The organism is Rhodococcus quanlei (assembly GCF_055231015.1).
The window spans coordinates 114,069-171,099 of the sequence record NZ_JBUYWD010000012.1; the positions used below are offsets into that span (position 1 = coordinate 114,069).

Genomic DNA, 57,031 nt, shown 5'->3' on the forward strand with positions numbered 1-57,031 from the left:
CGACGCCGGCTGCCAGTGCGTATACGTCGTGGACTCTGCGGGTGCGCTCGTGCTCGAGGGCGTCACGGAGCGGGTCGAAGCGTTGGTGCAGGAACTCGGCAATGACGCCCAGGTCGGCTTCCACGGACACGAGAATCTCGGACTCGGTGTCGCCAACTCCGTTGCGGCAGTTCGAGCAGGTGCTCGACAGATCGATGGCAGCACCAGGCGGTTCGGTGCCGGCGCTGGTAACGCGCCCGTCGAGGCATTCGTCGGGGTGTGCGACAAGATCGGCGTGAAGACGGGAATCGACTTCTTCGCCATCGCCGACGCGGCAGAGGACGTCGTACGTCCGGCAATGCCGCAGGAGTGCCTGCTCGACCGTCAAGCTTTGATGATGGGGTACGCCGGGGTGTACTCGAGCTTCCTCAAGCATGCCGAACGGCAGGCGGAGCGGTACGGCGTCTCGTCGGCCGAACTGCTGGTGCGGGCCGGTAAGCGCAAGCTCGTGGGTGGCCAGGAAGATCAGCTCATCGATATCGCCCTCGAGCTCCAGAAGGAAGCCGCCGCTTCCTGATCCCACCCCCTTTCCCGACCAATGTCACACCGGTTCAGCTCACGTGAACCGGTGTGACATTCGTTGGGGGCAAGGGTATCTCACCCCGAAACGACGAATGTCACACCCGTTCGATCGAACTGAACGTGTGTGACATTCGTCGGGAAAGAGGGAGGGGTCAGTCGCGGTCGGCCTCGCGGTCACGGACCTCGATGAAGCCCTCCATCACTGCGTGATTGATGCTGTCCTGTAGACGCGGGCAGCCATCCTGCTGGGACGTCGACCGACCTTCGGAAACGCCCTGCTGAAACGTTGGGCAGGACTTGGCCGGATCGGACATCCACTGCACGCTCGTGTGTTTCATGCTGTTCTTGCGGACCAGGACACAAGTCCCGCAGGTCCGGCACTCTACTTCGTGCAGGCCCGAATCGAGGTAGTTCTCCTTGTCCGCGACGGTCTGCGCGGTGATCGCCTCGACACGAGCCGGCTGACTCGCGAAATCGGGCGCTTTGGCCCACTTCGAGCTGCGTGACTCGGTCGAGGCGCTCATGGCTATACCTGCGCTTCCGTGTTCTTCTCGGCGGCTTCGGCTTCTTTCTCGGACTTCTGACGTGCGAGGTTCTCGTCGACCTCCACCTGCCAGGCCTCGTTGGCCTTGGTGGTGTCCACCTCGAACTCGAACCGCTGCGTCATCTTGTCGGTGACGTCCGCGGCGTCGACATAGAACTGGTCGTACCAGCGGCGCAGCTGGTAAACCGGTCCGTCCTCCTCGCAGAGGAGCGGATTGTCGATCTTCGTCTTGTTCTTCCAGATTTCGACGTCCTGCAGGAAGCCCTCGGCGATGCCTTCGGTGAACTTCGCGGCCAGGTTGTCCGACATCTCGTCCGAGACGCCCTTCGGCTTCTTGACGATGACGCCGTACTGGAGCACGAACGAGTTCTGGTCGATCGGGTAGTGGCAGTTGATCAGGACGCTTTCGACCTCGTAGCCGCTGTAGCTGTTCCAGAGCGGGTTGATCATGTAGGACGGCCCGTAGTAGGCGGCCTCCGACTTGAGAAGGGTGTCGCCGCCGTACTGGGAGGCCATGCCGATGTCCGGGCGGCCCTTGGTGTTGAGGTACTGAGCCGCTACCTGGCCTTCGAAAACGTTCTTGAAGTACGTCGGGAAGGCGTAGTGGATGTAGAAGAAGTGTGCCATGTCCACGACGTTGTCGATGATCTCGCGGCAGTTGGCGCCCTCGATGATCATCGAGTTCCAGGTCCAGTCGGTCCACTCGTCGCTGTAGGCGCCGTCGATCTTGGGAATCGTGACGTCCTCCGGTGGCGGGTTGCCCTCGGGGTCGTTCCAGATGAACAGTTGCCCGTTCTGCTCGAGAGTGGTCCACGTACGGGTTCGTGCCAATGGCGGCACTCGGCGCGCATACGGGATGCCCGTGCACTTGCCGGTCTTGCCCCACCGCCAGTCGTGGAACGGGCACGCGATCGAATCGCCCTTGACTGTTCCCTGGGTGAGGTCGCCGCCCATGTGGCGGCAGTAGCCGTCGAGAACTACAAGTTTGCCCTCGCTGTCCGAGAACACGACCAACTTGGTGCCGAACGCCTCGATGGCGTGCGGTTTTCCGTCCCGGAAGTCCCGCAGCAAGCCCAGGCAGTGCCAACCACGCGCATAGCGGGTCTGGGTCGTGCCCACATCGATCTCGCGAATCTGCGCCATTGCGCCCTCACATCCCTTCATGCTGTTACTAGAACACGTTATAGAATCTCGTCGAGATTTTCCATATTTCAGCGAGATTTGAACCGTTCATGCAGGGATTACCTGCTATTTCGCGTCGGTCTCGACAGAAATGGGAACGTGTTCTAGTCTCAGATGTAAGTGAACCATTCGATCAGACGGGAGCATCCTGTGGGTGACCACGACAGCCACGAGGTGATGCAGCGGCTCGACGCACTGCTGCCGACGCTGCGGGAGCGTGCACAAGAAACCGAGGATTTGCGCCGCATCCCGGACGAGTCCATCAAGGCGCTGCAGGAGACCGGCTTCTTCCGGTTGCTGCAACCGGAGCAGTGGGGCGGATACCAAGCTGACCCCGTGCTCTTCTACTCCGCGGTCAAGAAGATCGCGAGCGCATGCGGGTCGACCGGCTGGGTCGCCGGCATCGTCGGCGTGCACAACTGGCACCTCGCCCTTTTCGATCAGCAGGCGCAGGAAGACGTGTGGGGATCGGACACCGATGTGCGCATCTCCTCGTCCTACGCGCCGATGGGTGCCGGTGAGGTCGTCGACGGCGGCTACAAGGTCAACGGATCGTGGGCATGGTCCTCGGGCTGCGACCACGGCGACTGGGTGGTCGTCGGTGGGCCCGTCATCAAGGACGGCCGCCCTGTCGACTTCGGTAGCTACCTCATTCCGCGGTCCGACTACCAGATCGACGACGTATGGAACGTCGTCGGCCTGCGCGGAACCGGCAGCAACACGATCGTCGTCAAGGACGCGTTCGTTCCGACGCACCGCTTCCTGAGCTTCAAGAAGATGAACGACCTCACCGCGCCCGGCCTCGAGCGCAACACGGCGCCGGTCTACAAGATGCCGTGGGGCACCATTCACCCCACCACCATCTCGACGCCGATCGTCGGCATGGCCTACGGGGCGTACGACGCCCACGTCGAGCATCAGGGCAAGCGTGTCCGCGCCGCCTATGCAGGCGAGAAGGCGAAGGACGACCCGTTCTCGAAGGTGCGTATCGCCGAGGCCTCGAGTGACATCGACGCGGCCTGGCGTCAGCTGTCCGGCAATGTGGCGGACGAGTACGCGTACCTGCTTGCCGGCGAGGAAGTTCCATTCGAGGCCCGCTTGCGCGCCCGCCGCGACCAGGTGCGTGCCACCGGCCGCGCCATCGCCTCGATCGACAAACTGTTCGAGAGCTCCGGTGCCACGGCACTCACCAACGGCACACCGCTGCAGCGCTTCTGGCGCGACGCTCACGCCGGGCGCGTGCACGCCGCCAACGATCCGGAGCGCGCCTACGTCATGTACGGCACAGGGGAGTTCGGACTCCCGATCACGGACACGATGGTCTAGGAGAACAGGTGACGACGACCGAAGAAGCGCTCACGTTCGAGTCCACCTCGAGGTTCGCCCAGGTGCGTCCCGACCTGAAACTGCACTATCACGAGGCAGGAGTCGGGAACGACACCACTATCGTGCTGCTGCACGGCGGTGGGCCCGGCGCCTCGTCGTGGTCGAACTTCGCCAAGAACATTCCCGTTCTGGCGGAGAAGTTCCACGTCATCGCAGTCGATCAGCCCGGCTACGGCCTGTCGGACAAGCCGACCGAGCACCCGCAGTACTTCGTGCACAGTGCGTCGGCCCTGAACGATCTGCTCGACACACTGGACGTCTCCGGTCGTGTGCACCTGCTGGGCAACTCGCTCGGCGGCGGTGCGGCGGTGCGATTCGCGCTCGACTACCCGGATCGCGCGGGCCGACTGGTGCTCATGGGGCCCGGTGGCCTGAGTATCAACCTGTTCGCGCCCGACCCCACCGAAGGCGTCAAGAACCTCGGCAAGTTCAGCGCACCGCCGGAGGGCCCCACGAAGGAGAAGCTCGAGGCGTTCCTGAGGGTGATGGTGTACGACCAGTCGCTCATCACCCCGGAACTGGTCGAGGAGCGTTTCGCGGCGGCTAGCACCCCGGAGTCCTTGGCTGCAGCCAAGTCGATGGGTAAGTCGTTCTCCAGCGCAGACTTCGAACTCGGCATGCTGTGGCGTGACGCGTACAAGCTGCGTCAGCGGGTGCTGCTGATCTGGGGCCGCGAGGACCGGGTCAATCCGCTCGACGGTGCTCTCGTCGCACTGAAGCTGATTCCGCGGGCGCAACTGCACGTCTTCGGTGGTTGCGGACACTGGGCTCAGCTCGAGAAGTTCGACGAGTTCAACCGGATTGCTGCCGACTTCCTACTGGATGGAGGTAAGTAATGGGTATTCGTTCGCTGGCCTACATGCGTATCGAGGCCACCGACATGGCTGCGTGGCGTGAGTACGGCCTGAAGGTGCTCGGGATGATCGAGGGCAAGGGTTCCGATCCGGAGTCTTTGTACTTGCGGATGGACGAGTTCCCGGCTCGTCTCGTCATTTTTCCCGGGGAGAAGGACCGTTTGTCCGTGTCCGGTTGGGAGACCGCGAACGCAGAAGAGCTCCAAGAGGTTCGAGATCGGCTGTCGGCGGCGGGTGTTCCGTTCAAGGAGGGCACCGCAGAGCAGCTGCAGGACCGATCCGTGGTGGAGATGATCATCTTCGAGGACACCTCCGGTAACACACTCGAGGTGTTCCACGGGGCGGCTCTTCAGCATCGCCGCGTGGTCAGTCCGTACGGCCATCGGTTCGTCACGGGCGAGCAGGGACTCGGTCACGTCGTTCTCACCACGGACGACGACGAGGCCTCGCTGCGGTTCTACCGCGACGTGCTCGGCTTCAAGTTGCGCGACTCCATGCGTCTGCCACCGCAGATGGTGGGTAGGCCCGCGGACGGTGAGCCGGCGTGGTTGCGCTTCCTCGGCTGCAATCCGCGTCACCACAGCCTGGCGTTCCTGCCGTTGCCCAATCCCACCGGCATCGTCCACCTCATGGTCGAGGTGGAGGAATCGGACGACGTCGGCCTCGCTCTCGACCGTGCGCTGCGCAAGAAGGTCAAGATGTCCGCGACGCTCGGTCGCCACGTCAACGACAAGATGCTGTCCTTCTACATGAAGACACCAGGCGGATTCGATATCGAATTCGGCTGTGAGGGACTGCAGGTCGAGGACGACGACTGGATTGCACGCGAAAGTACGGCGGTCAGCTTGTGGGGCCACGACTTCACGGTTGGAATGAAGTAATGGCCGAGGAAACAGCCACCGCGGCGGCGATCGACGCCAAGCAGTTCCGCACTGTACTGGGGCAGTTCTGCACCGGGGTCACCATCATCACCACGGTCGACGACGGTGAGCCGGTGGGCTTCGCGTGCCAGTCGTTCGCGGCGCTGTCGCTGGATCCGCCGTTGGTGTTGTTCTGCCCCACCAAGCAGTCGCGTTCGTGGGCAGCGATCGAGCGTTCCGGCAAGTTCTGCGTGAACATGCTTGCCGAGGAACAACAATCGACGTGTGCCCGCTTCGGTTCGCGGGAGCCGGACAAGTTCGCCGGGATCGACTGGACACCGTCGCCGCTCGGCTCGCCGATCCTCGACGGTTCTCTCGCGCACGTCGATTGCACCGTCGAGTCGGTACACGACGGTGGCGATCACTGGGTGGTGTTCGGCCGTGTCGCGTCACTGGGAGAGGTCAAGGCAGAGCGACCGCTGCTGTTCTACCGGGGTCAGTACACCGGCATCGAGCCGGACAAGACGGTGCCCGCGCAATGGCGCGACGACCTCGAGGCTTTCCTGACCACCACCACGGAAGACACCTGGTTGTAGTCGGTTCTACTGGGCGGCGGCGCGCTCGGCGATTGCGTTTCCGAGTTCGGTCGTGGTCGCGCTGCCACCCAGGTCCGGGGTGAGTGTTTCGCCCTTCTCCAACACATCGCATACCGCACGGTCGATTGCGGCAGCGGTGTCGTGTTCTCCGAGGTGCTCGAGCATCATCGCGCCGGCCAGGATCTGAGCAACGGGATCGGCGATGCCTTTCCCCGCGATATCCGGCGCGCTTCCGTGCACTGCTTCGAACATCGACGGGCCGGTCTTGTCCGGGTTGATGTTGCCGGACGGTGCCAGTCCGAGTCCGCCCGTGACGGCGGCGGCCAGATCGGACAAGATGTCACCGAAAAGGTTGGACCCCACGATCACGTCCAGCCTGTCGGGGTGCAGCACGATCTCTGCAGCCAGCGCATCCACGTGCATCTGCCGTGTCTCGATATCGGGGTACTCGGTGGCGATCTCGTCGAAGACTCTGTCCCAGTAGGGCATCGAATGGATCAGTCCGTTCGATTTCGTGGCCGAGCACACCTTTTTCTGCCTTTGGCCTGCCCGTTCGAAGGCGTGTCGAATGATCCGTTCACAGCCGACTCGGGTGAACACCGATTCCTGCAGAACGAATTCGTCTGCTCGGCCGGGGTTGTGAGTGCCACCGATCTCGGAGTATTCGCCTTCCGAATTCTCCCGGACGATCAGCATGTCGAGTTCTTCGGCAGTCCGGTCGGACAGCGCGGAATCGGTGCCGGGCAGCAGACGCACGGGACGCAGGTTGACGTACAGACCGAATGCGCGTCGCAGCGGAATCAGCAGACCCCACAACGACACATGGTCCGGGACGCCGGGGAATCCGACGGCGCCGAGGAAGATGGCATCGAACTCGGCGAGCTGGGTGGCGCCGTCTGCCGGCATCATGGCACCGGTGCGCAGGTACTGCTCGCAGGACCAGTCGAATTCGGTCCATTCGATGGTGAATCCGCGGGCCGCTGCGTCGAGGACACGGACCGCTTCCTCGGTGACGTCCTTCCCGATGCCGTCACCGGGGATCGTGGCGATTCGGTACGTGTTCACAGGGCTGACCGGATTCACAGGGCAACACCCACGTACTTGATTTCCAGGAACTCGTCGATTCCGGTGGCCCCACCTTCGCGTCCGAGCCCTGATTCCTTGACCCCACCGAACGGGGCGGCCGGATTGGAGACGACGCCCTGATTCAGTCCCACCATGCCCGATTCGAGGGCCTCGCACACTCGTAGCCCGCGACGCAGGTTCTCCGTGTACACGTAGGCGACGAGGCCGAACGGGGTGTTGTTGGCGCGTTCGATCGCTTCGGCCTCGGTCTCGAATGTGCTGATCGCGGCGACCGGGCCGAAGATCTCGGTGTCACACATGTTCGCATCGTCGGGAACACCGGTCAGCACGGTAGCCGGATAGAAGTTGCCGGGCCCGTCGACGGTGCTGCCGCCGGTCACGACCGTCGCGCCGCGTTCGACGGCGTCGGCTACGAGTTCTTCCACCTTCGTCACGGCCGACTCGTTGACCAGTGGTCCCACTACGACTCCGTCCTCGGTGCCGCGGCCGAGTGGCAGCGCCTTCATACGGTCGGTGAGTTTGCGGGTGAACTCCTCGGCCACCGAGGAGTGCACGAGGATGCGGTTGGCGGCGGTACAGGCTTGGCCGATGTTGCGCATCTTCGCGAGCATCGCGCCGTCCACGGCGTCGTCCAGATTCGCGTCGTCGAACACCACGAATGGGGCATTGCCACCCAGTTCCATCGACGTGCGCATCACCGTCTCGGAGCACAGGGCGAGCAGATGCTTGCCGACTCCGGTGGATCCGGTGAACGAGAGCTTCCGTGACCGCGGGTCGCGGATCATCGGGGCCATGACGTCGTCCGAACGGGAGGTGGTGACGACGTTGACGACGCCGTCGGGCAGCCCGGCCTCGACGAGTATGTCCGCGAGGGCGAGTGTCGACAGCGGGGTCTGCGAGGCCGGCTTGATCACGCAGGTGCAACCGGCTGCGAGGGCGGGCCCGATCTTGCGGGTGCCCATGGCCATCGGGAAGTTCCAGGGCGTGATGAGCAGGCACGGTCCGACGGGTTGCCGGGTGACCAGAAATCGCGAGCCTCCGGCCGGTGCTGTGGTGTAGCCGCCGTCGATGCGGACGGCCTCTTCGGCGAACCAGCGGAAGAACTCGGCAGCGTAGGCGATCTCGCCTCGGGATTCTTTCAGCGGTTTTCCCATTTCCAGGGTCATGACGAGGGCTAGTCGTTCGGTGTGCTCGAGGAGCAGGCGGTGCGCGTTGGACAGCACGTTCGCTCGCTCGCGGGGAGTGGTCGCAGCCCAATCCGCCTGCGCTGCTGCCGCCGCATCGAGGGCTTCCGCAGCTTCGTCGGGGGAGGCGTCGGCGATCGTGCACAGCGTCTTGCCCGTCGAGGGATCGACGACCGGCATGGTTTCCGCGGTGTCGCGCCATTTGCCGCCGATGAACAGACCGGTGCGGACGGACTGGATTGCCTGGTCTTCGGTGATCGCTGCGCTCATACCTGCTCCCGTTCCATTGCCAATGGGCCGGGTCCATGTTATGCATATTGTTGACAATCTGACAATGCGTTCGGAGGTCCTATCGTGACTCGGCTGTCTCCACTTCTCGCGCAAGCAACACCCGTGACCGTCGACCACGGCGAAGGTTGCTACCTCCACGGCACGGACGGCCGCAGATACCTCGATTTCACCGCAGGCATCGGCGTCACGAGCACCGGGCACTGTCACCCGCACGTCGTCGAAGCGGCGCAGAAACAGGTCGGGTCTCTCATTCACGGCCAATACACAACGGTGATGCACAAGCCGCTGCTCGCGCTCGTCGAGAAGCTGGGGGAGGTGCTGCCGGAAGGCCTCGATTCGGTGTTTCTCGCGAACTCCGGAAGTGAGGCCGTCGAGGCGTCTTTGCGGTTGTCACGGCAGGCGACCGGGCGGCCCAACATCATCGTCTTTCATGGCGGATTCCACGGCCGTACCGTCGCCACCGCGACGATGACCACCTCCGGCACCCGGTTCTCGGCGGGGTTCAGCCCGCTGATGGGTGGGGTGCACGTCGCGCCCTTCCCCAACGCCTACCGGTACGGCTGGACCGAGGATCAGGCCACCGACTTCGCACTCCAAGAGCTCGACTACATGTTCGCCACCATCACCGCGCCGAACGAGACGGCGGCATTCGTCGTCGAACCCGTGCTCGGTGAGGGTGGTTACGTACCCGGCAACACAAGGTTCTTCCAAGGGCTCCGGGAGCGGGCGGACCGCCACGGCATCCTGCTCGTGATGGACGAGATCCAGACCGGCTTCGGACGCACCGGAAAGTACTTCGGACACCAGCACTTCGACGTCCGTCCCGACATCATGACCATCGCGAAAGGTATCGCCAGTGGGTTTCCGCTATCGGGAATGGTGGCCTCGCGAGAACTGATGTCGAAGGCATGGCCGGGATCGCAGGGCGGAACCTACGGCGGTAACGCTGTCTCCTGTGCCGCAGCCGTCGCCACCCTCGAAGTGATCGAAAGCGAAGGGTTGGTCGCCAACGCGGCCGCACGTGGGTCGCAGCTGCTCGAAGGCGCGCGCAAGCTTGCGGACGACGGGATCGGGGACGTTCGCGGGCTGGGTCTGCTCGTCGGCAGCGAGTTCACCGCCTCCGACGGAGCTGCCGACCGTCCGAGGGCCGTTGCGGCGCAGCAACTCGCGGCGAAGAAGGGCTTGCTCATGCTCACCTGCGGCGCCCACACGAACGTGGTACGAATGGTTCCGCCGCTCATCGTCACCGAGCAACAGATCGACGATGCGCTCGGTATCTGGGGAGAGGTTCTCAAAGAGGTGTGAGTGGGGTTCTCCGTCCGGGATGGCGTGAGGGGATTCGAGATCAACTGCTCCCGTATGCTTCCCGGCCGTGACTGAATATATTCTTGCAGCGGGGGACAGTCCTGCAAGGTCCATCGGTGCTCTCGTCGGAATGCTCATCGTTCCGCTTGCCGGTGTGGTCCTGCTGATCGTCGGCTTGTCGAATCGGGCCAAATCGAAGCGGCAAGCCGCACAGCCTGTATTTCCCCAGAACCCACAACCGTATGCCGGCATGCCGCCGCAGTACATGCAACAACCCGCTGCAGGTGCGCCGCCCCAATACGGATACAACATGCCCGCGTACGGCCAGCAACCGCCGTCACCGGTACAACCGGCGCCGAAGAAGCGCGGAACCGGGCTGATCGTCGTCGGTTCGCTGATGCTCGTCGTCGGCCTGTTGGCGGCAGTCGCGCAGGTTGCCACCTCCTCCACGGGCAGTTCTGTAGGGCTCGATATCGGAGACTGCCTCGATGGCTCGTCGGTCGCCTCGGCTGCCATCGTCGATGCCGATCCCATTGCGTGTGATTCGGCGGAGGCAGTGTTCGTGTTCGCCGCCATGGTCGACGCAGCCGACAAGTGCCCGGACGGAAAAACGGCAGCAACCACCGACTATGCGATAGTCAAGAACGCGACGGCCGGGTGGTGCTTTGCGCTGAACCTGCTCGAAGGGCAGTGTTACAGCGTCGCCATGGAGGGCAAGTCGGTAGATCCGAGCGTGTGCTCGAGGGGGTCGGACAACCTCATACGGGTCGACAAACGGGTTGACGGCGCCACAGATGTGCAAGCAGCGTGTGGCGGGCCGAACGGCGTCACGTTCCCTGTCCCCGCCCGCGTCTACTGTGTATCGGCACCGTAATCGGATCGGGTGACATCATGCCAGCGCGGATTCCGCGAACCTGGCCACCGCGAGGACCAGGTCGTCGGCGTAGCGCGGGCCGATGATCTGCAGTCCCACCGGCAGTCCAGCCTCAGTCGTTCCCACCGGAATGCTGATGGCGGGCTGCTGGGTCATGTTGAACGGGTAGGTGAACGGGGTCCACTGCGGCCAACTGGTGAAGTCGCTGCCCGGCGGCAGGTCGTACCCGGCGTCGAAGGCAGGTATCGGCATCGTCGGGGTGATCAGCACCTTGTGCTCGAGATGGAACGTGCCCATCTCGATGCCGACGTGGGCGGCCACCGCGCGGGCGTCGAGGAACTCGACCGCAGAGTAGGTCTCACCCCGGTCCCACACCTTGCCGAGTTCGGGATCGACCTCGTTGCGGGTGCCCTCCGGGTAGTGGTCCAGCATCGTTGCCGCGCCTGCCGCCCACAGCAGCTCGAAGGCGTCCAACGGGTCCGAGAATCCGGGATCGGTCTCGGTGACGTGCAAACCACCGGATTCCAACGTCCGCACGGCGCCGTCCACTATCCGGCGCATCTCCGGGTCCACGTCTACATAGCCGAGCGTGGGGGAGTAGGCAACGTTCAACCCCGCCACCTCTGTCCTGACCTCGCCACGAAATGTGTTGTGACGTGCTGCAAGCGCGGTCGGATCGCGGGGGTCGGGCACCGCGAGAACATCCATCAGCAACGCGGCATCCTCGACCGTTCTGGTGAGTGGTCCGGCATGAGCCATCGGGCCGAACGGGCTCGCCGGATACATCGGGATCCGTCCATGCGTCGGCTTGAAGCCCACGATCCCGCAGAACGACGCCGGGATACGCACGCTGCCACCGCCGTCGGTGCCAACCGATAACGGACCGAATCCGGCGGCCACCGCCGCAGCACTACCGCCGGACGAGCCGCCCGGTGTCTTCGTCGTGTCCACTGGATTGCGGGTGATCCCGCACAGCGGGCTGTCCGTCACTGCCTTCCATGCGATTTCCGGTGTGGTGGTCTTGCCGACGAACACCATGCCGTCCGCGCGCAACAGTGCGGCAACGGGGCTGTCGACCTCCCACGGCTGGTTCGGATCGACGGCCGCAGATCCACGAAGGGTGGGCCATCCTTGGGTCAGGAAGATGTCTTTGATCGAGATGGGGACGCCGTCGAGAAGGCCCTGCGCGGAACCGGTTCGCCACCGCTCCTCCGATGTGCGGGCCTGCTCGAGTGCCCGCTTCTCGTCCACAAGACAGAAGGCATTGATGCCCTTGTCTCCGCTATCGATTGCGTCGAGCACCGCCTGCGTGGCATCGACCGGTGACAGTTCGCCCGACGAGTACGCGGCCACCAGTTCGGCAGCGGTCATATCGGTGGGATTCACAGCCGCACTCCTCACTCAACTGGGTACGTATCCGAGTCTTTTGTCGACGACGTTCTCGAGTGGCCTACCGTCGATCCACCGCGTGAAATTGTCGGTGAACACCGTGACGAGGGCGTCCCGCCAGCCGACGAAATCCCCCGAATTATGTGGCGTAACGGAAACATTGGGCATCGCCCACAAGGGATGTCCTGGCGGGAGTGGTTCGGTCTCGAGCACGTCCAGTGCTGCGCCGGCGATAACGCCATCTGTCAGGGCTTCGACAAGGTCGTCGGTGTCCACGAGTTCCCCCCTGCCCACGTTGATGAAACGTGCCGTCGGCTTCATGGCGGCGAATGTGTCGCAGCGGAACAGGTGACGGGTCTGCCCCGTGAGCGGCGCGACGGCGATCACGTAATCGGCTTCGGCCAGCTGGACAGGAAGCTCCTCGGTGGCGGTGACGGTTCCGAAGTCGGGGTCGCCCGAACGTGCTCGCCGTCCTGATCCACGCACCTCCATGCCTACCGCCCGAAGGAGCCGTGCAATCGCACGTCCGATGGGGCCGGTACCCACGATCAAGGCCACCCGACCGGAGATGCGCTCGGACTCGCGGTGCTTCCACGTCTCGGCTTGCTGGAGTCGCAGCGAACCAGCGAAGTTTTTAGCGAACGAGAGGATCTGCCCCAGTACGTACTCGGCGATCGCCCCGTCGAAGACCCCACGGGAATTGGTGACGGTGACCTCGCTCGCGCGCAGTTCGGGAAACATGACCGGGTCGACGCCTGCGGCGGCGACGTGCAGCCATTCGAGTGAACCCGCAGCATGCCAGGCCTCGGGTACGGCGTCACTGAGGAAGTCGTACAGAAAAAGAGCGTCTGCACCATCCAAAGCCGCAGCCAAACCGTCGCGGGTGGTGTAGCGAATGTCCGCGCGCTCGGCGACCGGTGCCATCAGTTCCTGGTTCGGCCGGGTGTCGGCGCCGGTGGAACTGTCGGCATGCAGCACTGCGAGGATCGGTTTCCGCGTCACGTTGACACCGTAAGAGCGGGTCGTATGATTGTCAACAATCTACACGTTTAAGGAAGGTACGAATATGGCACTGACCGATCTGGAGCCGGTCAGTCGGCAGTCGACCGCCGAACTCATCGCCGATCGACTACGCGACGCCATCATGCGGGGATCACTCGAGCCGGGCGAGCAGCTGGGTGAAGCCGACCTCGCGGCGCACTTCCAGGTCTCGCGCGGTCCACTGCGGGAGGCCATGCAACGGCTGGTGTCCGAAGGCCTGCTGCACAGCATTCGCAACCGCGGCATCTTCGTCACCGAGCTGACCCTGGACGATGTGGTGGATGTGTACCGCAGCAGGCGAGTGATCGAGGGTGGAGCGCTTGCGATGATCCTCGACGGCCGAAGGGAAGAGGCCTACGAGGCACTCGGACCCGCCGTCGACGCAATGTGCACCGCCGCCGAGCGTGGAGATTCCGCAGCCGTGTCCGATGCCGACCAGCTGTTCCACCAGATTCTGGTGGAAAGCTCCACCAGCCCGCGCCTCGTGCGAGCCGCCCGCACCCTGCTGATCGAGACGCGCATGTGCATGGGCGCCCTGCAGACCACCTACGACGACATTTGTGACCAGGCCGCCGAGCACGTCGTGCTGCGTGACGCCATCAAGGACGGCGACGCGGCAGAGGTCGGAGCTCTGCTGGCAGAGCATCTGGACGATGCGGTGGCGCGGTTGCGCGGGAAGCAGTCAATGCGGGACTGAGTGCACACAAATCGCTTCGAGCAACGGGATTCCGTCCGCCACGTCGACTTGTGTGCAGTTGGTCCCGCTCGTCAGGCAGGAGTCAGGTCGACGCCCGCAGGGGGAGTGAGTTTGCGGAGGGTGCCGTCGAAACCGGTGACGTACAAGGCCCAACCGTCTCCATCAGGTGCGACGCGCACCGACGTGGGGCCGTCCGGCGGCATCCGAATCGGCGCGGGAGGTTTGATCATTCCGGTGAGGACCGTGCAGGCCTCGCGGGTTTCGGGGTCGATTCGGTAGACAGCACCGGCGAGATGATCGGCGACGTACAGCGTGCCGTCGGCGACGGCTTCCATGTCGTCGGGCAGGGCGATCAGATCCGGGAACCCCATCACCGTGCTCGGCGTGCTGGGTGAATCGAGGGGCACCCGCAGGATCTGGGACGTGACGTCTCCTGTGTAGAAGGCAGTCCCATCGGGAGTGAGTGCCATGCCATTGGACCTACGAATCGTCGACCAGGACGAGGTGACGGTGTCGGTATCGGGGCTGTAGCGCGTGATTCCGGTGGGCGGACCGAGAATGTCGATTCGGGAGATGAGCAGGTCGCCGTCGGGCAACAACAGCAATCCGTTCGGACCGTACAGCCCGGTGACAAGGGTTGTCACCGCGCCGGTTTCGACGTCGAGACGTTGGAGGGTCCCGTCGGCGACAGTGCGAAACGGATCGTCGCCCGTTACGAAGTAGAGGTAGTTCCCCGAAAGTCGCAGCCCCGCCGGCTTGTCCAACCCGGACAACACCGTCGAGGTGTTGTGCGCTGCGTCGACGTGGTACAGCTTCCCGTTGTCGGCACCGCTGACGTAGAAGCCACCGTTTCCGTCCGGTTCCAGGTTCTCCAGCCACCCCAGACCCGACGCCAATGTCTCCTGCTGCCAGCCCTCCGCACACGAGCGCGTGACGGCATCAGCGTCGGCAGGGGTGTTGACGGTCAGTCCGGCGGTTGCGGCCGCGACGAGTAGAGCAGTCGTGAGCTTGGAACGTAAGGGCATGGTCCTACCTTTGTGAAGGAGTACAGAGGTAGGAAGCTACACGACGAAGATCCTCGGTCCGCCAGCTGAATCAACCGACGGTGATGTCGGCGGAAGTCCCGGTGAACGGTGAGATCTCCCCGAATGGACTCTTGCTGTCCCCGAAATGCTGGATGCGGTACGTGCCTGCCGGGGTTCCTTCCGGAACATCCCAGGTGATGCGTGCGACCGACTGGTTGGGATCGGTTCGCTGCCAATGGAATTTGGTGGACCAGTCACCGTCGTCGGCGTGCCGTACCCACTCTCTGCCCTGGCGTCTTTGCACCTCGAGGTAGGTGCCGCGGCGGTGCAGGTTGTTCTTGGGGTACCCGGTGACGAACTCGACGGCGACCTGCGTACCGATCGCGGCGGTGGCGGCAGGCTGAACGACAACGTCACCGAAACTTCGTTCCGCACCTGGAACATCTTGGTCGACACCGGGGTTGAACGACGGCTGGAAACCGGAGTTGTCGACGGGAGCCGGCCCGCGGTCGGCAGCGGCTCCCGATTTCAACGCTGCCGCCAGCTGTGCGAAACCCTGCTGGTAGGCGGGCAGTGTGTAGCGACCGAACATCGTCGAGCCGCCCTCGTACTGCTGGGAGTCGTATTCCTGCGGTGTGGTGCAGTAGCTCGAGTAGGAGTTGGCGTATCCCTGGAAGATGACGTTCTCGAGTGGAACCCCCAACTCCCCGGCGACGGTCCGCCGAATGCGCAGCCCGGACACGATGGTGAACTCGGCGGGACCGCCGACGATGTAGTACTGGCCGATTCGCAGGATCTGAATCTTCAGAATGTTCGGCACCCACGTGCCTGCGGGAGGGACGAGTCCGACGGCGATCAATACCAGTTTGGGGGCCTGGGCGTCGCGCAGCCACTGGGGGATCGGTGCGTTCATGCCGCCGAGGGCGTCGACGACCGGATTCGTGGTGCCCTCCGGGAAGAGCGGAATTGCGGGCCCGTCCTCGGTGCTGCCTGCGCTCATCGCGGCACCGATGCACGCGGGTGACGTCTTCGCCGGCCGGCCGTCGGGCGTGTATTTTCCGTCGACGGTCTGTGCCGCCATGTCGAGGTACATCACCCGCGCGTCGATGGGTCCGGTCACGGTATCGGATGCGCCGTTCCATGCCTCACGTGCCGCATGAACCTGTCGTTGGCCGATGATGCGGGCGTTCTCGAACTCGTCGTCGGTGGGTCCGTGGCCGGGTTCGAGGTCCAGATTGGGCGACATATCACCGGCATTCGTTTGCGGGAAAGCGGCGACGAACTTCGGCTTGCCGGGCTCGAGGTAGTCGACACCCTCTTGGCCGCGCTCCCAGAAGTAGGCAGCGGCACCCTTGTTGTCGCCGGAAATCAGGTGGTTCTCGTTGGTGAGCGACGCGCAGTGTGTGGCGAACCAGTTGATGGCCCCGACGTCCTTGCCGTTCTGCTCGATCCGCATCACTCGCATCGAGCTGTCGATGCCCAGCGGGTAGTAATCCTTGTCCTGCGCAGGATTGAGATCGAAGGCCACGCGCGAACGGTTGACGCTGGCATCGGTCAATTCGCTGCGACCGTAACGGACCGACCCCGGGGCGAGGTCGTCGTGGGCGGCGCTGATGGCCTCGACGATGCCGTCGACTTCGGCGTTGTACACGAGCTCGTCGAACCCGAGGACGGCGACGTTGTATGCGTAATTGTGAGACGCCCCGCCACACGCGGCATGGGAGTGCACTGCCGTGAGCATCACGTTCCGCTCCGTGTACAGGTCGCCGTACAGCTGTGCCAGGCGTGCCAGCACGCCGTCGTGGACGGACTGGAAGATCATGCAGTTGTCGACGACCACGTATGCGACACGAGAGTTGCCGTCGGCGAAGACGAATGCACGTGCACGGGTGCGCTGATGAAGTCCCTCGGCGCGTTGTTCGAACTTCGAGTAACCCATCATGCCCACCTCGACCACGGGACCGGTGGCGTCGGAGATGCCCACGCCGACCAGCAATCCGGAACTTGCGGGAGCCGTGCGTTTCGGCTGTTCAGCGTATGCGGGGGCAGCACCTACCACGCCTGCGACGGCGGCGACGGCGGGCGCTGCAGCGACCCCCGCCAGCATGCTTCGACGATTGATCGCGGCCATGAGATCCTCCCGCGCCCATGGCGCTGACATCCGTTGTTCATACGTTGTTGGTCAAGCGTCCAATAGTCTAGCGGGCCGTCCCATCGAAATGTTCGGTGGATCACACCGGCTCGGCGTCGCCGAACGTCATGGCGATATTGCGGACGGAGGTGGTGAACAGCGCCCGGCGGGGGAGGCCCAGCCCGCGCAGTTCGTCGGCGATCGGGTGATCACCCAGTGTGAGTGCTGCGCCGCCCAGTCTCGATCTTGTGCCTGATGGCGTCATCTCCCAGGGCGTATGTCGCGTGAAACCGCCGAGGTGCGAATACGCAACCGAAATGATCTTCCTGTCGGAACCCGGTAGCGGGATGCCCCGTTTCACGTCCAGTCGAACTGCAGTCCGCCCGTCTGCACTGAGTGTGCCGTGCTTCGTGGCGGACGCGTGGTCCGTATCGAACGACGCGAGGGTCTTCGGGAAACCCCAGATCCCGCGGCCGGCGGCCAACGTGAAATCACCGCTGACCGGAAGGCGATGGATGAACGTGCCGGAGCCACGGGACTTGCGGTGATCACGGACGAGGAAGGTGACACCGAACTCCTCGTAGCGTCCGAGATCGCCATCGACGTAGTCCACGAACACGAGCATGCAGATCGCCCGCCCCTTGCGATACTCGTGCACCCGCAGACCCGAGTAGCCGATCACGGACTGCGCACGGGCCGAAGGCACTGTGAACGCGGCCATGAACGCCGAAGCGGTGCGCACTCGCACAGGTGTCTCTACGGTGCGCCCCAGAACCTCGTGTGCAGTCATTTCTGCTCCCGTGTCGGATGAAGCCATTCGAATGAAAGTTCCCGCCGGACCACCGGATCGCCTTCGGTATCCATCTACACGTCCTACCATCTGTGGCAGAACGGCGAGGGCACCCACGGCGGAGGAGCTGCGCATGACGACCAGGCCGGAATTCGACCTCCTGGACGGACGTTTCTATTCGGGAGATCTGGGGGATCCGAGGTCTGCGTATGCGTGGATGCGGGAGAACGAACCTGTGTACCGCGCGGAGGGCATTGTCGGAGCGGCCACGTACGACGCAGTGGTGGCGGCGGAGCGCGACCCGGTGCTCTTCTCGAACGGTGGTGGAATCCGGCCGGGGGTCGGTCCGTTGCCGCACATGATCGACATGGACGACCCGCAGCACCTGCAGCGCCGCCGTCTCGTCAACGCGGGATTCACGCGCAAACAGGTGGAAGCGAAGATCCCCGGAATTCGGAAGATCTGTGACGACCTCGTCGATTCGGTGTGTGAGAAAGGTGAGGCCGATTTCGTTCGCGACCTTGCCGCACCGCTGCCCATGGCTGTCATCGGGGACATGCTCGGGGTGCTCCCCAAGGACCGAGGCACCTTCCTGAAGTGGTCGGATGATCTGCTGAACGCACTCGGAAGCAACGTCTCGGAAGACGAATTGCGTGCCCAGGCGGAGGCCTACCTGGCGTTCAGTGAGTTCACCCTCGAGACCATCGCGAAGCGCCGCGAGGAACCGACCGACGACCTCACGAGCATTCTGGTTCATGCCGAGATCGACGGCGATCGACTCAGCGACCAGGACATCGTCAGCGAAACTCTCCTCATCCTCATCGGCGGCGACGAAACGACGAGGCACGTGCTCAGCGGTGGGATGGAACAGCTGATGCGACATCCAGACCAGCAGGCACGCCTGGTCGATGACCCCGACGACATTCCGCAAGCACTCGAAGAGATGTTGCGGTGGGTGTCGCCGATCAAGAACATGTGCCGCACCGTCACCCGTGACAGCGAGTTCCACGGGACACAGCTGCGGGCAGGTGAGAAGATGATGTTGCTGTTCGAGTCGGCGAACTTCGACGAGGCACACTTCGAGGAGCCGAACACCTTCGACATCGAACGGGCGCCCAATCAGCACGTGGCTTTCGGGTTGGGTGCCCATTTCTGCCTGGGTAATCAGTTGGCGCGGCTGGAGGGACGGCTGATGTTCGAGGCGCTGCTGTCGAGGCTGCCCGACATGACACTGCCCGCAGACGTGCTGGTCGACGAGCATTCGCTGCGGCACCGTCCCGCGAACTTCGTGTCGGGTCTCGAAGAGATGCCGGTGACCTTCACAGCTACTGCACCCGCGGACCGAAGGGTCCCCAGTTGCTGAAGCTGCACCGCGCGGAACGCTCGAGCACGCTTGCCGACGCACTGGCAGATCTATTGGCGACGCCCCTCTTCGACCCCTTCGCAGGTGAGATCATCGCCGTGCCGGCGAAAGGAGTGGAACGGTGGCTGACGCAGCGGATCGCCACCGTACTCGGCGGCGAGAACAGGGACGGTATCGCGGCCAACATCGCGTTTCCCACCCCGACCCGTCTGGTCGACGACACCGTGGCTGCAGTGTCGGGGACGGACGCGAACGCGGACCCCTGGGCGCCCCGTCGGGTGGTGTGGACCGTCCTCGACGTGATCGACCGCAGTGGCGACGAGCCGTGGTATCCGGTGCTCGAGAAGCACCTCGAGGGGCACCGCATCGGCCGTCGATACGAGACCGCATTGCATCTCGCCGAACTGTTCCGCAGTTACGCCGCGCAACGGCCGGCGATGCTCGTCGAGTGGGCTGGCGGTGACAGTACCGACGGAGCCGGAGAGGCACTCGACTCGGACCTGGTGTGGCAGGCGCAGCTGTGGCGCGCCGTCCGGCAACAGATCGGCTCCCCGAGCCTCGCAGAGCGCTTGGGCGACACCTGTGACCGCCTCCGCGGGAACCCCGGCCTCGTGTCCCTTCCGGAACGGTTGTCTCTGTTCGGGACGACCCGTCTGACCACCGCCCAGCTCGAAGTCGTCCAGGCGCTTGCCGCGCATCGCGACGTGCACCTGTGGCTTACGCATCCGAGTCCGGTGATGTGGGAACGGCTCTCCTCCATCCCCGCCGTGGTCCGTCGACGTGACGACGACACGGCGTTGTTGGTGCACAACCCGTTGTCGGCGGGTCTGTCGCGCGATGTTCGTGAGCTGCAAGCTCGGCTGTGCGTCACCGAATTCGATGACGTTCACCATCCAGGCATGCCGTTGCCGCCCACCATGCTGGGGGCTGTTCAGCAGGCGATCGTGAACGACCGCAATCCGGAATCACTGCCGGAACCGGACGGGACTTTGCAAGTACATGCGTGTCACGGGGCATCGCGCCAGGTGGAAGTGCTGCGCGAATCGTTGCTGCACTTGTTCCAGGAGGACCCCGACCTCGAGCCTCGAGATGTGCTGGTCCTGTGCCCGGACGTCGAGGCATACGCCCCGTTGATTCGAGCCGCGTTCGGGCAGGGCGTGCTCGGCCATCCTGGACATCGGTTGCGGGTCCGGCTCGCCGATCGTGGCCTTCGGCAGACGAACCCGATACTGGCCGTGCTCGATTCGTTGCTCCAACTTGCCGATGACCGGGTGACCGCGAGTTCGGTGCTCGACCTTGCGGCCGCGCCCCCCGTCCGTCGGTGCTTCGGTTTCGGCGACGACGACCTCGAGCGGCTGAGAGAGTGGGTTCACGAAGCCGGGGCGCGGTGGGGCATCGGCCAACGTCAACGATCGGCGTTCGGGTTGGCGGGCTTTCCGCAGAACACGTTCGTCGCGGCGGTGGATCGTCTTCTGCTGGGTGTGGCTGCGGACGAGTCCGAACCCGAGTGGCTTGCGCTGTCGTTACCGCTCGACGACGTGGAGAGTACCGATATCGACCTGGCCGGGCGCTTCGCCGAGTTCGTCGATCGGCTCGCCGTCACGCTGCGTGACCTCGAAGGCCCGCAGACAGGCGAGCAGTGGGTGAAGGTGTTGCGCCGCGCTCTCGCGCTGTTGGTGGATGTGTCGCAGGCAGATTCGTGGCAGCTTGCGCAGGCACAGCGAGCGCTGGCCGATGCGGTCGAACACGGCGAAGGCACGCTGCTTCGGCTGGCGGATGTGCGGGCCATGCTCGACAACCGTGCGGCGGCTTCACCGACGCGGGCGAACTTCCGCACCGGTGAACTCACGGTCTGCACGATGGTGCCGATGCGTTCGGTGCCGCACAAGGTTGTTGCGTTACTCGGTCTCGACGACGAGGTGTTCCCTCGCAAGGGCCGTCTGGACGGAGACGACGTGACCGGCCGTGATCCCTGTCCGGGTGAGCGCGACCCACGTAGTGAGGACCGGCAACTACTCCTCGATGCGCTCATGTCGGCGACCGCGCACGTGTTGCTTTTCTACACCGGCTCCGATCCGGTCACGGGCGGTGACCATCCGCCGGCGATTCCGTTGAGTGGTGTGCTGGACATGGTGGGTTCCGGCGTGGTTCGCCGGCATCCGCTGCAGCCGTTCGACACCCGGAATTTCGAGGTGCGCAGGCCGTTCAGCTTCGACCGAGGTGCGCTCGAGGGCGCCCGGGCGTCGATGCGTGAGCCGATGGGGCCTCCGGCGGGAGCCCCCTCCCTTCCTCGGAACCCCCTGCCACAGCACGAGAAGGGCGATGTCGACCTCGCCGATCTGGTGGCATTCGTTGTGAGTCCTACCCAGGCGTTTCTCCGGCAGCGGCTGGGAGTGCGCATCCCCGAACTCGACGAAGACGTGGCAGATGCATTGGCACTCGAACTCGACCCATTGGCCAAATGGGCGCTGGGGGAGCGCATGTTGTCCTCTCGGTTGCGGGGTGTCACACCCGCAGATTTCAGGGCCACCGAATGGCGGCGCGGCACGTTGCCGCCGTTCGGCCTGGGGGGTGCTGCGCTCGCCGGCGTGGAGTCGACCGTGGACGCGCTGGCGCACGCCACGAGACCGCTGTTGACCGAAGAGCCCGACACCGTCGACGTCGCAGTCGATCTCGGGGACGGCCGCAGACTGACCGGAACCGTGTCCGGGGTGCACGACGGCAAGATCGTGCGAACGTCCTTCTCCCGGTTGGGTCCGAAGCACCGGCTCAGCGCATGGGTGCAACTGCTCGGGGTGGCGGCCACATGTGGTGTACCGGCGGCGGCCATCGTCACGGGCCGGGGCGGTGGCAGTCGTCCGACGTGGAGATCCACTCTGTCGGCACCGATCGATGCACTCGAACAGCTTCGGATTCTGGTAGACCTCAGAGACGCAGGCTCGATCTCTCCGCTGCCGATTGCCGAGGGGGCAACCTCCGCATACGCGCAGCGGCGGTTCGGTGGCGGGTCCGACGAACAAGCATGGGACTCGGCGGCGTACCAGTGGTCCGGCAGGTTCGGTGACGCCACCAACCGTGCAATCGCGTACGTGTACGGTTCGGATGCATCCTTCGAGGATTTCGCCCCCGAGCCGCGAGAGTTCGGGGCACTCGCGTACCGACTGTGGAGTCCCTTGCTGACCGCAGAAACTCAGGGGCGCCCATGAACTTCGAACTCACCGGTGATCTGCCGACCGGGACCACCGTCCTCGAGGCCAGCGCCGGCACCGGAAAGACCTACGCGATCGTCGGTTTGGCAACGCGGTTCATTGCCGAGGGTGTCACCGACATTTCGGAACTGCTACTGGTGACCTTCTCCCGTGCGGCGACCCGGGAACTTCGCGAGCGCACCCGTGAACGCTTTGCGCGCGTATCCGCTGCACTCACAGACCAGGAGACCGCGCGCACCAGCGACGACGCGCTGATCGCCTTTCTGGCCACCTGTGACGCGGACGAAGTATCCACGCGGCGGCGGCGCTTGCTGCGTGCCCTCGCCGATTTCGATGCGGGAACCATCGCCACCACACACAGTTTCTGCCAGCGGATGCTCGACAGTCTCGGAATCGCCGGGGAGCGGGATCCGAACGGTGTGCTGGTGGAGTCGGTGGACGATCTGGTCGTCGAGGTGGTCGACGACGTCTACCTGCGCTCGTACGGTGCGAGCGATTCGGGCGTGCCGATGACACCGGCGGAGGCGCTGCAGTTGGGCCGGGATGCGGTTCGTGATCGGCAGGCGACACTGTGCCCGGATCCGGACGATTCGACCGAAGCGGGTCTGCGGGTGGAGTTCGCCACCCAGGTACGAGCTGAAGTGGACGCGCGCAAGCGGCGCGGACGTGTCAGAGATTTCGACGATTTGCTCGGGCTGCTGCACGGGGTGCTCGTGCATCCGGAACACGGTGAGGCAGCTCGCCGACGAGTACGCGACCGATACCGTGTGGTGCTGATCGACGAGTTCCAGGACACCGATCCGTTGCAGTGGGACATCATCAGACAGTCCTTTCACGGCCACAGCGCCCTTGTTCTCGTCGGTGACCCGAAGCAGGCGATCTACGCCTTCCGTGGTGCCGAGGTGCTCAGTTACCTCGACGCCGTGCAACACGCCGAGCAGCATCAGGAACTGACCACCAACTGGCGCAGTGATGCCGGGCTGATCGGTGCCCTGGAGCATCTTTACGGCGGCGCGGCACTGGGCAACGACGACATTCTCGTACACCCGGTGGACGCCAACCACAAGGAGTCCCGGCTCCCCGGGGAAGTCCCGTTTCGTCTTCGCTACCTGTCGCGAAAAGGTGCAGGACCGTTGGGGAAGACGGGGTTTCCTGCACTTGCCACGCTTCGAAAGAAGGTCGCCGTCGACGTTGCCGCGGAAGTGGTCGGGCTGCTCGGCCGCGCGCGTGACCGGGTGGGGCCGGGAGATATTGCAGTACTCGTCCGCAAGCGCGCACAGATTGCGCTCGTGCGAGATGCGCTCGACGCGGTGGGTGTGCCGTCTGTCCTCACCGGTGGCACCAGCGTGTTCGACACCGGTGCCGCAATGGACTGGCTGTGGGTGCTGCAGGCGCTCGAGGCGCCGCATCGTTCGGATCGGGTGCGGTTGGCGGCCCTCACGCCGATCGTCGGCCGTACCGCAGAAGAACTCGATGCCCGCGGTGACGAGGTGGTCGCGGAGGTCGGGATGGAACTACGCGAGCTCTCGGCGCTCTTCGAGAGGGCCGGGTTCGCGGCCGTCTTCGAAAGACTCTCTGCTGTGACGAAACTCGAATCGCGGCTGCTCGGACGGCCCTCCGGTGAGCGCAGTATCACCGACGTTCGGCACATCGCCCAACTGCTGAACCGGGCCACCGTGGAAGAACAACTCGGCCTCACCGCACTCACCCGATGGTTGACCGACCGCATCGACGACCCCGTCGCCGGTGCGACGACCGACCGCAGCAGACGTCTCGACAGCGACGCGGCCGCCGTGCAGATCGTCACCGTACACGCGAGTAAGGGGCTCGAGTTTCCCGTCGTGTTTCTCCCATACGCCTGGGACGGCGCCAAGCATCCGCACCCGAGCACTCTTCTGCTGCACGGCCCGTCGGGTGAGCGCGTCTTGGACGTCGGCGGGCCTACTGGCCCCGGATACGGGCAGAGAAAGCAACTGTCGGAACGAGAAGACGCAGGGGAGGAGTTGCGGCTGCTGTATGTGGCGTTGACTCGCGCGAAATGCCACGTGGTGACGTGGTGGGCGCCGAGCTTCTCGACTGCGGCCTCGTCGCTGCACCGTCTCCTGATAGGCCGCGTACCCGGATCGGGGCAGCCGGAGCTGTCGGTGAAGGTTCCGGACGACGCGACGATGGCCGACAAGCTCGAGACGTGGCCGGGCGCTGCCGCTCATCTGATCTCGGTGGAACGGGCCGGCGGCGGCGCTGCAACCACCGCTGATTGGAATCCGCAGGAGGCAGGCGTCGTCGAGGTCGACGTCGCACGGTTCGATCGCATCCTCGATGAGCAGTGGCGGAGAACCTCCTATTCGGCACTGACCGCATCGGCGCACGACGCCGACCGTGGGCCTGGCGTGCGCAGCGAGGTCGAGCAACCGGGGAAGGACGACGAACCGGAGAATCCCGATGCCGACGTCGAGGTCGAATCCGCCGATGACGCCGTGGGACTTCCGTCGCCGATGAACGGACTACCGGGCGGTGCTGCCTTCGGCACGTTGGTGCACGAAATTCTCGAGACGGTCGACACTTCTGCCGCAGACCTGGCCGAGGAACTGTCGATACGGTGCCGTGAGGGCGTGGGCTCGCGGCTCGCGGACGTCGATCCCGAGGGGCTCGCACAGGCGCTGCTGCCGGTGCTGCACACCCCGGTGCTGCACACAGCAGGCGATTCGGGGGCGGTCTCGCTTGCGGATATCGACCCGTCGGATCGGCTTGCCGAGTTGGACTTCGAGCTTCCGCTCGCCGGCGGCGACGAACCCGTCGATCTCGACGTGACGTTGCGTGATGTCGCCGCTCTGCTGCGGGACCATCTCGGCGGCGACGACCCGATGGCCGACTATGCGGAACAGTTGGACCTACTCGATTCGGGACCGATCCGTGGATTTCTCACCGGCAGCATCGACGCGGTGCTGCGTGTTCCGGGCCCGAAGTTCGTGGTCGTCGACTACAAGACCAACCGGCTCGGGTACGGAGATCTCAGCACGGCGCACTATACGCACGACCGTATGGCCGCCGAGATGATGCGCGCGCACTACCCCTTGCAGGCGTTGCTGTACGCCGTTGCGTTGCACCGCTATCTGCGGTGGCGAAAGCCGGACTACGTGCCGGACCAGCATCTCGGGGGTATTCGATACCTCTTCGTACGCGGGATGGCCGGTGCCGAATCACCTGCGGGTGCGGGCGTCTTCTCGTGGGATCCACCCGCCGCGCTGATTGTGGAGTTGTCGGAACTGCTCGCGGGAGTGAGTCATTCATGACCGACATCACGCCCGGAACCTACGCGCCGATACCCGCCGCCCTCGCGCAGAGGGCGAAGGGTGCGATCCGGGCATTCAACGAGGCCGGCGTGCTCGACGCTGCGGACGTACATGTGGCACTGCGGTTCGAGAAGCTCGGCGGCGAAACGTCCGAAGCGGTGCTGTTGGCGGCAGCTCTGGCGGTGCGCGCGGTGCGCGCGGGCTCGGTATGTCTCGATCTGACGCGGCTGCGAGATGCCGCACGGATCGATGACGGTGCGGGGATCGACGATGAGAGCGAGGGTGGGAACGGCGATGGTTCGGTGCCCGACCTCGGCGAGCTCGCCTGGCCGGACGAGACCGAGCTGGTCGACGCGCTGCGGCGCAGTCCGCTGGTGATCGGTGCGAGCACCGGCCCGCTACGCCCCCTGCGGCTGGTGGACACCGACGAAGGCGCACTGCTCTACCTCGACCGATACTTCCGGCAGGAACAGACCATTCGGCACATCCTGGATCAGCGTGCCCGGTCACGGCCTGCGGTGGACGAGAGTGTGATTCGTTCCGGTCTGGGCCGATTGTTCGACTCGACCGGCACCGGCGTCGACCGTCAGCGTCTGGCGGCGGCGCTTGCGGCGTCGTCGTGGACGACTGTGATAGCGGGTGGCCCGGGAACGGGTAAGACCCATACGGTCGCACGCATTCTCTCGCTCCTCGCTTCCGTGGGTGAACGACCACCACGTATCGGGCTGGCCGCCCCGACCGGCAAAGCCGCTGCCCGGCTGCAGGAATCGGTGCTCACGCAGGCCCTAGAACTCGATCTTCCGGCAGACCTGCAGGCCATGACATTGCATCGCCTGCTCGGGTGGCAGCGGGGCAGCAGCCGATTCCGGTTCGGGCCGAACAACCGGCTTCCGTACGACGTGATCGTGGTGGACGAGACCTCGATGGTGTCGTTGACGATGATGTGCCGACTTCTCGAGGCGGTGCGGGCGGATGCGCGATTGGTCCTCGTGGGCGACCCCGACCAGTTGACCTCGGTGGACGCAGGCGCCGTGCTGGCCGACCTCGTCGCCAGACCCACGAAGGCGCAGCCGAATGCGACGCTCGAGTCCCTCGTTCCCGATGACCTCGTCGTCTCGGGATCGCGGGAGTCCGAGTCGCAGTTGCAGACAGAGACGCTGACGAGGCCGGAGCGTGAACGGTTGGGGACCGGAGTCGTCCGGCTCACCCGAGGCCGGCGCTTCGGCGGTGATATCGCGGCACTGGCGACGGCGGTGCGCTCCGGGGACGCAGACACCGCAGTGGAATTGCTGCAGCGGGGCAGTCCCTCGGTGTCGCTGCACGACCCCGATGACGTCGACGGTCTCCGCACGGATGTGGTGTCCACAGCAGAAAACGTGCACCGCGCAGCGGAGTCCGGTGACGCGAAGTCCGCGCTGTCTGCCCTCGAGTCGCATCGGCTGCTGTGTGCTCATCGTGACGGCCCTTCCGGCGTGCAGCGTTGGGCGGTGCAGGCACTGGGCTGGGTGAGCGATTCGGTCGGCCACCGACTCGATCCGCACAGTTGGTACCCGGGACAGCCTCTTCTCGTCACTGCGAACGACTACGACACGCGCATCTACAACGGAGACGCAGGCGTGATCGTGCGCGGCGAGAACGGCGACCCGGCCGCAGCATTCGAGCGCGGTGACGGGGTGTTTCTCGTGCATCCCAGCCAACTGTCGGCAGTACAGACCGTGTACGCGATGACGATTCACCGCAGCCAGGGCAGCCAGTACGACACCGTGTCCGTGGTACTGCCCGGCCCGCAGTCGTCATTGCTGACACGAGAGTTGCTGTACACCGCGATCACTCGCGCGCGTAAGCGGGTACGGGTGATCGCGGCCGAGGACGCCGTCCGCGCCGGCATCGAGCGTCAGGTGCTGCGAGCCAGTGGGCTGCGTCGCGAAGTGCGCCCGTACACCGGCATGTCGTGACGGGTGTCAGTCCGCCAACACGGCCTTGAGGAACGTGCGGGTACGTTCCTGCGTCGGGTTGGTGAAAATGTCGGTGGGGGACCCTTCTTCGACGATCTTGCCCTGATCGAACACCAGCACCCGGTCGGCCACGTCGCGGGCGAACCCCATCTCGTGGGTGACGATCAGCATCGTGATGTCGGTGGTCTTGGCGATGTTACGGAGCACGTCGAGGACATCGGCCACGAGTTCCGGGTCGAGCGCGGAGGTCACCTCGTCGAGCAGCAGGATGTCCGGGTCCATGGCGAGAGCGCGTGCGATGGCCACCCGCTGTTGCTGACCACCGGAGAGGGTCGTGGGGTGTGCGTCTTCCTTGTCGGCCAGGCCCACCGTCTCGAGCAGTTCACGGGCCCGCTGCTTCGCCTCTTCCTTGCTGCGACCGAGCACGTGCACGGGGGCCTCGGTGATGTTCTCGATCACCGTCATGTTCGGGAACAGATTGAACTGCTGGAAGACCATGCCGATCTTCTTGCGCACCCCGCGCAGATACTTCTCGGACGGTGCCACGAGCTTGTCGTTCTTCCGCTCGTGCGACAGCGGCTCACCCTCCACCCAGATCACACCGTCGTTGGCCTTCTCGAGTGTCATCAACAGCCGCAGGATGGTGGTCTTGCCCGAACCACTCGGTCCGATCAGTGCGACGCGTTCGCCCTGCCGCACCTTGAAGTCGAGGTGGTCGAGAACGACGTGATCACCGAACTGCTTGACCACCTTCTCGAACAGGATCATCGCGTCCCCGAAGTCGGTGGTGGTTGCCTCGTCGGTCGAGTCGGTCGCGTCAGTAGACAAGAGACTTCTCCAGTTTCCGGATGAGGATGGACGTCGGGTAGCTGGCGAGCAGGAAGATCACACCCGCGATGGTGATCGGCTCGAGGTATTGGAAGGTGCGCGCACCGTACTGCTGTGCAGCCGTGACCATCTCGACGACGGTGATCGCGAACAGGAACGGGGTGTCCTTGAACATCGAGATCGCGTAGTTGCCGAGGGCAGGGAGCGTACTGCGAACGGCCTGCGGAAGGACGATCGCACGCCAGGTGCGGGTCTGGGGGAGCGACAGTGCTCGCGCAGCCTCCCACTGGCCCTTCGGGACCGCTTCGATGCCGGCTCGGTACACCTCGGCCATGTACGTCGAGTAGTGGATACCCAGCACGGTGATACCGATCTGCAGGGCAGAGAACTGGGGTAACAAGTAGTAGACGAACAGCAACTGCACCACCAGCGGCGTCAACCGAATGAACTCGGTGACCATTCGTAGCGGCACCGTGACGAACTTCGGACCCGATTGACGCACCACTGCGATCGCCAGGCCCAGAAGGGCTGCGATGACGAAACCCAGCACCGTCGCGAGCAGGGTGATCTTGAACCCGTCCAACAGGAACGGGATGGAATCCGCAGCTCGTTCCCAACTCCAGTCAACGCTCATCGGCCCACCCCCACGCTTTCGTCGGTCTTCTCCGGTCGTAGCCGCAGCACATCCTTCATGGATGGTCCGATGCCGAGCCTGCCCTTGGCGCGTGCTTCGAGCAGATTCATGATCAGCGTGAGGATGTAGGCGATCACGAAGTACAGGACCAGCCCGACGCCGAAGGAGAAGATGGTGTCACCGGTACCGCGGCGCAGTTGCTCGATCTGGTAGGTGAGGTCCTGCAACAGAATGAAGCTGGCCAGCGCGCTGCCCTTCAATAGTTGGATGAGCAGATTGGTGAGCGGGGGAATCATCTGCGCCCACGCTTGCGGGAACACCACCCTGTGCATCCGTTGCCACGGAGTGAAGTTCAAGGCGATCGCGGCCTCGGTCTGTGGACGCGGCACCGCGCTCACGGCACCACGTACCACCTCGGCACCGTACGCGCCGTAGTTGAGACCCAATGCCAAGATTCCGCAGAACATGGGTTCGAGCTGATATCCGAGCAGCGGCAGCACATAGAACAGCCAGAACAGCTGCACCAGAAGCGACGTGCCGCGGAAGAACTCCACCACCACCCGGGCCGGCATGCGCACGTACGCATGTCGGTTCCCGGACGCCAACCCGAGCGCGACGGCGAGAACCATCGCGAGGGCGGCGCCTCCCAACGTGAGGAGGATGGTGACGACCATGCCGTCCCACAAGCGTGAAAGAGCGTCGATCAGTGCATCGACATTACTGTTCACAACGTTGAACCTGCCCGAGATCGAACCTGCGCTGACGAAATTATGCGGTGCCCTCGCAGAGTGCTTCCGTCGTCAGGCTCGGATCGGGAAGCTCGGCCTCCGTGAAGCCGAACGGACCGACGATCGACAGGTACTTCTCAGGATCGGATGTGATCTTCGCCAACTCCTCGTTGTACGCCTCGAGGAGTTCCTGATCGTCCGTGCGGAACACAGTGGCGCCGGCACCCACCTGCGGCTCGCCGTCGATGACTGCGACGAACGAGTCGGTGACGTCCACCGGGGCGTCGGGGTTGTTGTTCTTCATCCAGTTCAGGGAAATCGCAGTGAGCGCGAACGCGTCGACGCGGCCCGAGGTGACGGCGTCCATGCCATCCTGCGGCGAGGCCACGCGCGTCGCGTCGATACCCATCGAGTCTGCGTAAGTGGACTCGACGGCACCCGTCATGGTGGCGAGGGTGGCCCCGGCATCCTTCACCGACTGGATGTTGCTGAGGTTCTTCGGGTTGCCCGCGGGAACCATCAGGGCTGTCGTGTAGTTGAACTCGGGGTCACCGAATGCTGCCTGCTCACACCGGTCCGGAAGAATCGACATTCCGGCGCTGACCACGTCGAAACGGTTGGCCTGCAAGCCGGGGATCAGTGCACCGAAGTCGGCGTTGACGCCCTCGACGGTCTCGATGCCGAGATTGCCGAAGATTTCGCGGTGCAGGGCAACGGTTGCGCCGGTGAGCTGGCCGTTCTCCTCGAAGCTGTACGGCGCCTCGCCGGCGAAGCCGACCGTGATCGTTCCGTTGTCCTGCAGGGACTGCAGGTGGTCGGTGTTCTCGCCGCTGTTGGTGGACGTGCACCCCGTGATGCTGCCTGCGAGGAGTGCGCATCCGGACAGCGCAACGATCGTTCGCTTCTTGGCGGAGGTGTGAAACAGAGTGCGTGCCATGAGCAGAGCCTTCCGGTCGCGGTCGGGGTCGTTCTCGAAGGCTGACGTGATCTGCGCCGAGTCCCGCCCCGTCTCATTGAGTCGATCGAACGTAACACGGGGACTGAAAGTTCCACCCGAAGTGGGTAGCAAAGTAAACGAAGTCGTAACGATCGACCAGGAAACGGACTGATCGGACGCGGTGGTCCGGTAACGCCCGCCCTGACGGCGTGTCGGGATCGAGCCGGCTCAGGAACCGAAGGTTGCGTCGAGTGCGTGTGACAGGTCGGCGACGAGGTCGCCGGGGTCCTCGAGTCCGACCGACAACCTCAGGTGGCCGTACGTGCGGAACTCTTCGGGATACGCGGCCACCCGTGGTCCATTGGTGCCGACGTGCACGATGAGGGTTTCGTCGTGCCCAACCGACACGGCGGAGGTGATCAGCGCCAAGTTGGCGACGAAACGATTCTGGGTATCGGGGTCGCCGTCCACGGCGAACGCCATCACCGAGCCGAATCCGCGTCCACCGAACTGCCGTGCGGCCACCTCGTGTTGTGGATGTGACGACAAGCCTGGGTACGCGACGTAGGCGACCCGCGTGTCGGCTTCCAAGAACTCCGCCACGCGCTGCGCGGACTCGAGATGCTGACGTAGCCGCAGCGGTAACGTCACCGATCCGCGGGTGATCAGCCAGGCATTGAACGGTGCGATCACACCGCCGACGTCGACCATGGCATCGGCCTTGATCGGACCGACGAGCTCCGCAGAGCCGATGACCGCGCCACCCATCGCGTCACCGTGCCCGTTGATGAACTTCGTCAGGGAGTGAATCACCAGATCCGCACCGTCGGCGAGGGGGCGATACAGCGGGGGTGGGGTGAACGTGGAATCGACCGTGAGGATCGCGCCCGCCGTATGGGCGATGTCGGCCAACGCCGCGATATCCGTGACCCGGGTGGTCGGATTCGCGATGGCTTCGACGTGGACGAGTTTCGTGTTGGGGCGCACTGCTGCGCGTACGGCGTCGTGGTCGGTGCTGTCGACGAAGGTCGCCTCGATGTCGTACCGCTGGGGCAGCAATTCGGTGAAGAGTCGCCAGGTGGCCTCGTAGGTGATATCGGAGATGATCACATGGTCACCCGTGCGCAGGTGGGTGAAGAACACCGCGTGCAGCGCTGCCACACCCGACGCGAGGGCCAGTGCGTCCTCACCGCCTTCGAGCGCGGCCAGCTTTTCCTGCAAGAGGAGTTGGTTGGTGCCCGAGTTCCGGGTGTACAGCGGTGGGTCGGTGCGAGACCAGCTGATGTCCGCCGGGTCGTCGGGAAGCGCGTAGGAGTTGGCGAGCACCAGCGGTGTTCGGATGGCACCGGACCCCGCGTCCACCCGATTTCCGCCGTGCACCGCCAACGAGTGCAGGGCGAGTGAGTGCGGAAGGTGCTTGTCCGGGCGTTGGGGAGTCATGGCCCGAACCTACAACTGCCCCGAGTTCCGGAATCGTTTGCCTACTGCAATACTTTTGGGATGCGTGATAATCCGGGGGAACCCTACCCCACCGACCTCGAGGTCGACGCCTTCCAGCGCGCGACTCGCGACCTGATCGGCGTTGCCCTCCACAGCCTCGACATCCTCGACGGCGAGGTGTCGCTGCCGCAGTTTCGGATGATGCTGGTGCTGGGCGACCTCGGCGAAACCTCGTCGTCACGGGTTGCGGCGGCGTTGGGTCTTGCAGCCTCCTCGGTGACCCGGCTCGCGGATCGATTGGCTGCCTCCGGGCATGTCCTCCGCGGCACCGATGCCAGAAGTCGCAGCGTGGTCACGCTGGATCTCACCGAGCACGGCCGTGAAGTGGTGGACAAGGTGCTCACCTGGCGGCATCACGAGCTGGCAAGAATCCTGTCCGGCCTCGAACCCGACGAACGCGCCGCGACCGTCGCCGGTCTGGCGAATTTCCATCGGCTTGTCGGCGAGGAATACGCCGCAGACCAGTACGGACCGGTGCCCCTGTGAGCGCCGCCGCAGCGAACACGACGCGGTCCGCGCACCTCGGTGACTTCGCGGTGACCCCTCGCATACTGGTCGTCACGGCCTGGGCGTTGCTCGTCGGTGCGCTCGGTGCCCTGGCAGCGTGGGTCCTGCTCAACCTGATCGGTCTCGTGACCAACCTGGTGTTCTACCAACGCCTGGAAACCGAACTGGTTGCGCCCAGTGCCGCACACGCTCCCTGGTGGCTGATCCTCCTCGCGCCGATCGCCGGCGGGCTGGTCATCGGGCTGATGGCCCGTTACGGCTCCGAGAAGATTCGTGGGCACGGTATGCCCGAGGCGATCGAATCGATCCTCACCCGCGGGAGCATCGTCGAGCCCAAAGTTGCTGCGCTCAAGCCCGCGTCGGCCGCGGTCAGCATCGGTACCGGTGGCCCGTTCGGCGCTGAGGGACCGATCATCATGACCGGCGGCGCGATCGGGTCGATCCTGGCGCAGAGTCTTCGCCTGACCGCCGACGAACGCAAGACACTGCTGGTATCCGGAGCGGCTGCCGGAATGGCTGCGACGTTCAACTCGCCGCTGGCCGCTGTATTGCTTGCCGTCGAGTTGCTGCTCTTCGAGTGGCGACCGCGCAGCTTCATTCCCGTCGTCGCCGCCGTCGCGGTCGCGACCGTGGTGCGCGGATTCATACTCGGCACGGGTCCGATCTTCCCGGTCGATGCGACCGGACTTGACGTGACGGCCGCGGCGAACACGCTGGCCATCGTCGTCGGACTGACCGGTGGGCTCCTCGCCGTCGTCGCTACCTGGCTGGTCTACAAGGCGGAAGACGGGTTCGCGCGGCTGCCGTTTCACTGGATGTGGTGGCCCGCGATCGGCGGCTTGATCATCGGAATCGGCGGATTGGTCGAACCGCGTGCCCTCGGCGTCGGCTACGACGTCATCGACGAACTCCTCACCGGGCAGGCGACGATCTCCTTGATCGTCGGGATCCTCGTCGTCAAGACCGCAATCTGGGCGCTGTCACTGGGTTCTGGAACCTCCGGCGGTGTACTGGCGCCGGTGTTCATGATCGGCGGCGCGTTGGGTGCGCTCGAGGGCATGATCTTCCCCGAGGTCGTTCCGGGGTTCTGGGCGATGCTGGGTCTGGCCGCCGTGGTCGGCGGGGTGATGCGTTCGCCGCTCACCGGTGTGATCTTCACCCTGGAGCTGACCCATGTGTGGGGTGCGGGATTGCCGCTGCTGATCGCGTCGACCGCTGCCTATGCGCTGTCGGTGCTCATCCTCAAGCGGTCGGTGCTGACCGAGAAGATCGCCCGTCGCGGTCTGCACCTGACGCGTGAATACACGACCGATCCGTTGGAAACCTTCTTCGCCGCCGAGGCGATGGACGCCGACGGGGCATCGATGGACACCGCAGAAACGCTCGTGCGGACCCAGGTCCCGGGTGAGGGTGTCGTCGTGCATCCCAACGACACCCTCCGGCACGTGGCGTACCTGTTCGCCGAACACGATGTCCCCGAAGCACCGGTGGTCGACGATGGTCGGGTCGTCGGCCTGATCACGATTCGCTGTCTGCTCCACGCGAGGCTGCACGACCTGAACGAGGACCGGCAGCGTGAGCGAGTGCTGTTGCGCTGACGGACGCCGTCTAGAGTCCTGCAGCTTCCGCCAGCGACGGCAGGTACTCCCGCGGCTGGCCGAACAACTGTGCACTTGCGTGTGCACGTTTGAAATACAGCTGTGCGTCGTGCTCCCAGGTGATCGCGATTCCGCCGTGCAGTTGGACCGCCTCGGCGGCGACGTTCTGCAACGCCTCGGAGCAGTACACCTTGGCGATCGCCGCGTCCTCCTGCGTCTGCGATCGGACGGCCGCATACGACATCGAACGTGCGGTTTCCACCAGGGCATACATATCCGCCAAGCGGTGCTTGATGGCCTGAAACGAGCCGATCGTGCGCCCGAACTGCTTACGCGACTTCGCATACTCCACGGTGTGATCCACAGCCGCGGCGGCTGCACCGACCTGCTCGGCCGACAATGCGATCAGCGCTGTGGTGCGCACCCTGTCCATCAGGTCGGTGGGGGCACTCACGGGGCGGCCGGTAGCCCCCTCGAACGTCACTTCCGACAGGCTGCGCGTGGGGTCCATGGCCGGGACCCGGCGACGCGAAACCCCCTCCGCCGCAGCGTCCACCTCGAAGAGTCCGCTCTCGGTGGCCACCAGCAGTGTGTCTGCGCCGTCGCCGTCGAGGACATAGGACGCCGTCCCGGTCAGCGTGGTGTCGTTCGCTTCCACACCGTATGTTCCCCATCCACGAGATCCGGCCCAGCAGAGCGCCAGAGTCGCTTCACCCGCCGCGACGCCAGGAAGCAGTCGGGCGCACGCATCGGTATCGCCGGACAACAGGAGTGTCTGCGCGCCGAGGATCGCTGACCCGAGCATGGGCGACGGGGTCAGAGTTCGGCCGAGTTCCTCTTGGACGACGTGGACCTCGGCCAGCCTTGCGCCGACGCCGTCGTACTCCTCGGGAATCGCGAGTGCGACGACACCGATCTGCTCGCTCAACATCGACCACAGTTGGCGGTCGTATCCGCGTTCGGTCGTGATGGCCTTGCGTACGGCGGTCGGATCCGAGTGTTTGCCGAGCAGATCGCGGACGGACTCGCGGAGGGCTGCCTGTTCCGGGTTGTCGATGCTCATCGTGTCACCAACGAGTCCGTGACCCGGCGCCGATGCACGGCGGGGGTACCCCACGCGGTGACGAGCGCACGAACCTTGGTCAGCCACAACGAGAGGTCGTGCTCCTGGGTGTACCCGATCGCGCCGTGCACCTGCAGTCCCACGCGAGCGGCGCGGTATGCGGCGTCTCCGCACGCGACCTTTGCTGCCGAAACGTCGCGAGCAGCGTCCGGAGACCCGTCACGAACCGCGAGTGCCGCGCCGTGCAACAGGGGCCGCGACATCTCGAGAGCAACGGCCACCTCGGCGAGATGATGCTTGATCGCCTGGAACTGGCCGATCACCCGGCCGAACTGTTTGCGCTGCTTCGCATAGTCGGTGGTCGTCTCGAGCAAGGTCTGGCCGAGTCCTTGCAGCTGTGCGGCAGTGGCCAGTGCGCCGATATCGAAGGCCGTTCCGAAGTCGGTGTCGCCCAGCTGTTCACCGGGGGTGAGTGGGAACAACCGACGGGCCGCGTCCACGGACGACTGCGCATTGCCGGGGGAGCCGACGAGCACGGTGCCGTCCGCAACCACCAATGCGAGGTTTGCGGCGTCCGCGTCGACCGCGAACGGAACGTGCGGGGCGGCGGCCACCGTCGCGAGTTCACCGGATGCCAATGCGGGGAGTCGGTCGGGGGCGGTAGCGGCCAGCAATGCCGGTGCCACCGCCACTGTTTCGGCGACGGGGCCGGGCACGGCGTGACGGCCCAACTGCTCGACGGCCACCACGAGGTCGATTGCATCGGCGCCGAGGCCGTCGTGGTCTTCGTCGATCAGCAAGCCGTTGACACCGGTTTCGGCGAGACGCTGCCACACCTTCCGGCCCGGTTCGGTGTCACCGTCGTTCCACGCGCGGATGACTTTCGGCATGTCCGCCTTGGACAAGAGTGCGTCGATACTCGACGCGAAATCGTGGTGAGAGGAGTCGAGCGCGAATCTCATCGGTCTGCCTTCGGTAGGCCGAGCAGTCGCTCGGCGATCACGTTCTTCTGGATCTCGTTGGTACCGGCGTAGATCGGGCCGGAGAGCGAGAACAGATAGCCGTCGGTCCAGTTGTCGGCGAGTTCGGCTTCCGGTCCCTGGAGGTTCAGTGCCGTCTCGTGGGTGGCGATGTCCCACTCCGACCAGAAGACCTTGTTGATGGACGATTCGGCACCGAGCTGCCCGCCGTCGGCCAGCCGCGTCACGGTGCCGAACGTGTGGAGCTGGTAGGCCCGGGCACCGATCCACGCGTCCGCAACCTTGTCGCTCAGCGCGGTGTCGCCCACTCGGTCGCTGCTTTCGTACAGTCCGAACAGTCGGTCGACGGTGGCGAGGAAGCGGCCCGGGCTACGCAGTGACAGGCCGCGTTCGTTGGATGCGGTGCTCATGGCGACCCGCCAGCCCTCGTCGACGCCGCCGATCACCCCGGAATTGGCAGGGTCGGCCGGATCGTCGGGAACGAACACGTCCTCGAGGAAGACCTCGGCGAAACCCGGCTCGCCGTCGAGCTGATCGATCGGTCGGATCGTGACGCCCTGAGATGACAGGTCGAACATGAAGTAGGTGATGCCCTTGTGCCGCTGCGCCTCCGGATCCGAGCGGAACAGTCCGAAACCCCAATCCGCGAAGCTGGCGCGCGAACTCCATGTCTTCTGACCGTTCAGAATCCAGCCGCCGTCGACCCTTTTCGCCGTCGAGCGGAGGCTGGCCAGGTCACTGCCCGATTCCGGTTCGGACCAGGCTTGTGCCCAGATGTCGTCGGCCCGTGCCATTCGCGGCAGGATGCGATCGAGCTGGCCTTGGTTCGCATGCTCGAACAGAGTTGGGGCCAACAGGAAGATGCCGTTCTGGCTCACGCGTCCAGGTGCGCCGGATCGGTAGTACTCCTCTTCGAAAACGACCCATTCGAGGAGGCTGGCGTCACGGCCACCGAGTTCTTTCGGCCACGAGACCACCGACAGGCGAGCGTCCGCGAGGGTGCGCTCCCATGCGCGGTGCGCTTCGAATCCTGCCGCGGTGTCCATCGAGGGCAGCGGCTGCGTGGGAACGTTCTTCTCGAGGAACTCTCGAACCTCGGTGCGGAACGACGTGGTGGCAGCGTCGAATTCGAGATCCATTACTTCGCCCCTCCTTCCGGAGTCTTGGCGCCGGCGGCCATCGACTTGGCGTTCTGGCCGGCCAACGAGTCGGCACCGACCTCGGCGTTGTGTGCGTGCGCGAAGTGGTGCAGACCGAACACGGAATCCATGCCGTTACGCATGCCCATCTGATCCTCGCTCTGATTCACGGCCTTCTTCGTCAGAGCCAGCCCCAGTCGGGGCATCTTGGCGATGCGCTCGGCGATGTCCAAGGTCTCCTGCTCGAGGTTGTCACGGGGAACCACCTTGTTGACCATGCCCACCTCGTAACCGCGCTGGGCAGTGAAACGGTCACCGGTGAACAACATTTCCTTCGCAAATCGAGGCCCGACCATCCACGGGTGCGCGAAGTACTCGACACCCGGAATGCCCATGCGGACAACGGGGTCGGAGAAGAACGCATCCTCCGATGCAACGATCATGTCGCAGACCCACGCGAGCATGAGTCCGCCGGCGATGCACGCTCCCTGCACCATGGCGATGGTCGGCTTCGGGATCTCCCGCCACCGCCGGCACATCCCGAGATACACCTCCATCTCGCGTGCGAAGCGTTGATCGCCGCCCGGCTTGTCGATGTGGTCCCACCACATCACAGCCTTGTTCTCGTAATGCACGTGATGATCGCGACCGGGAGTGCCGATGTCGTGTCCGGCGCTGAAGTGCTTGCCGTTTCCGGCGAGGACGATCACCTTTACGTCATCGTCCTCCACTGCGCGCTCGAATGCGGCATCCAGGGCGTACGTCATCACCGAGTTCTGGGCATTGCGGTAGTCGGGGCGATTGAGCGTCACGATTGCCACACCGTCACGCACCTCGTAGGTGACGACTTCGCCTTCGTCTGGGACGGTCATGAATTCTCCTCACGCAGAACATTCTTGAGAACCTTGCCGGAAGGGTTGCGCGGCAACGTGTCCACGAAACGGACGTCTCGCGGAATCTTGAACTTGGCCAGTCGGTCCCGGCAGAACTCGAGGATGCTGTCCTCGGTGACCTCGGATCCGGGCAGGGCGACGACGAATGCGCGGCCCACCTCGCCCATCCGCTCGTCGGGGATCCCGATCACTGCCGATTCGGCAAGACCCTCGATTCTGGCGAGGGTCTGCTCTACCTCGGCGGGGTAGACGTTGAACCCGCCGGAGATGTACATGTCCTTGAGTCGATCCGTGATGTCCACGTAGCCCCGGTCGTCGATGGTGGCCACATCGCCGGTGTGCAACCAGCCGTACGCGTCGATGGTCTTCGCGGTCGCCTCCGGATCGTCGAGGTAGCCGAGCATGACGTCCGAACCGCGGACCAGCAATTCGTTCTGCTCGCCGAGTCGGACCTCCATGCCGGGAACCGCGCGCCCGGAACTCGTCGAGATCGTCACGGGATCGTCGCCGGTACGGCACATGGTGACGACCACGGCCTCGGTCTGGCCGTATGCGGTGAGTACTGACTCGAACTCGAGTTCGTTCTGCATGCGTTCGACGAGGGCCACCGGAACCGGCGCGGCGCCGGTCACGGCGAGACGCAAGCTCGAGAGCTGGTACTTCGCCCGGTCGGGGTGATCGAGAATCGACTGATAGATGGTGGGTGCCCCGGGGAGCACACTGACCCGCTCCTCGTGAATCTTCGCCATGACCTTGGGAACGTCGAAGACGGCCATCGGCACCATCGTGGCTCCGGACAGCACGCAGACGAGGATGCCTACTTTGTAACCGAAGCTGTGGAAGAACGGGTTGATGATGAGGTAGTTGTCGCGACTGGTCATCTCGGCGCATTCGGCCCAGGCCTGCGCCACCCCCATCGTCTGCCGGTGAGCGCTCAGCACCCCCTTGCTCTTGCCTGTGGTGCCCGAGGTGAACAGGATGTCCGCGACGTCGTCGGGGGAAACCGCGTCCGCGCGTCGGTCTGCCTGGGTGAGGTCTCCGGCCGTGGCGAGCGCGAGAAAGTCGTCGAACTCGACCACCGAATCGTCTGGGGTGTCTTCTCCGTCGAGCGGGATCCGGACGACGGTTGCCACGTCGAAGGAGGGGTCGGCCGACCGGATCTGGGCGAGCCGGTCTGCGCCGAGGAAATTTCCTGCGACGACCAGTGCCTGGGCGTTGACGCGTTGGATGATCTCGGCGGCCTCGGTGCCGGTGTAGCGCGTGTTGATCGGCACGACGACACCACCGGCATGGTGGACGCCGAGCGCGGCGACGACCCAGTGGTGGGTGTTGGGAGCCCAGATGGCGACCCGTGAGCCGGGTTCGATCCGTCGGGATACGAGTGCTGCGGCGAATTGGCGGACACGCTCGTGCAGTTGTGCGAATGTGAGTTGTACGTCTCCGTCGGAAACGGCCGTGAGCTCGCCGAATCGGTCGGCAGCCCGGGTGAGGGCAGACGGTGTGGTTCTCGGATAGTCGTTCACTACGCTCCTAACCTACCTAGCAATTGCTTGGTAGGTTATCTTACAAACGTGGACCAGAGCGAGAGCCAGAGCGAACCGACTGCGGACGCGGAGTTCGCCGAGAGCGTCAGGACATGGTTGGCGGAGAACCTCACCGGGGATTTCGCCAAATTGCGGGGCAAAGGTGGCCCGGGCAGCGAGCATGAATTCTTCGAAGAACGGCTCGCTTGGGATCGGCACCTGGCCGCGGCAGGCTGGACGTGTCTCGGATGGCCGAAGGAATACGGCGGACGCGACGCGACCATTGCCCAGCAGGTGATCTTCCATCAGGAGTACGCGAAGGCCGGGGCACCGGCCCGCGTCAGCCACGTCGGTGAAGAACTCCTCGGCCCGACACTCATCGCGTTCGGCACCGAGGAACAGAAACGCCGCTTCCTTCCGGGCATCAACACCGTGACCGAGCTGTGGTCGCAGGGGTACTCCGAGCCGGGCGCCGGTAGCGACCTGGCAAACGTGTCCACCACAGCACGGCTGGAAAACGGGAAGTGGGTCGTCAACGGCCAAAAGGTATGGACATCGCTGGCGCACGTCGCGGACTGGTGTTTCGTCGTGTGCCGCACCGAGCCCGGATCCAAACGGCACCACGGGTTGAGTTTCCTGCTCGTGCCACTGGATCAACCCGGCGTCACCGTGCGACCTATCCAGCAGCTCACCGGCACCTCCGAGTTCAACGAAGTGTTCTTCGACGATGCCGTCACCGACGCCGATCTCGTCGTCGGCGAACCCGGTGAGGGCTGGAAGATCGCAATGGGGCTGCTCACCTTCGAGCGTGGCGTCTCCACACTCGGGCAGCAGATCGGATTCGCACGGGAGCTGCAGGGCGTCGTCGACGTCGCGAAGAGTAACGGCGCAGACCAGGATCCCCACATTCGCGAGAAGATCGCCCGAGCCTGGATCGGACTACGAGTGATCCGCGCTCATGCCGTCCGCACCCTCGACTCGGTCGACGCCGGAACCGGTGGTGGCGAGGCATCGATCGCGAAGCTGCTGTGGGCCAACTGGCACCGCGATCTCGGTGAGCTCGCGATGGATGTCGCGGGCGCCGACTCGCTGCTCGCGCCGACCGTCGATGCGGTCGGCGAACCGTCCGACATCACGGACCCGGAACATCTCGAGCTCGGGGAATGGCAACGCCTGTTCCTGTTCACCCGCGCCGACACCATCTACGGCGGATCCAACGAGATCCAGCGCAACATCATCTCCGAGCGGGTGCTCGGACTACCGCGAGAGGCACGCCCATGACACCGACTTCACCACTTGCCACCGCACCCACGGAAACACCCGGCCATGACCTGCTGAGGGGGAAGAAGGTCGTCGTCACCGCCGCGGCGGGTACCGGAATCGGGTTCGCGTCGGCGCGCCGTGCCCTGCTGGAGGGCGCCGATGTGCTGGTGTCCGACTTCCACGAGCGGCGCCTCGGGGAGACCGTCACCAAGCTGAAGGGCGAGTTCGGCGACCGGCAGGTCGAGTCGATCGTGTGTGACGTCTCGAGCACCGAGCAGGTCGACGGGCTGATCACGGGTGCTGCGGAGAAGCTCGGGCGGATCGATGTCCTGATCAACAACGCCGGACTGGGCGGCGAGACGCCGGTCGTCGACATGACGGACGATCAGTGGGATCGCGTCCTCGACGTAACCCTCACCAGCACCTTCCGTGCGACTCGTGCTGCACTGCGCTACTTCAAGTCGGTCGATCACAACGGTGTATTGGTGAACAACGCATCCGTTCTCGGATGGCGGGCGCAGCACTCACAGGCGCATTACGCAGCCGCGAAGGCGGGGGTCATGGCCCTGACTCGCTGCAGCGCGATCGAGGCGGCGGAATACGGCGTGCGGATCAATGCGGTTGCCCCGTCCATTGCGCGTCACGCGTTTCTCGCGAAAGTCACGAGTGAGGAATTGCTCGACCAACTCGCAGCCGGTGAGGCGTTCGGCCGGGCCGCCGAGGTATGGGAGATAGCGGCCACCATCGGAATGCTCGCCAGCGACTACACCACCTACCTGACCGGCGAGGTCGTCTCGATCTCCTCGCAGCGCGCCTAACCCTCTGTGAGTGGTTAGCGAGTCCAGAGACTCGTCAACCGCTCACACCGCACCTACCAAGCGCTTGGTCGATAGGATTACGTCTATGACTCCACCCAAGGAAACCGGCGAGGCGTCGGGAAAGACCGGCCGCAGGGACGAACTGCTCGAGATCGCGGCCGGCCTCTTCGCCGAACGGGGATTGCGCGCCACGACCGTCCGCGACATCGCCGACGCCGCCGGGATTCTCTCGGGAAGCCTGTATCACCACTTCGATTCGAAGGAATCGATGGTCGACGAAATCCTTCGGGGTTTCCTGGACGAACTCTTCGGACGCTACCGCGAAATCGTCGCGTCCGGCTTCGACAGCCGGACCACCCTCGAAGCCCTCGTCACGACATCGTACGAGGCGATCGACGTATCCCATTCGGCGGTCGCCATCTATCAGGACGAGGCGAAGCACCTCTTCTCCAACGATCGATTCGGGTACCTGTCCGAACGCAACACCGAGTTTCGGAAGCTCTGGATCGGCGTCCTCGAGGCAGGCGTCGCGGACGGTAGCTTCCGTCCGGACATCGACGTCGAACTCGTCTACAGATTCATGCGCGACACCGTCTGGGTTGCCGTTCGCTGGTACCGCCCGGGCGGATCGCTCACCGCCGACACCGTCGCCAAGCAGTATCTCGCCATCGTCTTGGACGGGCTCACTGCACCGAACCACACATGAAGAACCATAGGAGAATGAGATGACCGAGGCTTACATCGTCGATGCGATCCGCACGCCGATCGGGAAGAAGAAGGGTGGGCTGTCTCAGGCGCATCCGGCAGATCTGGGCGCACATGTGATCAAGGCGATCGTGGAACGGACGGGCGTGGACCCGTCGTCGGTCGACGATGTCATCTTCGGATGTGTCGACGCGATCGGCGGTCAGGCGGGGAACATCGCCCGCACCGCATGGCTGGCCGCGGGGTATCCGGAGGCGGTGCCCGGGGTGACCGTCGACCGTCAGTGCGGGAGTAGTCAGCAGGCCATCCACTTCGGCGCTCAGGCAATTCTGAGCGATACTGCCGATCTGATCATTGCCGGCGGCGTGCAGAACATGACCCGCATCCCGATCTCCGCGGCGATGATCGTCGGTCAGCAGTACGGGTTCGACACTCCGACGAGCGGGTCGAAGGGCTGGGAAGAACGCTACGGCGACCAGGAGGTGTCACAGTTCCGCGGCGCCGAGCTGATCGCCGACAAGTGGGATCTCAGCCGTGAGGATCTCGAGCGGTGGGCGCTGCAGAGCCACGAGCGGGCGAAGGCCGCCATCGGCGCGGGGCGCTTCGAGCGAGAGATCGTCCCGTTCGGGGACGTCACCACCGACGAGGGTCCGCGCGAGACGAGCCTCGAGAAGATGGCCTCCCTCGACGTGCTGGTCGAAGGAGGGCGACTGACTGCCGCCGTCGCGAGTCAGATTTCCGACGGCGCGAGCGCGCTGCTTCTCGCTTCCGACGAGGCGGTGAAGAAGCACGGACTCACCCCTCGCGCGCGCATTCATCACATCAGCGCCCGCGGGGACGACCCCATCTTCATGCTCAGCGCACCTATTCCGGCGACGAAGCATGCGCTCGAGAAGACCGGCCTCACGATCGACGACATCGACCTCATCGAGATCAACGAGGCGTTCGCGCCCGTGGTTCTCGCGTGGATCAAGGAGATCGGGGCAGATCCGGCGAAGGTCAACGTGAACGGCGGGGCCATCGCACTCGGGCATCCGCTCGGCGCGACGGGAACGAAGCTCATGGCAACGCTCGTCAACGAACTCGATCGCATCGAGGGGCGGTACGGACTTCAGGTGATCTGCGAGGGTGGCGGTACCGCCAACGTCACCATCATCGAACGCGTCTGACCTCGTTTTTTCCTCCCCCATTCCGCGACGAATGTCACATCGGTTCAGCTGGCGCGAACCGGTGTGACATTCGTGGGACAAATCGGACGTCGGTCACGGAATGGTCACGAGGCGGCTAGGGTGGGACGTTGACCACACAGTCGATCCGGAAAGAACGAGCCCTTGTTGCAGATTCGATCGAAGACTGTAGCCAACCCGGCCGGTACCGCATTGATCGCGATCGGGACCATCATCTCGTTGGTCATGATCACCTATTACCTGGTTGACGCGTCCACGGGATATCTGATGGACCTGTCGGTATTTCGCGACGCCGGACGCGCGTTCGTGAACGGGTTACCGCTTTACTCGGACGCCTTCCCGAGCACGTCGGGGTTCCGCTTCATCTACCCGCCGTTCGCAGCGCTGCTTTTCGCGCCGATGGCATTAGTGAGCCTGACAGCGCTGCAGATCATGTGGTGCGCGATGAATATCGCTCTCGTGTGGTGGACGCTCAAAATGGTGTTCGCCAAGCTCGATTTTCGACGTTCGTCGATGGTGGCCTTTGCGGTTCTCGGGCTCGTCCTGCTGCTCGAGCCGATGCGTTCGAACTTCGTATTCGGACAGGTCAACATCATCCTCATGGCACTTGTCGCTGCTGATCTCACGGGTGTCATCCCACGTCGATTCCGGGGTATCGCGATCGGACTCGCCGCGGCGATCAAGGTCACACCCGGTGCTTTCTTGCTCATTCTGCTCGTGCGCCGCGATTTCCGATCCATCGGAAATGCACTGGGCGCAGTGCTCGGCACCATTGCGCTGGGGTTCTGGGTTCTGCCCGATTCGTCGAAATGGTTCTGGACGAACGAGTTCTTCGCAACCGGTCGCGCCGGCCCGCCAGACTTTTTCCGGAACCAGGCGATCACCGGCTTCCTTGCTCGACTCGGGGCCGACGGCATGCTTTACACCGTGCTGTGGGGGACTGCTGTGGTCCTCCTCGTGGCAGCTACGGCATGGGCTGCGTACCAGTTCACTCAGTCCGGTGAGCATATGGCCGCGTTCGGAACCGTGGCCTTGGGTTCGCTGCTCGCCGCACCGATCGCCGTCACGCACCACTGGACGTACAGCATCCTGCTCGTGCCGTTCTTGCTGGCGCCGCAGTACCGCAAGTGGCGGCCGTTGATCGGTATCGCAACTCTGATCTTCCTGATCGGGCCGAACGGCGTTCTGAATACCGAAACCTCCGGTTGGGTCGAAGGTGTCGTCGTGCAAGCGGTGGGTAACTCGCAATGCCTCGCCGCCATCGCTGTGATGATCGGTGTGGTCCTGACTGCCAGGTCTCGAACCCCCGTGGACAGGAGACCGGAAACCGATAATTCGGTCGACGCAGAACTCGAGTCGGCACGGGCTTGAGGCGATAAGCCGGTTCGGTGTGTGGCTGGCATCACAACTCGGCACTATCGTCGAAGTATGTGCCGAAACATCACCGAACTCCGCGGACTCGAGCCGGCCGCTACCGACGAGGAGATCGAAGCGGCGGCGCGGCAGTATGTTCGCAAAGTCAGCGGCATCGCGAAACTGTCCGATGCGAACCGGGAACCGTTCGAACAGGCTGTAGACAAGGTGGCGGCTGCCACCACGGAACTGTTGGCTGCTGTCCCCGCCCGCCGGCAACCGCCGAAGACGCTGCCTCCGCTGCGGCGGCCCGAGGTGCAGGCCCGCATCGCTGCCAAGGCAGCCTCCGGATAGCCGAGCCCCCCTGAAACCGCCCCGGCGAATGTCGCACCGGTTCAGCTCACGCGAACCTGTGTGACATTCGCCGGGGGAGGGGGGGGGGGTTTTTCAGGGGCGCCGAGGCGCCCCAGCGTCGATGCGCGTCAACGCATCTGCCACGATCGAGTCGATCAGTTCCTGGCACGACGGTAGGTCGTCGAGCATGCCGACCACCTGGCCGGATGCAAGTACGCCGGCTTCGGTGTTGCCCTCGACCAGTCCGGCCTTGAGGAGCATCGGGGTGTTGGCGGCCATGATGATCTGCTGCCATGTGCGATCGCCTGTTTTCTTCATCGCCAGGCCGTCCTTGACCAGCGTCGACCATTTCATGCCGGTCATCGACTTGAATTTCGTGGCGTTCTTCGCGGCTGCAGCCAGGCCGCGTACGTTGCCCGAGCGCTCGAGGCTGTTCACCAGGTCGGTGTTCAGTACGCGGTGCGGCATTCCGTCGACCTTGCGGGACACGGTGGTGTCCTGCAACCCGCGGGCCAGGTATTCCTGCTTGACCGAGTCCGGCACCGCCGAGTCGCTGGTGAGCAAGAATCGCGTGCCCATGGCGACGCCCGCCGCTCCGTAGGACAGTGCGGCGGCCAGGCCGCGACCGTCGAAGAAGCCGCCCGCCGCGACGACGGGAATGTCCACGGCGTCGAGGACAGACGGCAGCAGCAGCGTGGTGGCGACACCGCCGGTGTGACCGCCGCCTTCGCCGCCCTGCACGATGACGGCGTCCGCACCCCAGGACGCCACCTTCACGGCGTGCTTGGCGGCGCCGATGGACGGTACGACGACGACGCCGTTGTCCTTGAGCTTGGCGATCAGGTCCTTCTTCGGCGCCAGCGCGAAGGAGGCGACCTTGACGCCTTCACGGATCAGCAGGTCGCAGCGTTGCGGTGCATCGGATGCGTCGGCGCGCATGTTCACGCCGAATGGTTTGTCGGTGAGCTGCTTGGTCTTCTTGATCGCCGCTTCGAGCTCGTCGTACGTCATCGTCGCCGAGGCGAGGATGCCGAGGCCACCGGCGTTGGCGGTGGCTGCGGTGAGGCGAGGTCCGGACACCCAGCCCATGCCGGTCTGCACGACAGGATGTTGGATGCCCACCAATTCGGTGAGCGGGGTCTTCAGGGTGTTCATACCGTGACCTCGCGGTCACGCAGACTGCGCGGGTCGAGGACCTCCCGGATGATGCTCAGTTCCTCTTCGGTGGGTTCGCGGGTGACACCGGCGTCCGCGAGTCCGGCCACCTCGAAGGAGGTGTTCTCGGCGACCTGATCTGCCGTCACACCGGGGTGCAGCGTCAACGCCCGCATGGTGCGCTCGGGTCCACCGAAGTCGAAGACGCCGAGGTTGGTGACCACCCGGTGCAGGTCGAGGAAGCGGTAAGCCGGGTTGTTCGGATCGACCTGGTCGTAACCCACGCCGGACACGACGTCCACCTTGTCGCAGAACACGCGGGACGAGTGCTTGCCCACCCAGTAACTGGTGGGGTGATTGATGGTGTTGCCGGGTGCGCCGCGGACGCCGAACATCTGACGCGTGGGCTGCTGCAGCGGACCGAATGCGGACAGGTTCTGATTGCCGTACCGGTCGAGCTGGTTGGCACCCATCACGACGTGACGGCGGCCGGACGCGACGACGTCGAACACCTTGCGGAACGGCATCCACCCTTCGATGTCGGCCTTGGCGCCGACGGGGGGCGTGTCGGCGAAGATCAGGGCTTCGCCGTCGGTGATGAGCAGATCGGGTTCGGTGGTGAGTCGCGCGAGCCGGGCACCGACGAGCGGCACCGTCGCCATTGGGCTGGCCATGATTTCACCTGCACCGGAGAATATTTCGGCGCACGCAACGACGCAGTACTCGGCGCGGGTAACGGCGGTGGTGGTCTCGCTCATGCCTGGTTCTCCTGTCCGAACTTCGCCACGGCAGCCTGGTAGTCGTCCTCGCTGCCGGAGAGGTAGGTGTCGACGAACTTCTGCCACGACTCCGGGTCCTTCGCGGACTCGGCGTAGTGACGCTGGAACTTCTCGTCACGGCCGTAGCTGTCGCCGGCGAGGGTGAAGTGTGCGCCGCCGGGCGCTTCGACCACACCGTCGACCATCATGCGGTTGAGGATCAGGTTGGGCAGGGGGACGGTTTTGACGAGTTCTTCCGTCTCGACGACCCGTTCGACCGACACGTAGCGCTTTTCGGCGGCTGCGCAGTAGAGGTCGTCGAAGTAGGGGTCGACGCCGGTGTAGGCAGCGTTGCCGTGCTTGTCGCCGAGGTTCAGGTGAACCAGTGCCGCATCGAGATTCAGTGCGGGCATCGCGATCAGGGTTTCGGTCCTGCCGTCGGCGTTCGGGTACGGCGACTCGACCGTCTTCAGTTCGTCGCCCCAGAAGGCGCGCACATCGGAACCGAGTCCGGCCCGGACCGGCAGGAACGGCAAGCGTGCTCCCGCGGCCTCGAGCCCGCACTTGACCATGCCTTCGTCCATCTCACGGACATCGATCTCGCCGCCCGTGCGTGCCTTGGCGAACCAGGGGTCGTAGAACGGTTTCGAGTCGAGCGAAACGAAGCCGTAGTAGGCCTTCTTGACCTTGCCTGCGGAGCACAGCAGTCCCAGGTCCGGGCCACCGTAGGTGACCACGGTGAGATCTGTGAGGTCCGAACGCAAGATGGCGCGGATCAAGGCCATGGGCTTGCGGCGTGATCCCCAGCCGCCGATGCCGATGGTCATTCCGCTGCGCAACTCGCCGACCACGTCGTCGAGTGACATCCTCTTGTCACGCTTGCCGGCCATGTCGAGTCAGCCTTCTTTCTTGTTCGAGTTGGTGCGGGCCTTACCGGTTTCGACGAACTCGTCACGGTGTTCGTCCGATACGCCGGACAGGTTGAGTTCGAAGGTGTAACCCTGTTCGAGGCGGTAACTGGTTTTGACGTCGACGGGATCGATGCCGTTGATCGCTTCCTTGGCGCAGCGGATGATGCGGGTGTCCTTCGCTGCGATCTTCGCTGCGATGTCGCGGGCAGCGTCGTCGAGCTTCTCGCGTGGCACCACGTCGTACACCGAGCCGAAGTGGTGTAGTTGCTGTGCGGTGACGTTCTGGGCCGTGTAGTAGAGGGTGCGCATCATGTGCTGGGGCACCAGGCGTGCGAGATGTGTTGCGGCGCCCAGTGCTCCGCGGTCGACCTCGGGCAGACCGAAGACCGCGTCGTCGGAGGCGACGATGACGTCCGCGTTGCCGACGAGGCCGATCCCGCCGCCGACGCAGAAACCGTTCACGGCGACCACGACCGGAACGGCGCAGTCGTAGACGGCCGCGAATGCTGCGGCGCATCCGCGGTTGGCGGCGACGAGTGCGTCGTAGCCCTGAGTGGCCTGCATTTCCTTGATGTCCACACCGGCGTTGAAGCCGCGTCCTTCGGCTCGCAGGATCACGACGTGCGTGTTCTGGTCCCTGCCTGCTTCGAGGATCACGTCGGCAAGTTCGAACCAGCCCTTGGACGGGAGTGCGTTCACGGGCGGGTAGTCGACGGTGACCGTGGTGATGCCGGCTCCATCGGTGGTGGAGGTGATGCCCATGGCATGTTCCTTACGTCTGTTGACCAAACCAAGCGATTGCTTGGTAAGTTAGCACATGTGCGGTTTCGAGTCTTTCGGCTCCGCCGCGCAGACGTCCAAAACGCGGAGGTATCGGTGGAAACAGGTCTTGACGGCGCAATCGTGCTGGTCACCGGGGGTGTTCGTGGGGTGGGCGCCGGTATCAGCCGGGCGTTCCTTCAGGCGGGCGCCACGGTTGTGACGTGCGCTCGCCGACCGGCAGACGACCCGATCGAGTGGATTGCGCCGGACGGGACGTCACACGGGGTGGAATACGTGCCGTGCGACGTCCGTGATCCGGAGCAGGTGCGCGCGATGATCGGGGGGATCATGCAGATGCACGGGCGGCTCGACGTCCTCGTGAACAATGCCGGTGGTTCACCTTTCGCGCTCGCGGCCGATGCGAGTGCGAAGTTCCACTCGAAGATCGTGGAGCTGAACCTGTTGTCTCCGCTACTGGTCTCCCAGGCCGCGAACGCGATCATGCAGGAACAGGAGTCCGGCGGCGCCATCGTGAACATTTCGAGTGTGAGCGGCTCGAGGCCGTCGCCCGGAACCGCGGCATACGGAGCAGCGAAGGCGGGCGTGGACAGTCTCACCAGCTCACTCGCCGTCGAGTGGGCACCGAAAGTACGTGTCAACGCGGTCGTGGTGGGACTTGTCGAGACCGAACTCGCTCACCTGCACTACGGAGACGAAAGCGGCGTCGCGGCCGTGGGGGAAACCGTCCCACTGGGGCGCATGGCCCGCCCGGCGGACATCGGCAACAGTGCCGTGTTCCTGGCCTCCTCGCTGGCGGAATACGTCAGCGGTTCCACATTGACCGTCCACGGTGGCGGTGAACGGCCCGCATTTCTTGCGGCATCTACCTCGGAAACGAACAAGGAGAACTCATGAGCGGATTGGTGGACGGCCGCGTCGTCATCGTGACCGGCGCAGGACGCGGTATCGGACGCGCACACGCCCTGGCTTTCGCGGGGGAGGGTGCGAAAGTGGTGGTCAACGACATCGGCGCCGGTGCCGACGGCAGCGCGTCCGGTGAAAGCCCTGCCGAGCAGGTCGTGCAGGAGATCAAGGATGCCGGCGGCGAAGCGGTGATCAACGGTGACGACGTCGCCGACTGGGCCGGTGCCGAGAACCTGATCAAGACCGCGCTCGACGAGTTCGGGCGGCTCGACGTCCTGGTCAACAACGCGGGCTTCCTGCGTGACCGGATGCTGGTCGGCATGAGCGAGGAGGAATGGGACGCGGTGACACGCGTGCATCTCAAGGGACATTTTGCTCCGCTTCGCCATGCCGCTGCCTACTGGCGGGCCGAGTCGAAGGCGGGACGACCGGTCGACGCACGCATCATCAACACGAGCTCCGGCGCAGGACTACAGGGTTCGATCGGTCAGGGAAACTATGCCGCCGCGAAGGCCGGTATCGCCGAGATGACCATCCAGGCCGCCGCCGAGATGAAGAACTACGGCATCCGCGTGAATGCGATCGCGCCGGCAGCGCGCACCCGGATGACCGTCGGGGCAGGTGGTGCGATGGCGGAGGCGATGGCTGCGCCCGAAGAAGGCTTCGACGCGATGGCTCCGGAGAACATTTCCCCACTCGTGGTGTGGTTGGCCAGCGCGGAATCCGCAGACGTGACCGGCAGGGTCTTCGAGGTGGAGGGCGGCAAGATCACGGTGGCCGAGGGGTGGCGGCACGGACCGTCGCAGGACAAGGGCGACCGCTGGGATCCGAAGGAGATCGGACCGGTGGTATCCGAATTGCTCGCGAAAGCCGAAACTCCCACTCCCGTGTACGGCGCCTGAGGAGAATCATGAAGTTCGGAATCACGCTTTTCACCAGCGACCGTGGAATCAGTCCCACCGCAGCGGCGCGCGGTGCCGAAGACTGTGGATTCGACACCTTCTACGTTCCCGAACACACGCACATACCCGTCAAACGCGATGCGGCGCATCCGCAGACGGGTGACGAGACGTTGCCCGACGATCGGTACATGCGCACCCTCGACCCCTGGGTCACGCTCGGCTCGATTGCTGCTGTCACGGAGCGTATCGAACTCGGTACCGCAGTGGCGTTGCCCGTGGAACACGACCCGATCACGCTCGCCAAGACGATCGCCTCGCTGGACCACCTCAGTGGTGGTCGGGTGGTGCTCGGCGTCGGGTACGGCTGGAACCTCGACGAACTGACCGACCACAACGTGCCTGCGGGTCGGCGCCGCACCATGCTGCGTGAGTACCTGGAGGCGATGCGCGCGCTGTGGACCGAGGAGGAAGCAGCGTACGACGGCGAGTTCGTGACGTTCGGAGCCAGCTGGGCATGGCCCAAGCCGAAACGCGTGCCGCCCGTGCTCGTCGGGGCGGCGGGGAACGAGAAGAACTTCAACTGGATCGTGCGTTCGGCCGACGGCTGGATCACCACACCGATCGAGCAGAACATCGACGACCGAGTGAAGTTGCTGCAGGACAAGTGGGCGGCGGCAGATCGGGAAGGTGATCCGCAGATCGTGGTTCTGGACGGCAAGCCGGATGTCGAGAAACTGGCCCGTTGGCGCGACTTGGGTGTCACCGAAGTCGTCTACGGCATGCCCGACAAGAGCGAGGAGGACGTGCTGGCTTACCTGGACCGGCTCTCCGGAAAGTTGGCAGGTCTGCGCGAAGGCAGTGGCGCGGCAACCGTGTGATCGCGATAACGTGGTCCGACATCGACTGTTCACGAGAGGCCCAAGGTTGTGCGAATTGCACTGTTGTCGTATCGAAGCAAGCCGCACTGTGGTGGACAGGGTGTGTACGTACGGCACCTGAGTAGGGAACTCGCCGCGCTGGGGCACTACGTCGAGGTCTTCTCCGGACAGCCGTACCCGGAACTGGATGACGGTGTGGTGCTCACGAAGGTGCCGAGCCTGGATCTGTATCGCGACTCGGATCCGTTTCGGACACCGCACATTCGAGAGATCCGTGATTCGACGGACGTCCTCGAGTTGGCGACGATGTGGACTGCGGGCTTTCCGGAGCCGCGAACGTTCAGCATGCGCATGGCGCGGATACTGCGGGGCCGCTCCCGGGATTTCGACATCGTGCACGACAATCAATGTCTCGGGTCCGGGCTGCTCGAGATTCAGGAGTCGGGGCTGCCTTTGGTGGCGACGATTCACCATCCGATCACGCGGGATCGCGACCTCGACATCGCGCAGGCGCGGCGGTGGCGTCGGCTCACGGTGCGGCGCTGGTACGGCTTCCTGCGGATGCAGAAGCGGGTGGCCCGCCGGATTCCCGCTCTGCTCACCGTGTCGAAATCCTCGGCCGACGACATCGTTCGTGCCTTCGGGGTTCCGGCGGAGAATCTGACCACCATCCCACTCGGAGTGGACACGGAGATATTTCGTCCGCCTTCGGAGCCGCGAGTGCCCGGCCGCATCGTCTGTGTCGCGAGCGCGGACATGCCGTTGAAAGGTGTGTCGACGCTGCTTCAGGCGGTGGCCAAGGTGCACACCGAGCGCAGTGTCGAACTGGTCCTGGTCACGAAACTCGTACCGGGAGGTGTGGCCGAGAATCTGATCGAGGAACTCGCAATCGGTGACGTGGTCCGCACCGTGAGCGGAATCGACGACGATGAACTCGCCGCACTGATGGCGTCCGCCGAAGTAGCCTGTGTCCCGTCTCTGTACGAAGGGTTCTCGCTGCCTGCCGTGGAGGCGATGTCGTGCGGGACTCCATTGGTCGCGAGCAGGGCTGGGGCCATTCCGGAGGTGGTCGGCACCGAGGAAGAGGCGGCACTTCTGGTGGAGCCTGGCAATGCCGAAGAACTGGCTGCTGCTCTCACCGACCTGCTCGACGATTCCGACCGACGAGCACATCTCGGAGCCGGTGGCCGCAACCGTGTACTCGAGAGATACAGCTGGGCAGCGGTTGCAGCCCGGACCGCCGAGACGTACCGCAGGGTCATCGACGAAGCGGCGACCGACAAGAACGAACAGAACGGGGAACAGGCGTGCTGACCGTGGATTTCGACAGGCTCGGGGTTCGCCCGGGTGACAAGGTCATCGACATCGGCGCCGGCGCCGGTCGTCACTCGTTCGAGCTGTACCGGCGTGGCGCTGACGTGATCGCCTTCGATCAAAACGCCGACGAACTGGCCGACGTCGAGAAGATGTTCATTGCAATGGCAGAGGTGGGGGAGGCACCGGCGGGTGCGTCTGCGCGAACCGAGGTGGGGGATGCGTTGAACCTGCCCTACGAGGATGCGTCGTTCGACGTCGTATTGATCTCGGAGGTACTCGAGCACGTCCCGGAGGACGGGCGGGCCATCGCCGAACTGACGCGAATCCTCAAGCCCGGAGGTGTGGCGGCGGTGACTGTTCCACGATGGTTGCCGGAATTTATCTGCTGGTCGTTGTCCGATTCCTATCATGAGGTCGAGGGCGGGCACGTCCGCATCTACGAGGCCGACGAGCTGTCCGGGAAGCTGTCGACTGCGGGGCTGAGGGTGACCGGTCAGGATCATGCTCACGCTCTGCATTCACCGTATTGGTGGCTCAAATGTGCGGTGGGGGTCGAGGAGAACGATCACCCCTTGGTCAAGGCCTATCACCGAATTCTTGTGTGGGACATGATGAAGGCGCCGTGGTTGACCCGGACTGCCGAACGGCTGCTGGACCCGGTGATCGGCAAGAGCGTGGTGTTCTATCTGGAAAAGCCGGAAGTTCCCGTTGCGGTCTCCTGAGATCCCCTCGATCCCGGGAGTTCTGACGGCCGATCAGTGTCGGCAGACCGCGCGTTCGATCTGTGCGGTGCAGGAATCCTCGGGGGCCATCCCGTGGTTCCGAGGTGGCCACACCGACCCGTGGGACCACGTCGAATCGGCGATGGCTCTTCTTGCGGCCGGTTTCCGGGAGGAGGCGGAGGCGGCGTACCGGTGGTTGCAACGCACCCAACGTCCTGACGGATCGTGGCCTATGCAGTTCCGCAGCGGTGTCGTGGAGAACGCCGACGCCGACAGCAACTTCTGTGCGTATCCGGCTGTCGGCGTGTGGCACCACTACACGAGCACAGGGGACGCGAGCTTCGCACAGGAACTGTGGCCCATGGTGCGGGCGGGTCTCGACTTCGTGGTCGACATGCAAGCGCCGACTGGTGAAATACATTGGGCGTGTGGTGCGGAGACCGGCGAAGCTGTTGCCGAGGCTCTGGTCACCGGTAACTCGAGTATCCATCACAGCCTGTACTGCGGCCTTCGACTGGCAGAACTCGTCGATCATCCGCAACCCGAGTGGGAGTTCGCCAAATACCTGCTCGGACACGCGATCCGTCGGCACCCGGAGTCGTTCGCAGCGAAGGACGAGTACTCGATGGACTGGTACTACCCAGTGCTCGGCGGTGCAATGCGTGGGTCGCAGGCCAACGGACGGATCGACGACCGCTGGGACGACTTCGTGGTGCACGGATTGGGGATTCGGTGTGTGGATCATCGTCCGTGGGTCACCGGCGCCGAAACGTGCGAGTTGGTACTCGCATTGGAGGCCATGGGAGACCGGGATCGTGCCACCGCGCAATTCACGAACATGCAGCACCTTCGCGATCCAGACGGTTCCTATTGGACCGGTCTGGTGTACAGCGATGGCAAGCGATGGCCGGTGGAACAGACGACGTGGACCGGCGGCGCCATGATCCTGGCCGCAGACGCACTGTCGCGCACCACCCTCGGAAACGGAATATTCCGTGACGCCGGCCTACCGATCGGGCTGCCGGTAGGAGCGGATGCGTGCGGGCAGCACTGTCAAGCGAGTGGTTCCCCGGTCTGACCGCTGGTTCGCTCGAGTACCCGCAACGATCCGTAAGCTGATGTTTCCTTGAACTGACCTGTGGCAAGGGCACGTTCGTAGATCTCGAACGGGGGACGGCCGCCGTCGGCGGGGTCCGGGAAGACGTCGTGGATGATCAGGGCGCCGCCCACCTTCACCCAGGGAGCCCACCCGTCGAGGTCGGCCTGCGCAGCTTCCGACGAGTGTCCGCCGTCGATGAACACGAAGTCCACGGGTGTACGCCAGAACTTCGCGACCGTGGCAGAAGCGCCCACGACCGCGACCACGTGCTCTTCGAGATCCGCGTCCGCCAATGTGTGCCGGAACCTCCCGACGGTGTCGAAGCGCCCGGTATGCGGGTCGACGAACGTCGGATCGTGGTACTCCCAGCCGGGTTGATGCTCTTCCGACCCGTGATGATGGTCGAGCGTGACGACCGTGGCGCCGACGCGTCGAGCAACCTCGCCCAAGTAGATCGTCGAACGTCCACAGTACGTTCCGATTTCGACGCCGACACCGCCGCTGTGCAGGTACTCACCGACCGCACTGTGGAGGGCTGCCCCTTCGTCATCGGGCATGAAGCCCGGGGTGGCGTGGACGAGATCGAGCAACTCTGCGGTCAGCACGGTGACGACTACTCCGATTTCTGTTGGGACTTCTCGCGCTGGTGCAGCACCTTCCCGATCGTCGAATCGAGTTTGGTGCCCAGCGGCCAACCAACATAATGGCAGAGGAACAGTGAAATCTCCTTCAACTGTTCTTCGGTCAGTTCATCGTTGTGCAGGGCGGCCCCGATCTGTATCTCCGCGACGTCCACCAGACCCTGCGCCGTGAGGGCGCCAAGGAGCAACAGTCGGCGGTCGCGGATGCTCAAGCCCGGTCGTGACCAGATGTCGGCGAACAAGTGGTCCGCGGTGACGGCGAAGTGGTCGCCCGGACCGTCCTGCAACTCGAATCCGTACACCTTCGACATCATGTCGAGGCCGCGTTGACGAACATCGTCGGTCATGAATCCTTCTCCGTGTGGGTCGTGTCTGCGCTGATGGGTTTGTCGGCGCCAGCAGGGTTTTCGGTGCCGCGGCCTACTCCCAGTCCTGGCCCGAGCTTGTCGAGTGCGAGCGTCGCGAGCGGAAGATCGACGTCGAATCTCTCACCCAATCCGAGCGCAAGAGCGAGATCCTTCTCGCCCAGGTCGCGGACGTGACTGAAAATGGGGAACCAGTTGTCGCCGTCGGGGACCGGTGCAGCCGTGTCGCGCAGCATGATCGCACCGGCGCCGCCAGTGATCGCGTCGGTGTGACGCACCACCTTGCCCAGTTCGACGAGGTCGATGCCCGCCGCTTCCGCGAGACGTTGCGCTTCGGAGACTGCGGTGAACGAGACGAAGTGCAGAAGATTGCGCGCGAGTTTCATCTGTGTCCCGGCGCCCACCGGACCAGCGTGGACCACGAGTTGCGCCCAGTACCCGAACGGTTGCTGCACCTTCGCGAACGCTGCATCGGTTGCACCGACCATCACGGCCAGCTTTCCCTGATTCGCGCCGGGAGCACCGCCACTGACCGGCGCGTCCACGAACTCCACACCCTGCTTGCCGCACTGGCCGGCCAACTCTGCTGCGGTGACGTCGCTGATCGTGGAATGCACGGCGACGACGGTGCCCGGCTTTGCTCCTGCCAGGATTCCGTCCTCCCCGGTGATGACCTCGCGCACCTGCTGGTCGTTGAGCACCGTCACCGACACGACTTCCGAGTTCTCGGCCACTTCGCGGGGGCTCGATGCCAGCTTCGCGCCTTTGGTCACGAACTTCTCGGCGGCCTCCGGGCGAGTGTCGTAGACGACGAGTCCTGCGGGCCACTCGAGGAGACGCTTCGCCATGGGCGCACCCATGTTGCCGAGTCCGATGTAGCCGACTGCTCCAGCTCCGGTCATGAGCGGAAGATCTGTCCGCCGTCGACGTTGACGATCTGACCGGTGACCCAGCTCGCTTCGTCGGACAGC

General features: G+C 64.5%; 53 protein-coding genes (2 of these 53 only partly in view). 26 read left to right on the forward strand and 27 right to left on the reverse strand.

The window, feature by feature from the left end; translation table 11 throughout:
* Nucleotides 1-556, forward strand: the 3' portion of a protein-coding gene (gene dmpG, locus ACZI8Q_RS11295; protein WP_463373769.1) for a 4-hydroxy-2-oxovalerate aldolase. 494 nt of this gene lie to the left of the window's left edge; only the last 556 of its 1,050 coding nucleotides appear in the window; the start codon falls outside the window, past its left edge; the stop codon is at nt 554-556.
* 157 nt (nt 557-713) lie between these two features.
* On the opposite strand, the gene ACZI8Q_RS11300 is transcribed toward dmpG, so the two are convergent.
* Together ACZI8Q_RS11300 and ACZI8Q_RS11305 are read right to left on the reverse strand one after the other, a co-directional pair.
* Nucleotides 714-1,085: a hypothetical protein gene (locus ACZI8Q_RS11300; RefSeq protein WP_463373620.1), complete on the reverse strand. Its 372-nt coding sequence runs from the start codon at nt 1,083-1,085 to the stop codon at nt 714-716.
* A 2-nt stretch (nt 1,086-1,087) separates the two neighbouring features.
* The gene (locus ACZI8Q_RS11305; RefSeq protein WP_463373770.1) at nt 1,088-2,248 is read right to left on the reverse strand and encodes a Rieske 2Fe-2S domain-containing protein; all 1,161 of its coding nucleotides are present in this window, start codon (nt 2,246-2,248) and stop codon (nt 1,088-1,090) included.
* Between the two features lie 189 nt (nt 2,249-2,437).
* Here ACZI8Q_RS11305 and hsaA point away from each other — a divergent pair, with 189 nt between their 5' ends.
* From hsaA to hsaB, 4 genes are read left to right on the forward strand one after another with little or no spacing between them, the layout of a single operon-like run.
* On the forward strand, nt 2,438-3,613 hold the full coding sequence (gene hsaA, locus ACZI8Q_RS11310; RefSeq protein ID WP_463373621.1) for a 3-hydroxy-9,10-secoandrosta-1,3,5(10)-triene-9,17-dione monooxygenase oxygenase subunit: 1,176 nt from the start codon (nt 2,438-2,440) through the stop codon (nt 3,611-3,613).
* A gap of 8 nt (nt 3,614-3,621) precedes the next feature.
* The gene (hsaD, locus tag ACZI8Q_RS11315; RefSeq protein WP_463373622.1) at nt 3,622-4,509 is read left to right on the forward strand and encodes a 4,5:9,10-diseco-3-hydroxy-5,9,17-trioxoandrosta-1(10),2-diene-4-oate hydrolase; all 888 of its coding nucleotides are present in this window, start codon (nt 3,622-3,624) and stop codon (nt 4,507-4,509) included.
* The gene (gene hsaC, locus ACZI8Q_RS11320) at nt 4,509-5,408 is read left to right on the forward strand and encodes an iron-dependent extradiol dioxygenase HsaC (protein WP_463373623.1); all 900 of its coding nucleotides are present in this window, start codon (nt 4,509-4,511) and stop codon (nt 5,406-5,408) included. The genes hsaD and hsaC overlap by 1 nt, the downstream gene beginning before the upstream one ends.
* Nucleotides 5,408-5,983 carry a 3-hydroxy-9,10-secoandrosta-1,3,5(10)-triene-9,17-dione monooxygenase reductase subunit gene (gene hsaB / locus ACZI8Q_RS11325; protein ID WP_463373624.1) on the forward strand — a complete coding sequence of 192 codons (576 nt, stop codon included), beginning with the start codon at nt 5,408-5,410 and terminating at the stop codon, nt 5,981-5,983. Before hsaC ends, hsaB begins: the two co-directional genes overlap by 1 nt.
* Before the next feature lie 6 nt (nt 5,984-5,989).
* On the opposite strand, the gene ACZI8Q_RS11330 is transcribed toward hsaB, so the two are convergent.
* Both ACZI8Q_RS11330 and ACZI8Q_RS11335 read right to left on the reverse strand, forming a co-directional pair.
* Nucleotides 5,990-7,048, reverse strand: coding sequence for a tartrate dehydrogenase (locus tag ACZI8Q_RS11330; RefSeq protein ID WP_463373625.1), 1,059 nt, complete (start codon nt 7,046-7,048; stop codon nt 5,990-5,992).
* Nucleotides 7,049-7,062: 14 nt separating this feature from the next.
* The gene (locus ACZI8Q_RS11335; RefSeq protein ID WP_463373771.1) at nt 7,063-8,511 is read right to left on the reverse strand and encodes an NAD-dependent succinate-semialdehyde dehydrogenase; all 1,449 of its coding nucleotides are present in this window, start codon (nt 8,509-8,511) and stop codon (nt 7,063-7,065) included.
* A gap of 96 nt (nt 8,512-8,607) precedes the next feature.
* On the opposite strand from ACZI8Q_RS11335, the gene ACZI8Q_RS11340 reads away from it, so the two are divergent.
* A complete protein-coding gene (locus ACZI8Q_RS11340; RefSeq protein ID WP_463373626.1) occupies nt 8,608-9,849 on the forward strand; it encodes an aspartate aminotransferase family protein in 1,242 nt (413 codons plus the stop codon).
* 67 nt (nt 9,850-9,916) lie between these two features.
* A complete protein-coding gene (locus ACZI8Q_RS11345) occupies nt 9,917-10,723 on the forward strand; it encodes a hypothetical protein (protein WP_463373627.1) in 807 nt (268 codons plus the stop codon).
* Nucleotides 10,724-10,738: 15 nt separating this feature from the next.
* Here the strand turns inward: ACZI8Q_RS11345 and ACZI8Q_RS11350 are convergent, their stop codons facing one another.
* Both ACZI8Q_RS11350 and ACZI8Q_RS11355 read right to left on the reverse strand, forming a co-directional pair.
* Nucleotides 10,739-12,109 (reverse strand): amidase, encoded by a 1,371-nt coding sequence (locus ACZI8Q_RS11350; protein ID WP_463373628.1) that lies wholly within the window; start codon nt 12,107-12,109, stop codon nt 10,739-10,741.
* Nucleotides 12,110-12,124: 15 nt separating this feature from the next.
* A complete protein-coding gene (locus tag ACZI8Q_RS11355) occupies nt 12,125-13,114 on the reverse strand; it encodes a D-2-hydroxyacid dehydrogenase (protein ID WP_463373629.1) in 990 nt (329 codons plus the stop codon).
* A 64-nt stretch (nt 13,115-13,178) separates the two neighbouring features.
* Between ACZI8Q_RS11355 and ACZI8Q_RS11360 the strand changes: the two genes are divergently transcribed.
* Nucleotides 13,179-13,850, forward strand: coding sequence for a GntR family transcriptional regulator (locus ACZI8Q_RS11360; RefSeq protein WP_463373630.1), 672 nt, complete (start codon nt 13,179-13,181; stop codon nt 13,848-13,850).
* A 71-nt stretch (nt 13,851-13,921) separates the two neighbouring features.
* Here ACZI8Q_RS11360 and ACZI8Q_RS11365 read toward each other — a convergent pair whose 3' ends face one another.
* The 3 genes from ACZI8Q_RS11365 to ACZI8Q_RS11375 all read right to left on the reverse strand — a co-directional run bounded on the left by ACZI8Q_RS11365 (nt 13,922) and on the right by ACZI8Q_RS11375 (nt 17,796).
* Complete coding sequence (locus ACZI8Q_RS11365; RefSeq protein WP_463373631.1) at nt 13,922-14,875, reverse strand: SMP-30/gluconolactonase/LRE family protein; 954 nt, start codon at nt 14,873-14,875, stop codon at nt 13,922-13,924.
* A gap of 70 nt (nt 14,876-14,945) precedes the next feature.
* The gene (locus ACZI8Q_RS11370; RefSeq protein WP_463373632.1) at nt 14,946-17,036 is read right to left on the reverse strand and encodes a neutral/alkaline ceramidase; all 2,091 of its coding nucleotides are present in this window, start codon (nt 17,034-17,036) and stop codon (nt 14,946-14,948) included.
* A 70-nt stretch (nt 17,037-17,106) separates the two neighbouring features.
* Nucleotides 17,107-17,796 carry an acetoacetate decarboxylase family protein gene (locus tag ACZI8Q_RS11375; protein WP_463373633.1) on the reverse strand — a complete coding sequence of 230 codons (690 nt, stop codon included), beginning with the start codon at nt 17,794-17,796 and terminating at the stop codon, nt 17,107-17,109.
* 133 nt (nt 17,797-17,929) lie between these two features.
* On the opposite strand from ACZI8Q_RS11375, the gene ACZI8Q_RS11380 reads away from it, so the two are divergent.
* The 4 genes from ACZI8Q_RS11380 to recD are packed head-to-tail and all read left to right on the forward strand — an operon-like array spanning nt 17,930 to nt 27,616.
* Nucleotides 17,930-19,159: a cytochrome P450 gene (locus tag ACZI8Q_RS11380; protein WP_463373634.1), complete on the forward strand. Its 1,230-nt coding sequence runs from the start codon at nt 17,930-17,932 to the stop codon at nt 19,157-19,159.
* Entirely contained in the window at nt 19,153-22,365 is a 3,213-nt protein-coding gene (recC, locus tag ACZI8Q_RS11385) for an exodeoxyribonuclease V subunit gamma (protein WP_463373635.1), read from the forward strand. Before ACZI8Q_RS11380 ends, recC begins: the two co-directional genes overlap by 7 nt.
* Nucleotides 22,362-25,661: a UvrD-helicase domain-containing protein gene (locus ACZI8Q_RS11390; protein WP_463373636.1), complete on the forward strand. Its 3,300-nt coding sequence runs from the start codon at nt 22,362-22,364 to the stop codon at nt 25,659-25,661. The genes recC and ACZI8Q_RS11390 overlap by 4 nt, the downstream gene beginning before the upstream one ends.
* Nucleotides 25,658-27,616, forward strand: coding sequence for an exodeoxyribonuclease V subunit alpha (gene recD, locus ACZI8Q_RS11395; protein WP_463373637.1), 1,959 nt, complete (start codon nt 25,658-25,660; stop codon nt 27,614-27,616). The genes ACZI8Q_RS11390 and recD overlap by 4 nt, the downstream gene beginning before the upstream one ends.
* Before the next feature lie 6 nt (nt 27,617-27,622).
* Here the strand turns inward: recD and ehuA are convergent, their stop codons facing one another.
* From ehuA to ACZI8Q_RS11420, 5 genes are all read right to left on the reverse strand, one after another.
* On the reverse strand, nt 27,623-28,384 hold the full coding sequence (ehuA, locus tag ACZI8Q_RS11400; RefSeq protein WP_463373772.1) for an ectoine/hydroxyectoine ABC transporter ATP-binding protein EhuA: 762 nt from the start codon (nt 28,382-28,384) through the stop codon (nt 27,623-27,625).
* 49 nt (nt 28,385-28,433) lie between these two features.
* The gene (ehuD, locus tag ACZI8Q_RS11405) at nt 28,434-29,078 is read right to left on the reverse strand and encodes an ectoine/hydroxyectoine ABC transporter permease subunit EhuD (RefSeq protein ID WP_463373638.1); all 645 of its coding nucleotides are present in this window, start codon (nt 29,076-29,078) and stop codon (nt 28,434-28,436) included.
* Nucleotides 29,075-29,806 (reverse strand): ectoine/hydroxyectoine ABC transporter permease subunit EhuC, encoded by a 732-nt coding sequence (ehuC, locus tag ACZI8Q_RS11410; protein ID WP_463373639.1) that lies wholly within the window; start codon nt 29,804-29,806, stop codon nt 29,075-29,077. Before ehuC ends, ehuD begins: the two co-directional genes overlap by 4 nt.
* Nucleotides 29,807-29,846: 40 nt before the next feature.
* The gene (locus tag ACZI8Q_RS11415) at nt 29,847-30,743 is read right to left on the reverse strand and encodes an ectoine/hydroxyectoine ABC transporter substrate-binding protein EhuB (RefSeq protein WP_463373640.1); all 897 of its coding nucleotides are present in this window, start codon (nt 30,741-30,743) and stop codon (nt 29,847-29,849) included.
* A gap of 228 nt (nt 30,744-30,971) precedes the next feature.
* A complete protein-coding gene (locus ACZI8Q_RS11420) occupies nt 30,972-32,183 on the reverse strand; it encodes a trans-sulfuration enzyme family protein (protein ID WP_463373641.1) in 1,212 nt (403 codons plus the stop codon).
* Between the two features lie 60 nt (nt 32,184-32,243).
* Here ACZI8Q_RS11420 and ACZI8Q_RS11425 point away from each other — a divergent pair, with 60 nt between their 5' ends.
* Nucleotides 32,244-32,729 (forward strand): MarR family winged helix-turn-helix transcriptional regulator, encoded by a 486-nt coding sequence (locus ACZI8Q_RS11425; RefSeq protein ID WP_463373642.1) that lies wholly within the window; start codon nt 32,244-32,246, stop codon nt 32,727-32,729.
* Nucleotides 32,726-34,348, forward strand: coding sequence for a chloride channel protein (locus ACZI8Q_RS11430; RefSeq protein ID WP_463373643.1), 1,623 nt, complete (start codon nt 32,726-32,728; stop codon nt 34,346-34,348). Before ACZI8Q_RS11425 ends, ACZI8Q_RS11430 begins: the two co-directional genes overlap by 4 nt.
* A gap of 10 nt (nt 34,349-34,358) precedes the next feature.
* Here ACZI8Q_RS11430 and ACZI8Q_RS11435 read toward each other — a convergent pair whose 3' ends face one another.
* From ACZI8Q_RS11435 to ACZI8Q_RS11455, 5 genes are read right to left on the reverse strand one after another with little or no spacing between them, the layout of a single operon-like run.
* Nucleotides 34,359-35,411 carry an acyl-CoA dehydrogenase family protein gene (locus ACZI8Q_RS11435; RefSeq protein ID WP_463373644.1) on the reverse strand — a complete coding sequence of 351 codons (1,053 nt, stop codon included), beginning with the start codon at nt 35,409-35,411 and terminating at the stop codon, nt 34,359-34,361.
* Complete coding sequence (locus tag ACZI8Q_RS11440; protein WP_463373645.1) at nt 35,408-36,373, reverse strand: acyl-CoA dehydrogenase family protein; 966 nt, start codon at nt 36,371-36,373, stop codon at nt 35,408-35,410. The genes ACZI8Q_RS11435 and ACZI8Q_RS11440 overlap by 4 nt, the downstream gene beginning before the upstream one ends.
* The gene (locus tag ACZI8Q_RS11445) at nt 36,370-37,530 is read right to left on the reverse strand and encodes an acyl-CoA dehydrogenase family protein (protein ID WP_463373646.1); all 1,161 of its coding nucleotides are present in this window, start codon (nt 37,528-37,530) and stop codon (nt 36,370-36,372) included. The genes ACZI8Q_RS11440 and ACZI8Q_RS11445 overlap by 4 nt, the downstream gene beginning before the upstream one ends.
* The gene (locus ACZI8Q_RS11450) at nt 37,530-38,402 is read right to left on the reverse strand and encodes an enoyl-CoA hydratase (protein WP_463373647.1); all 873 of its coding nucleotides are present in this window, start codon (nt 38,400-38,402) and stop codon (nt 37,530-37,532) included. Before ACZI8Q_RS11450 ends, ACZI8Q_RS11445 begins: the two co-directional genes overlap by 1 nt.
* The gene (locus ACZI8Q_RS11455) at nt 38,399-39,946 is read right to left on the reverse strand and encodes a FadD3 family acyl-CoA ligase (protein WP_463373648.1); all 1,548 of its coding nucleotides are present in this window, start codon (nt 39,944-39,946) and stop codon (nt 38,399-38,401) included. The genes ACZI8Q_RS11450 and ACZI8Q_RS11455 overlap by 4 nt, the downstream gene beginning before the upstream one ends.
* A 48-nt stretch (nt 39,947-39,994) precedes the next feature.
* Between ACZI8Q_RS11455 and ACZI8Q_RS11460 the strand changes: the two genes are divergently transcribed.
* The 6 genes from ACZI8Q_RS11460 (at nt 39,995) to ACZI8Q_RS11485 (ending at nt 45,626) form a co-directional block, all read left to right on the forward strand.
* Nucleotides 39,995-41,227, forward strand: coding sequence for an acyl-CoA dehydrogenase family protein (locus ACZI8Q_RS11460; RefSeq protein WP_463373649.1), 1,233 nt, complete (start codon nt 39,995-39,997; stop codon nt 41,225-41,227).
* Nucleotides 41,224-42,027, forward strand: a complete 804-nt coding sequence (locus ACZI8Q_RS11465; RefSeq protein WP_463373650.1) for an SDR family oxidoreductase — start codon at nt 41,224-41,226, stop codon at nt 42,025-42,027. Before ACZI8Q_RS11460 ends, ACZI8Q_RS11465 begins: the two co-directional genes overlap by 4 nt.
* Nucleotides 42,028-42,112: 85 nt before the next feature.
* Nucleotides 42,113-42,733, forward strand: coding sequence for a TetR/AcrR family transcriptional regulator (locus ACZI8Q_RS11470; protein ID WP_463373651.1), 621 nt, complete (start codon nt 42,113-42,115; stop codon nt 42,731-42,733).
* Nucleotides 42,734-42,752: 19 nt separating this feature from the next.
* A complete protein-coding gene (locus ACZI8Q_RS11475) occupies nt 42,753-43,901 on the forward strand; it encodes an acetyl-CoA C-acetyltransferase (RefSeq protein ID WP_463373652.1) in 1,149 nt (382 codons plus the stop codon).
* A gap of 162 nt (nt 43,902-44,063) precedes the next feature.
* The gene (locus tag ACZI8Q_RS11480) at nt 44,064-45,290 is read left to right on the forward strand and encodes a glycosyltransferase family 87 protein (protein WP_463373653.1); all 1,227 of its coding nucleotides are present in this window, start codon (nt 44,064-44,066) and stop codon (nt 45,288-45,290) included.
* A gap of 57 nt (nt 45,291-45,347) precedes the next feature.
* On the forward strand, nt 45,348-45,626 hold the full coding sequence (locus ACZI8Q_RS11485) for a DUF2277 domain-containing protein (protein ID WP_463373654.1): 279 nt from the start codon (nt 45,348-45,350) through the stop codon (nt 45,624-45,626).
* Between the two features lie 93 nt (nt 45,627-45,719).
* On the opposite strand, the gene ipdC is transcribed toward ACZI8Q_RS11485, so the two are convergent.
* Genes ipdC through echA20 form a run of 4 tightly spaced genes read right to left on the reverse strand, consistent with a single transcriptional unit; the run spans nt 45,720 to nt 49,212 of the window.
* Complete coding sequence (gene ipdC, locus ACZI8Q_RS11490) at nt 45,720-46,781, reverse strand: (3aS,4S,5R,7aS)-5-hydroxy-7a-methyl-1-oxo-octahydro-1H-indene-4-carboxyl-CoA dehydrogenase (protein ID WP_463373655.1); 1,062 nt, start codon at nt 46,779-46,781, stop codon at nt 45,720-45,722.
* Nucleotides 46,778-47,539, reverse strand: a complete 762-nt coding sequence (ipdB, locus tag ACZI8Q_RS11495; RefSeq protein ID WP_463373656.1) for a cholesterol ring-cleaving hydrolase subunit IpdB — start codon at nt 47,537-47,539, stop codon at nt 46,778-46,780. The genes ipdC and ipdB overlap by 4 nt, the downstream gene beginning before the upstream one ends.
* Nucleotides 47,536-48,429, reverse strand: a complete 894-nt coding sequence (gene ipdA / locus ACZI8Q_RS11500; RefSeq protein WP_463373657.1) for a cholesterol ring-cleaving hydrolase subunit IpdA — start codon at nt 48,427-48,429, stop codon at nt 47,536-47,538. Before ipdA ends, ipdB begins: the two co-directional genes overlap by 4 nt.
* Nucleotides 48,430-48,435: 6 nt before the next feature.
* Nucleotides 48,436-49,212, reverse strand: a complete 777-nt coding sequence (gene echA20, locus ACZI8Q_RS11505; protein WP_463373658.1) for a (7aS)-7a-methyl-1,5-dioxo-2,3,5,6,7,7a-hexahydro-1H-indene-carboxyl-CoA hydrolase — start codon at nt 49,210-49,212, stop codon at nt 48,436-48,438.
* Between the two features lie 114 nt (nt 49,213-49,326).
* On the opposite strand from echA20, the gene ACZI8Q_RS11510 reads away from it, so the two are divergent.
* From ACZI8Q_RS11510 to ACZI8Q_RS11535, 6 genes are read left to right on the forward strand one after another with little or no spacing between them, the layout of a single operon-like run.
* Entirely contained in the window at nt 49,327-50,127 is an 801-nt protein-coding gene (locus tag ACZI8Q_RS11510; protein WP_463373659.1) for an SDR family oxidoreductase, read from the forward strand.
* On the forward strand, nt 50,124-51,038 hold the full coding sequence (locus ACZI8Q_RS11515) for an SDR family oxidoreductase (protein ID WP_463373660.1): 915 nt from the start codon (nt 50,124-50,126) through the stop codon (nt 51,036-51,038). Before ACZI8Q_RS11510 ends, ACZI8Q_RS11515 begins: the two co-directional genes overlap by 4 nt.
* An 8-nt stretch (nt 51,039-51,046) precedes the next feature.
* Nucleotides 51,047-51,916, forward strand: a complete 870-nt coding sequence (locus tag ACZI8Q_RS11520) for an LLM class F420-dependent oxidoreductase (RefSeq protein ID WP_463373661.1) — start codon at nt 51,047-51,049, stop codon at nt 51,914-51,916.
* Between the two features lie 48 nt (nt 51,917-51,964).
* Nucleotides 51,965-53,230, forward strand: coding sequence for a glycosyltransferase family 4 protein (locus tag ACZI8Q_RS11525; RefSeq protein ID WP_463373662.1), 1,266 nt, complete (start codon nt 51,965-51,967; stop codon nt 53,228-53,230).
* A complete protein-coding gene (locus ACZI8Q_RS11530) occupies nt 53,224-53,955 on the forward strand; it encodes a class I SAM-dependent methyltransferase (protein ID WP_463373663.1) in 732 nt (243 codons plus the stop codon). The genes ACZI8Q_RS11525 and ACZI8Q_RS11530 overlap by 7 nt, the downstream gene beginning before the upstream one ends.
* A complete protein-coding gene (locus ACZI8Q_RS11535) occupies nt 53,942-55,033 on the forward strand; it encodes a prenyltransferase (RefSeq protein WP_463373664.1) in 1,092 nt (363 codons plus the stop codon). The genes ACZI8Q_RS11530 and ACZI8Q_RS11535 overlap by 14 nt, the downstream gene beginning before the upstream one ends.
* On the opposite strand, the gene ACZI8Q_RS11540 is transcribed toward ACZI8Q_RS11535, so the two are convergent.
* The 4 genes in view from ACZI8Q_RS11540 to ACZI8Q_RS11555 are tightly spaced (at most 56 nt apart) and all read right to left on the reverse strand, a layout consistent with a single transcriptional unit that may run on beyond the window.
* Nucleotides 55,009-55,611, reverse strand: coding sequence for a class I SAM-dependent methyltransferase (locus tag ACZI8Q_RS11540; protein ID WP_463373773.1), 603 nt, complete (start codon nt 55,609-55,611; stop codon nt 55,009-55,011). The two genes, ACZI8Q_RS11535 and ACZI8Q_RS11540, sit on opposite strands and share 25 nt — an antisense overlap.
* 56 nt (nt 55,612-55,667) lie before the next feature.
* Nucleotides 55,668-56,042, reverse strand: a complete 375-nt coding sequence (locus ACZI8Q_RS11545; RefSeq protein ID WP_463373665.1) for a carboxymuconolactone decarboxylase family protein — start codon at nt 56,040-56,042, stop codon at nt 55,668-55,670.
* On the reverse strand, nt 56,039-56,962 hold the full coding sequence (locus tag ACZI8Q_RS11550) for an NAD(P)-dependent oxidoreductase (protein WP_463373666.1): 924 nt from the start codon (nt 56,960-56,962) through the stop codon (nt 56,039-56,041). The genes ACZI8Q_RS11545 and ACZI8Q_RS11550 overlap by 4 nt, the downstream gene beginning before the upstream one ends.
* Nucleotides 56,959-57,031, reverse strand: partial view of an SDR family oxidoreductase gene (locus tag ACZI8Q_RS11555; RefSeq protein ID WP_463373667.1) — the end only. 680 nt of this gene lie beyond the right edge of the window; only the last 73 of its 753 coding nucleotides appear in the window; the start codon falls outside the window, past its right edge; its stop codon occupies nt 56,959-56,961. Before ACZI8Q_RS11555 ends, ACZI8Q_RS11550 begins: the two co-directional genes overlap by 4 nt.

Coding starts and splice junctions, on each gene's coding strand:
- ipdB (WP_463373656.1), bottom strand. CDS start 47,539: ATGAGCGAGACCACCACCGCCGTTACCCGCGCCGAGTACTGCGTCGTT.
- ACZI8Q_RS11465 (WP_463373650.1), top strand. CDS start 41,224: ATGACACCGACTTCACCACTTGCCACCGCACCCACGGAAACACCCGGC.
- ipdA (WP_463373657.1), bottom strand. CDS start 48,429: ATGGCCGGCAAGCGTGACAAGAGGATGTCACTCGACGACGTGGTCGGC.
- hsaB (WP_463373624.1), top strand. CDS start 5,408: ATGGCCGAGGAAACAGCCACCGCGGCGGCGATCGACGCCAAGCAGTTC.
- ACZI8Q_RS11515 (WP_463373660.1), top strand. CDS start 50,124: ATGAGCGGATTGGTGGACGGCCGCGTCGTCATCGTGACCGGCGCAGGA.
- ACZI8Q_RS11375 (WP_463373633.1), bottom strand. CDS start 17,796: ATGACTGCACACGAGGTTCTGGGGCGCACCGTAGAGACACCTGTGCGA.
- ACZI8Q_RS11360 (WP_463373630.1), top strand. CDS start 13,179: ATGGCACTGACCGATCTGGAGCCGGTCAGTCGGCAGTCGACCGCCGAA.
- ACZI8Q_RS11390 (WP_463373636.1), top strand. CDS start 22,362: ATGAACTTCGAACTCACCGGTGATCTGCCGACCGGGACCACCGTCCTC.
- ACZI8Q_RS11520 (WP_463373661.1), top strand. CDS start 51,047: ATGAAGTTCGGAATCACGCTTTTCACCAGCGACCGTGGAATCAGTCCC.
- ACZI8Q_RS11425 (WP_463373642.1), top strand. CDS start 32,244: ATGCGTGATAATCCGGGGGAACCCTACCCCACCGACCTCGAGGTCGAC.
- ACZI8Q_RS11415 (WP_463373640.1), bottom strand. CDS start 30,743: ATGGCACGCACTCTGTTTCACACCTCCGCCAAGAAGCGAACGATCGTT.
- ACZI8Q_RS11485 (WP_463373654.1), top strand. CDS start 45,348: ATGTGCCGAAACATCACCGAACTCCGCGGACTCGAGCCGGCCGCTACC.
- ACZI8Q_RS11445 (WP_463373646.1), bottom strand. CDS start 37,530: ATGGATCTCGAATTCGACGCTGCCACCACGTCGTTCCGCACCGAGGTT.
- ipdC (WP_463373655.1), bottom strand. CDS start 46,781: ATGAACACCCTGAAGACCCCGCTCACCGAATTGGTGGGCATCCAACAT.
- ACZI8Q_RS11475 (WP_463373652.1), top strand. CDS start 42,753: ATGACCGAGGCTTACATCGTCGATGCGATCCGCACGCCGATCGGGAAG.
- ACZI8Q_RS11365 (WP_463373631.1), bottom strand. CDS start 14,875: ATGCCCTTACGTTCCAAGCTCACGACTGCTCTACTCGTCGCGGCCGCA.
- ACZI8Q_RS11435 (WP_463373644.1), bottom strand. CDS start 35,411: ATGAGCATCGACAACCCGGAACAGGCAGCCCTCCGCGAGTCCGTCCGC.
- ACZI8Q_RS11550 (WP_463373666.1), bottom strand. CDS start 56,962: ATGACCGGAGCTGGAGCAGTCGGCTACATCGGACTCGGCAACATGGGT.
- ACZI8Q_RS11545 (WP_463373665.1), bottom strand. CDS start 56,042: ATGACCGACGATGTTCGTCAACGCGGCCTCGACATGATGTCGAAGGTG.
- ACZI8Q_RS11440 (WP_463373645.1), bottom strand. CDS start 36,373: ATGAGATTCGCGCTCGACTCCTCTCACCACGATTTCGCGTCGAGTATC.
- ACZI8Q_RS11450 (WP_463373647.1), bottom strand. CDS start 38,402: ATGACCGTCCCAGACGAAGGCGAAGTCGTCACCTACGAGGTGCGTGAC.
- ACZI8Q_RS11470 (WP_463373651.1), top strand. CDS start 42,113: ATGACTCCACCCAAGGAAACCGGCGAGGCGTCGGGAAAGACCGGCCGC.
- echA20 (WP_463373658.1), bottom strand. CDS start 49,212: ATGGGCATCACCTCCACCACCGATGGAGCCGGCATCACCACGGTCACC.
- ehuD (WP_463373638.1), bottom strand. CDS start 29,078: ATGAGCGTTGACTGGAGTTGGGAACGAGCTGCGGATTCCATCCCGTTC.
- ACZI8Q_RS11300 (WP_463373620.1), bottom strand. CDS start 1,085: ATGAGCGCCTCGACCGAGTCACGCAGCTCGAAGTGGGCCAAAGCGCCC.
- ACZI8Q_RS11540 (WP_463373773.1), bottom strand. CDS start 55,611: ATGCCCGATGACGAAGGGGCAGCCCTCCACAGTGCGGTCGGTGAGTAC.
- hsaC (WP_463373623.1), top strand. CDS start 4,509: ATGGGTATTCGTTCGCTGGCCTACATGCGTATCGAGGCCACCGACATG.
- ACZI8Q_RS11380 (WP_463373634.1), top strand. CDS start 17,930: ATGACGACCAGGCCGGAATTCGACCTCCTGGACGGACGTTTCTATTCG.
- recD (WP_463373637.1), top strand. CDS start 25,658: ATGACCGACATCACGCCCGGAACCTACGCGCCGATACCCGCCGCCCTC.
- ACZI8Q_RS11420 (WP_463373641.1), bottom strand. CDS start 32,183: ATGACTCCCCAACGCCCGGACAAGCACCTTCCGCACTCACTCGCCCTG.
- ACZI8Q_RS11370 (WP_463373632.1), bottom strand. CDS start 17,036: ATGTCAGCGCCATGGGCGCGGGAGGATCTCATGGCCGCGATCAATCGT.
- ehuA (WP_463373772.1), bottom strand. CDS start 28,384: ATGATCCTGTTCGAGAAGGTGGTCAAGCAGTTCGGTGATCACGTCGTT.
- ACZI8Q_RS11305 (WP_463373770.1), bottom strand. CDS start 2,248: ATGGCGCAGATTCGCGAGATCGATGTGGGCACGACCCAGACCCGCTAT.